The 57,671-nt window shown below is 35.9% G+C and carries 45 protein-coding genes and 2 tRNA genes (1 of these 47 running past the window's edge); 35 read left to right on the top strand and 12 right to left on the bottom strand.

Translation table 11 applies throughout. The features are described 5' to 3' along the window. A protein-coding gene (locus DRF60_RS11070) for an ATP-binding protein (RefSeq protein WP_116012126.1) crosses the window boundary here: on the top strand, nucleotides 1-928 show its 3' portion. 794 nt of this gene lie to the left of the window's left edge; only the last 928 of its 1,722 coding nucleotides appear in the window; the start codon falls outside the window, past its left edge; it ends in the stop codon at nucleotides 926-928. Between the two features lie 250 nt (nucleotides 929-1,178). On the opposite strand, the gene ligA is transcribed toward DRF60_RS11070, so the two are convergent. Then, complete coding sequence (gene ligA / locus DRF60_RS11065; protein ID WP_116012125.1) at nucleotides 1,179-3,185, bottom strand: NAD-dependent DNA ligase LigA; 2,007 nt, start codon at nucleotides 3,183-3,185, stop codon at nucleotides 1,179-1,181. A 238-nt stretch (nucleotides 3,186-3,423) separates the two neighbouring features. Here ligA and DRF60_RS11060 point away from each other — a divergent pair, with 238 nt between their 5' ends. From DRF60_RS11060 to DRF60_RS11010, 10 genes are all read left to right on the top strand, one after another. Then, nucleotides 3,424-6,510: a TonB-dependent receptor gene (locus DRF60_RS11060; protein ID WP_116012124.1), complete on the top strand. Its 3,087-nt coding sequence runs from the start codon at nucleotides 3,424-3,426 to the stop codon at nucleotides 6,508-6,510. Nucleotides 6,511-6,570: 60 nt separating this feature from the next. Then, nucleotides 6,571-7,317, top strand: a complete 747-nt coding sequence (locus DRF60_RS11055; RefSeq protein WP_116012123.1) for a glycerophosphodiester phosphodiesterase family protein — start codon at nucleotides 6,571-6,573, stop codon at nucleotides 7,315-7,317. 329 nt (nucleotides 7,318-7,646) lie between these two features. Next, nucleotides 7,647-10,619, top strand: coding sequence for a SusC/RagA family TonB-linked outer membrane protein (locus DRF60_RS11050; RefSeq protein WP_116012122.1), 2,973 nt, complete (start codon nucleotides 7,647-7,649; stop codon nucleotides 10,617-10,619). Between the two features lie 12 nt (nucleotides 10,620-10,631). Further along, complete coding sequence (locus DRF60_RS11045) at nucleotides 10,632-12,077, top strand: SusD/RagB family nutrient-binding outer membrane lipoprotein (protein WP_116012121.1); 1,446 nt, start codon at nucleotides 10,632-10,634, stop codon at nucleotides 12,075-12,077. 61 nt (nucleotides 12,078-12,138) lie between these two features. Continuing rightward, nucleotides 12,139-13,728 (top strand): calcineurin-like phosphoesterase C-terminal domain-containing protein, encoded by a 1,590-nt coding sequence (locus DRF60_RS11040; protein ID WP_394337454.1) that lies wholly within the window; start codon nucleotides 12,139-12,141, stop codon nucleotides 13,726-13,728. 369 nt (nucleotides 13,729-14,097) lie between these two features. Then, a complete protein-coding gene (locus DRF60_RS11035; RefSeq protein ID WP_116012119.1) occupies nucleotides 14,098-14,811 on the top strand; it encodes a 3-ketoacyl-ACP reductase in 714 nt (237 codons plus the stop codon). A 256-nt stretch (nucleotides 14,812-15,067) separates the two neighbouring features. After that, nucleotides 15,068-15,895, top strand: coding sequence for a 50S ribosomal protein L11 methyltransferase (prmA, locus tag DRF60_RS11025; RefSeq protein WP_116012117.1), 828 nt, complete (start codon nucleotides 15,068-15,070; stop codon nucleotides 15,893-15,895). Further along, nucleotides 15,895-16,755, top strand: a complete 861-nt coding sequence (locus DRF60_RS11020) for an SH3 domain-containing protein (RefSeq protein ID WP_238640189.1) — start codon at nucleotides 15,895-15,897, stop codon at nucleotides 16,753-16,755. The genes prmA and DRF60_RS11020 overlap by 1 nt, the downstream gene beginning before the upstream one ends. 380 nt (nucleotides 16,756-17,135) lie before the next feature. Further along, the gene (locus DRF60_RS11015; protein ID WP_116012115.1) at nucleotides 17,136-18,224 is read left to right on the top strand and encodes a fatty acid desaturase family protein; all 1,089 of its coding nucleotides are present in this window, start codon (nucleotides 17,136-17,138) and stop codon (nucleotides 18,222-18,224) included. Between the two features lie 592 nt (nucleotides 18,225-18,816). Continuing rightward, nucleotides 18,817-19,884 (top strand): hypothetical protein, encoded by a 1,068-nt coding sequence (locus tag DRF60_RS11010; protein WP_116012114.1) that lies wholly within the window; start codon nucleotides 18,817-18,819, stop codon nucleotides 19,882-19,884. A gap of 111 nt (nucleotides 19,885-19,995) precedes the next feature. On the opposite strand, the gene DRF60_RS11005 is transcribed toward DRF60_RS11010, so the two are convergent. Next, nucleotides 19,996-20,310 (bottom strand): helix-turn-helix domain-containing protein, encoded by a 315-nt coding sequence (locus tag DRF60_RS11005; RefSeq protein WP_116012113.1) that lies wholly within the window; start codon nucleotides 20,308-20,310, stop codon nucleotides 19,996-19,998. A gap of 5 nt (nucleotides 20,311-20,315) precedes the next feature. Further along, a complete protein-coding gene (locus DRF60_RS11000; protein ID WP_116012112.1) occupies nucleotides 20,316-20,753 on the bottom strand; it encodes a transposase in 438 nt (145 codons plus the stop codon). 266 nt (nucleotides 20,754-21,019) lie between these two features. Here DRF60_RS11000 and DRF60_RS10995 point away from each other — a divergent pair, with 266 nt between their 5' ends. The 6 genes from DRF60_RS10995 (at nucleotide 21,020) to DRF60_RS10970 (ending at nucleotide 29,604) form a co-directional block, all read left to right on the top strand. Further along, nucleotides 21,020-24,037: a sensor histidine kinase gene (locus DRF60_RS10995; RefSeq protein ID WP_116012111.1), complete on the top strand. Its 3,018-nt coding sequence runs from the start codon at nucleotides 21,020-21,022 to the stop codon at nucleotides 24,035-24,037. Continuing rightward, nucleotides 24,012-24,626: a response regulator transcription factor gene (locus DRF60_RS10990; protein ID WP_116012110.1), complete on the top strand. Its 615-nt coding sequence runs from the start codon at nucleotides 24,012-24,014 to the stop codon at nucleotides 24,624-24,626. Before DRF60_RS10995 ends, DRF60_RS10990 begins: the two co-directional genes overlap by 26 nt. Nucleotides 24,627-25,042: 416 nt before the next feature. Continuing rightward, nucleotides 25,043-25,798: a hypothetical protein gene (locus DRF60_RS10985; protein ID WP_116012109.1), complete on the top strand. Its 756-nt coding sequence runs from the start codon at nucleotides 25,043-25,045 to the stop codon at nucleotides 25,796-25,798. 150 nt (nucleotides 25,799-25,948) lie between these two features. Continuing rightward, nucleotides 25,949-26,548, top strand: a complete 600-nt coding sequence (locus tag DRF60_RS10980; protein WP_157967952.1) for a hypothetical protein — start codon at nucleotides 25,949-25,951, stop codon at nucleotides 26,546-26,548. Nucleotides 26,549-26,564: 16 nt separating this feature from the next. Further along, nucleotides 26,565-27,293: a hypothetical protein gene (locus DRF60_RS10975; protein WP_116012107.1), complete on the top strand. Its 729-nt coding sequence runs from the start codon at nucleotides 26,565-26,567 to the stop codon at nucleotides 27,291-27,293. A gap of 1,138 nt (nucleotides 27,294-28,431) precedes the next feature. Next, complete coding sequence (locus DRF60_RS10970; protein WP_123902673.1) at nucleotides 28,432-29,604, top strand: hypothetical protein; 1,173 nt, start codon at nucleotides 28,432-28,434, stop codon at nucleotides 29,602-29,604. Nucleotides 29,605-30,038: 434 nt separating this feature from the next. Here DRF60_RS10970 and DRF60_RS10965 read toward each other — a convergent pair. From DRF60_RS10965 to DRF60_RS21130, 3 genes are all read right to left on the bottom strand, one after another. Then, nucleotides 30,039-30,112, bottom strand: a tRNA-Arg gene (locus tag DRF60_RS10965). Nucleotides 30,113-30,144: 32 nt separating this feature from the next. Then, nucleotides 30,145-30,219 (bottom strand) — tRNA-Pro (locus DRF60_RS10960). 312 nt (nucleotides 30,220-30,531) lie between these two features. Beyond that, complete coding sequence (locus DRF60_RS21130) at nucleotides 30,532-32,544, bottom strand: M43 family zinc metalloprotease (protein WP_157967951.1); 2,013 nt, start codon at nucleotides 32,542-32,544, stop codon at nucleotides 30,532-30,534. Between the two features lie 78 nt (nucleotides 32,545-32,622). On the opposite strand from DRF60_RS21130, the gene DRF60_RS10950 reads away from it, so the two are divergent. After that, entirely contained in the window at nucleotides 32,623-33,114 is a 492-nt protein-coding gene (locus DRF60_RS10950; protein ID WP_116012105.1) for a hypothetical protein, read from the top strand. Between the two features lie 46 nt (nucleotides 33,115-33,160). On the opposite strand, the gene DRF60_RS10945 is transcribed toward DRF60_RS10950, so the two are convergent. Then, entirely contained in the window at nucleotides 33,161-33,535 is a 375-nt protein-coding gene (locus DRF60_RS10945) for an ABC-2 family transporter permease (protein ID WP_116012104.1), read from the bottom strand. A 422-nt stretch (nucleotides 33,536-33,957) separates the two neighbouring features. Here DRF60_RS10945 and DRF60_RS10940 point away from each other — a divergent pair, with 422 nt between their 5' ends. From DRF60_RS10940 to DRF60_RS10885, 11 genes are all read left to right on the top strand, one after another. Continuing rightward, nucleotides 33,958-34,545, top strand: a complete 588-nt coding sequence (locus DRF60_RS10940) for a Crp/Fnr family transcriptional regulator (protein ID WP_116012103.1) — start codon at nucleotides 33,958-33,960, stop codon at nucleotides 34,543-34,545. Nucleotides 34,546-34,600: 55 nt separating this feature from the next. Then, nucleotides 34,601-35,284, top strand: a complete 684-nt coding sequence (locus DRF60_RS10935) for an MBL fold metallo-hydrolase (RefSeq protein WP_116012102.1) — start codon at nucleotides 34,601-34,603, stop codon at nucleotides 35,282-35,284. A gap of 2,284 nt (nucleotides 35,285-37,568) precedes the next feature. Further along, on the top strand, nucleotides 37,569-38,942 hold the full coding sequence (locus tag DRF60_RS10925) for an aldehyde dehydrogenase family protein (protein WP_116012100.1): 1,374 nt from the start codon (nucleotides 37,569-37,571) through the stop codon (nucleotides 38,940-38,942). 2 nt (nucleotides 38,943-38,944) lie between these two features. Beyond that, entirely contained in the window at nucleotides 38,945-39,472 is a 528-nt protein-coding gene (locus DRF60_RS10920) for a class I SAM-dependent methyltransferase (protein WP_238640188.1), read from the top strand. An 11-nt stretch (nucleotides 39,473-39,483) separates the two neighbouring features. Further along, nucleotides 39,484-39,840: a DoxX family protein gene (locus tag DRF60_RS10915; RefSeq protein ID WP_116012099.1), complete on the top strand. Its 357-nt coding sequence runs from the start codon at nucleotides 39,484-39,486 to the stop codon at nucleotides 39,838-39,840. 125 nt (nucleotides 39,841-39,965) lie between these two features. Beyond that, a complete protein-coding gene (locus tag DRF60_RS10910) occupies nucleotides 39,966-40,286 on the top strand; it encodes a nuclear transport factor 2-like protein (RefSeq protein ID WP_238640186.1) in 321 nt (106 codons plus the stop codon). Nucleotides 40,287-40,366: 80 nt separating this feature from the next. Then, nucleotides 40,367-41,032, top strand: coding sequence for a potassium channel family protein (locus DRF60_RS10905; protein ID WP_116012097.1), 666 nt, complete (start codon nucleotides 40,367-40,369; stop codon nucleotides 41,030-41,032). Nucleotides 41,033-41,105: 73 nt separating this feature from the next. Continuing rightward, entirely contained in the window at nucleotides 41,106-42,056 is a 951-nt protein-coding gene (locus DRF60_RS10900) for a bestrophin family protein (RefSeq protein ID WP_238640184.1), read from the top strand. A 20-nt stretch (nucleotides 42,057-42,076) separates the two neighbouring features. Further along, entirely contained in the window at nucleotides 42,077-42,814 is a 738-nt protein-coding gene (locus tag DRF60_RS10895) for a hypothetical protein (RefSeq protein ID WP_116012095.1), read from the top strand. A gap of 921 nt (nucleotides 42,815-43,735) precedes the next feature. Further along, nucleotides 43,736-47,560, top strand: coding sequence for a hypothetical protein (locus DRF60_RS10890; protein ID WP_123902672.1), 3,825 nt, complete (start codon nucleotides 43,736-43,738; stop codon nucleotides 47,558-47,560). A 109-nt stretch (nucleotides 47,561-47,669) separates the two neighbouring features. Next, complete coding sequence (locus DRF60_RS10885; protein WP_238640182.1) at nucleotides 47,670-48,161, top strand: hypothetical protein; 492 nt, start codon at nucleotides 47,670-47,672, stop codon at nucleotides 48,159-48,161. Nucleotides 48,162-48,310: 149 nt separating this feature from the next. Here DRF60_RS10885 and DRF60_RS10880 read toward each other — a convergent pair whose 3' ends face one another. The 3 genes from DRF60_RS10880 to DRF60_RS21125 form a co-directional block, all read right to left on the bottom strand. Beyond that, complete coding sequence (locus DRF60_RS10880) at nucleotides 48,311-49,609, bottom strand: T9SS type A sorting domain-containing protein (RefSeq protein ID WP_116012092.1); 1,299 nt, start codon at nucleotides 49,607-49,609, stop codon at nucleotides 48,311-48,313. 308 nt (nucleotides 49,610-49,917) lie between these two features. Further along, nucleotides 49,918-50,424, bottom strand: a complete 507-nt coding sequence (locus tag DRF60_RS21625) for a hypothetical protein (protein WP_238640180.1) — start codon at nucleotides 50,422-50,424, stop codon at nucleotides 49,918-49,920. Between the two features lie 25 nt (nucleotides 50,425-50,449). Further along, nucleotides 50,450-50,593 carry a hypothetical protein gene (locus DRF60_RS21125; RefSeq protein ID WP_157967950.1) on the bottom strand — a complete coding sequence of 48 codons (144 nt, stop codon included), beginning with the start codon at nucleotides 50,591-50,593 and terminating at the stop codon, nucleotides 50,450-50,452. Between the two features lie 1,383 nt (nucleotides 50,594-51,976). Between DRF60_RS21125 and DRF60_RS21005 the strand changes: the two genes are divergently transcribed. From DRF60_RS21005 to DRF60_RS21890, 3 genes are all read left to right on the top strand, one after another. Beyond that, nucleotides 51,977-52,321 carry a hypothetical protein gene (locus DRF60_RS21005; RefSeq protein WP_123902671.1) on the top strand — a complete coding sequence of 115 codons (345 nt, stop codon included), beginning with the start codon at nucleotides 51,977-51,979 and terminating at the stop codon, nucleotides 52,319-52,321. Between the two features lie 244 nt (nucleotides 52,322-52,565). Beyond that, a complete protein-coding gene (locus tag DRF60_RS10870) occupies nucleotides 52,566-53,438 on the top strand; it encodes a helix-turn-helix domain-containing protein (protein WP_116012091.1) in 873 nt (290 codons plus the stop codon). Between the two features lie 315 nt (nucleotides 53,439-53,753). Beyond that, a complete protein-coding gene (locus DRF60_RS21890; protein ID WP_116012090.1) occupies nucleotides 53,754-53,993 on the top strand; it encodes a recombinase family protein in 240 nt (79 codons plus the stop codon). A gap of 227 nt (nucleotides 53,994-54,220) precedes the next feature. Here DRF60_RS21890 and DRF60_RS10860 read toward each other — a convergent pair whose 3' ends face one another. Together DRF60_RS10860 and DRF60_RS10855 are read right to left on the bottom strand one after the other, a co-directional pair. Then, the gene (locus DRF60_RS10860) at nucleotides 54,221-54,526 is read right to left on the bottom strand and encodes a hypothetical protein (RefSeq protein ID WP_116012089.1); all 306 of its coding nucleotides are present in this window, start codon (nucleotides 54,524-54,526) and stop codon (nucleotides 54,221-54,223) included. After that, nucleotides 54,513-54,800, bottom strand: a complete 288-nt coding sequence (locus DRF60_RS10855; RefSeq protein ID WP_116012088.1) for a MerR family transcriptional regulator — start codon at nucleotides 54,798-54,800, stop codon at nucleotides 54,513-54,515. The genes DRF60_RS10860 and DRF60_RS10855 overlap by 14 nt, the downstream gene beginning before the upstream one ends. Before the next feature lie 339 nt (nucleotides 54,801-55,139). Here DRF60_RS10855 and DRF60_RS10850 point away from each other — a divergent pair, with 339 nt between their 5' ends. From DRF60_RS10850 to DRF60_RS21615, 3 genes are all read left to right on the top strand, one after another. Next, a complete protein-coding gene (locus DRF60_RS10850; protein WP_123902670.1) occupies nucleotides 55,140-55,955 on the top strand; it encodes a hypothetical protein in 816 nt (271 codons plus the stop codon). A 306-nt stretch (nucleotides 55,956-56,261) separates the two neighbouring features. Further along, the gene (locus DRF60_RS21620; protein WP_238640178.1) at nucleotides 56,262-56,696 is read left to right on the top strand and encodes a DUF1016 N-terminal domain-containing protein; all 435 of its coding nucleotides are present in this window, start codon (nucleotides 56,262-56,264) and stop codon (nucleotides 56,694-56,696) included. Between the two features lie 34 nt (nucleotides 56,697-56,730). Beyond that, nucleotides 56,731-57,231: a PDDEXK nuclease domain-containing protein gene (locus DRF60_RS21615; protein WP_238640196.1), complete on the top strand. Its 501-nt coding sequence runs from the start codon at nucleotides 56,731-56,733 to the stop codon at nucleotides 57,229-57,231. Nucleotides 57,232-57,671 lie beyond the last annotated feature (440 nt).

Below are 57,671 nucleotides of genomic sequence, written 5' to 3'. Positions count from 1 at the left end.
TAAAGAAGAAATCATCGGCAAAACAGTTCATGAAGTAGCGGTTAATAACGACCTGATGCGTGAACTGCTTAAAAATATTGATCATCCGGTAAAAGAACCAATCAAGATCGTCCGTGATCATAAAGAAAATTATTTCGAACAGGATATTGTTCCTATTAATATTGTAAAAACTGGTGAGAAGGAAACAAAATATATAGGTAAGGTGATTCTTTTAAGGAATATTACGCCTTTCAAAGAACTTGATTTTGCTAAAACCAATTTCATTGCTACTATTTCCCATGAACTTAAAACGCCCATATCCGCTATAAAAATGGGTGTGCACCTGCTCGGAAACCAAAAATTCGGAGAATTGAATGACCAGCAGAAAGAGTTGCTTAAAAGCATCAATGATGATGGCCAGAGATTATTAAATATCATTGGAGAACTGCTGAATCTTTCGCAGGTAGAAACGGGAAATATTCGACTGACCATTGAAAAATGTTCCCCGAAAGAAATGGTACAGGCTGCCACTAAAAATGTTGAAAAGCTTGCCGAACAGAAGAATATTCTGATCAATACCGAATATCTTATAGACGATAATGATTGTGTTAGTGCTGATTTTGATAAAACGGTCTGGGTGATCAATAACTTCCTGACCAATGCAGTGAAGCATTCTTTCCAGGATGAAAGTATCAGCATTAAGATAGAAAGAGAAGATTCAATGATCCGGTTCAGTATTACCGATACAGGAAGCGGGATCGATGAAAAGTACCATCGTCAGATTTTCGACCGCTATTTCCAGGTTCCGGGAGAACAGCAGAACGGAACAGGGCTGGGGCTGGCGATTTCTAAAAATTTTATAGAAAAACAAAACGGCGAAATAGGAGTGAAGAGTGCTCCAAATCAGGGAAGTACTTTTTATTTCAGACTGCAGGTTCATAATGTTTGAAACTGAGTTCGGGATAAGTCATTTCTGTTTCTAATAAAATAAGGAAGCCTGAAATTGGAAGAGGGAAGTTATTGGGACGCTAAAAAGAACAACCCCTGTATTTATTAATTTTTTAAGACCATTAATTAATTTTATAATAAGTGTCTAAAATATTAATCTAATAGTTACTTTTACCATCCCTCTTCCAGCTTCTAAACTCCTTAATCTTAATTTTCTTTAAACTCGGGTTCAGATTAATTTATTAAAGAAACTACTGTTTCTCTATGAGGTCCAGAAATTCCTGCTCATCCAGAATCGTAATGGTACCAATATCCTGAGCTTTTTTCAGTTTGCTTCCTGCTTTTTCACCTACTACAAGGAAGTTCAGGTTTTTAGAAACCGCAGAAATATTTTTTCCGCCATGTTTTTCCACCATTTCCTCTGCCTGCTCTCTTGTGAATAAAGATAATTTTCCGGTAAAAAGGAAAGCTTTTCCATCCAGAACATTAGACAGGACTTCATTTGTGCTTTCTCCCTTTTCAAGCTGTACACCATATGATTTCAGACGCTCAATCATCAGGGTATTCTCCGGGTTGTTGAAGAATTCTACAATACTTACGGCGATCTTCACACCAATATCCTCTACCTGACAAAGCTCTTCTAGGGTAGCATTCTTAAGCTCATCAATGGTAGTGAAATTTTTCACCAGTTTCTTGGCAACGGTTTCCCCTACATGCTTGATCCCGATTCCGTAAAGAACCTTTTCAAACGGAATTTCTTTTGACTTCTCAATCCCTGAAATAATATTTTGTGCTGATTTTTCAGCCATTCTTTCCAGCGGAAGAAGCTGTTCCTTCGTCAAAGCATAAAAGTCTGCAGGATTTTCAATTAATTTTTCTCGGTAAAGCTGTTCTATCGTTTCACTTCCGAGATTATCTATATTTAAAGCCTTTCTTGAAACATAATGGATCATTCTTCCCACAACCTGAGGAGGACAGTGAAGTTCATTCGGACAGAAATGAATCGCCTGGTCTACAATCTTCACAAGTTCTGTTCCACATTCAGGGCAGTTTTTAATGTATTCGACTTCTTTACTTTCCGAAGTCCTTTTTTCGGTATGTACACCAACAATTTTTGGAATAATCTCACCACCTTTTTCCACGTAAACAAAATCATGTTCATGCAGATCCAGTTTTTTAATGATATCCTCGTTATGAAGCGAGGCTCTTTTAACTATGGTTCCTGCCAGTAAAACAGGCTTTAAATTAGCCACCGGCGTAATTGCTCCTGTTCTTCCCACCTGATAAGATACACTCTGAAGTTCAGTTTCTACCTTTTCAGCTTTAAATTTATAAGCCATAGCCCATCGCGGTGACTTTGCTGTGTAACCAAGCTGTCTCTGCTGTTGCAAAGAATTGACTTTTAAAACAATTCCGTCAATCTCAAAAGGAAGATTATGCCTTTCCGTATCCCAGAAATTGATGAATTCCTTCACCTCATCCATTGTTTTGCAGAGTTTCGCCTGCTGTGAGGTCTTAAATCCCCAGCTTTGTGCTTTCTGAAGTAATTCCCAATGGCTCTGTGCAGGAATATCTTCCGAAATAAACTGATAGAGTACAGAAGACAACCCACGCTTTCTCACCTCTCCGCTGTCCTGCATCTTTAAGCTTCCGCTGGCTGTATTCCTTGGATTCATAAAAGGATCTAAACCTTCCTCTTCACGCAGTTTATTAATCTTGTCAAAGTTTTTACGGGTCAGGTAAATCTCACCTCTCATAAAAAAATGGGCAGGAAAATCTCCTTTTAAAGTAAGAGGAATATCTGAAATAGTTCGGACGTTTGCAGTAATTTCATCTCCCTGGAAACCGTCACCACGCGTTACGGCCTGTACCAGTTTTCCGTTTTCATACAATATGGAAATAGAAGCACCGTCATATTTCAGCTCTGCAACAAATTCCACCGGATCATTGATGGTTTTGATAATTCTTTTCTCCCAGTCTTCAAGATCATCAAAATCATAGGAATTATCCAGAGAATACATTCTGAATTTATGCTGAATTGTCGGGAAAACTTTGGTAATACCACCACCTACCCGTACCGTAGGAGAATTTTCGTCAAAAAATTCAGGGTGTTTTGCTTCCAGATCCCGAAGCTCTTCCAGAAGCATATCAAACTCAAAATCAGAGATGGTAGCGGCATCCAGAAGGTAGTAATTTTCATTATGTTGGTGAAGCTCCTTGCGGAGCTGTTCTATTTTTTGCTCTATGTTTTCAGACATTGCTTTCTATCTTTTGAGCAAAAATAGCTAAACTAATTCCATTAAAAAATACCATAATTAAATATTCTGGAAATATTAAACATTTGTAATACTATTTAAAATGCTAATAATCATTATTTTAAAACGTTTGTTTAAATTAATTTAACATAATGTTGTGATTTAGTTGAAAATTTGTTAAAACTCCCTTAAACAGATGGTTCAGAAAGTCAAAATACCTTTGCACATCTAATTTGAAAAGATGAGAAAAGTAAAGATTGTACTAGGATTATTGTTTTTGGGATTTGGAACACTGGCTTATGCGCAGACTACGCAGGCTTCTATTGTGGGAAAAGTAACAGGACTGGGCAGCATCGCTCAGGAAAAAGTGAAAGTAACGATTGTGAACGAGTCAACAGGGTTCAGGACGGAAACAGAGACCAACTCTAAAGGAGAATATATCTTCAAAGAAATCCCTTTGGGCGGACCATATACGGTGATCGTGAACGAGGAAAAAAAAGAAGGTTACAACGTTAACTTTGGGGATCAGGTTACAGTAAATATGAGCTTAGACGATGGGGAAAAGCAGATTGAAGAAGTAGTAGTTACCGGAAATCTGAAAAATAAAATAGGAAACCTTGGAGCGGCTACCGCAATTTCAGCGAAAAATATCAGTATGCTTCCGGTAAACGGAAGAAATTTCACCAATCTTATAGACTTATCCCCACTAAGCGGAAAAGGGGGGAGTCTTTCCGGGCAGCTGGGTTCTTCAACCAATTTTACGATTGATGGGATGACGGCTAAAAATCCTACCTCTGCGGGATCTACAACCAGCCGAAGCGGTGCACCCTTCTCTATTTCTATAGAAGCTGTTCGTGAATTTAAAATCACCACCAACCAGTATGATGTGACATTGGGAAGAAGCGGCGGTGGAACGGTAAGTGCCGTTACGAAATCCGGTACAAATAAATTTTCAGGAAGCGCTTGGGAATATCTGAGAACCAACTGGCTTTCCAGTCCGTATGACATCAGGGGAAACAAAAGGGAAAATGATTTCTCTACTTCCCAGTTTGGGTTCTCATTAGGCGGGCCGATCATTAAAAATAAACTACACTTCTTTGTGGCATGGGATCATCAGCTGGATTCAAGACCGTTGATTATTGCGGATATAAAATCTAAAGATGACGAGAAGAGATTTAATACAACAACCGAGACGCTGAACCAGTTCCTTGATATTGCAAGGAAAAAATACGGAGTTGGAAATTCACCTCAGTTTGGTTCGTTCGACAAAGTAAGAAATTCCGATGCAGGTTTTTTACGTTTAGATTGGCAGATCAATGAAAAAAACTTATTGACGTTAAGGAATAATTTCACCTACGACCTTAATAAGAATGGATTGGGAGACAATACCGCGATCAATTTCTTCGAATCGTACGGAAATGATAAGAATATTGACAATAGCTTACTCTTAACTTTAAGATCAAACTTAAAGCCAAATCTTACAAATGAGCTTAAGGCACAGTATCTATACACATTTCAGGACAGTTATCAGAACAACGAATTAGGAAAAACAGTTCCGAGAGCTGTAGTTGAAGGAGTAGTATCCAGTGTTGGGGCAACCAATATTCAGATTGGAGGACACCGTTTTGCTCAGGAAGGTTTCCGGAATAATGTATTCCAGATTGTGGATAACCTATACTACAATACGGATAAAATTAAATATACTTTTGGGGCAGATTTGATGTATACGAGATCAAAATCTATCTACGGAAGTGAAGTGAACGGAAGGTTCCAGTTTCAGGGAATGACGAATTTCGACAATCTCACTCCTTACAGATTCTACAGGGAAGTACCGTTGATGGACGATCCGTCTGTAAAATCCAGTATCTGGAATGCAGGAGTATATGGACAGATCCAGACCAAAATAGCAACAGGCCTTGACTTTATGACAGGATTAAGATTCGATTATGGAGGATACCCTAAAGCTGAATTCAATCAAAAGCTTTTTGACGAAATGGGAATCAGAACCGATAATCAGATCAAATCTTTTGTTATTCAGCCAAGATTTCAATTTGATTGGAATATCAATGAAAAGAATAAAGATTTCTTAAAATTTGGTGCGGGAATCTTCTCTTCCGACATCAACAACTATATGGTAATCAATAATCTTGTTTTTGACGGAAAACATTTGGCAACAGTAGATGTGAATCCCGGCGCTGTTGGTCTGACTCCCGATTTTCCAGGATATAGAAATGACTATGGAACGGTTCCTTCACTTTCACAGTATCAGATTCCGACTATCAATTATACAGGAAAAGACGCAAAAATTCCAATTGTTTATAAAGCGAATATCTCCTATACTCACTTCTTTAATGAAAGATTCAGAGCGGGAATTGCCGGATATATGGCACTGGGAAGAAACAACTACTTCTATTATGACAGGAACATGAAGGCTAATCCATTTTTCACTCTAGCCAATGAAGGCGGAAGAGGGGTGTATGTACCTGCATCTACTATCATCAATAATGATAATAAAAGTGTGAGTATCGACTGGAAAGAAGGAAGAATCAATAAAAACTTTGGAAGGGTACTTGAGCTTGTAAGCGATGGAAAAGTAAATCAATTCTCATTCGTGGTGGATACCAGTTACCGGTACTGGAAAGATGGGGAGGTTACTGCAAGTTACACATGGTCTGATATCAAGGATAATACCTCATATAACGGGAATGTGGCGAATTCTGCAACACTGTCTACTCCGGTCCAGGGTGATCCGAGAGATTTAAGAATGGGCTATTCTGATAACCAGTTCAGAAATAAGATTGTAGTTTACGGTAATTCGCCCACCATTGCAGGGTTTACATTAGGTGTAAGATATTCAGGAATCGGAGGAACACGTTTCTCGGTGACTGCAGGAGGAAACATTAACGGTGATTTCGTAGATTCTAATGATCTTGCTTACATTTTCCCGGAAATTATTACCCAGCCGCTTCTTAACGATCCGGAAGTAGGGCAGGCACTGAAAGATTATGTTGAAAAATATAACAATGCCATTGCAGAACGTAACGGAGGTAAAAATGGTTTTTACGGAGTGTGGGATGTTCGTGTTGCGAAGAAATTTAAATTTGAAAAGATCGGTGCATTTGAGCTTTCTGTAGATATTTTCAACCTGGCAAACCTTCTTAATAAAGAATGGGGGGTGAATAAGTCTTATGGAAATATGGCTCTGTACAGGGTTACCCAATTCAACCATGCTACCCAACAGTTTGAATATGTTAAAAATACCAGCGGCCTGGCACCCCTTTCTGGAAACCCTTACCAGATCCAGATCGGAGCCAAATACAGCTTTTAACATTTAAACATTACCTTTATCAAATGTTTTAAGTTTTTTATTTAATTATCTAATTGTATTATGAAAAAATTTATCTTAGGGTTAGCAGTTTTAAGCACAGTCGTAATGAAGGCACAAACCCAGATTATCGCGCACAGAGGCTATTTCCAGGCTCAGCCGCCTACTACGGAAAATTCTATTAAATCTTTGGAAAATGCCCAAAAATTAAAGATATACGGATCGGAATTCGATGTAAGAATGACCAAAGACGGCGTTCTTGTGATTAATCATGACGAACATCATGGCAAAATGGAAGTCTCTGAAACGAATTTCAAAGAGCTGGAAACATTGAAGCTATCGAATGGTGAAAAGTTTCCCACGTTAAAAGAGTATCTGAAGCAGGGCAAAAAAGATCCTTCTTTAAAACTTATTGTTGAGATCAAACCTGCCAAAACTCCGGAAATAGAAAATGAGATCACTCAGAAAACCCTTACAATGATTAAAGACATGAAACTGGAAGGGCAGAGTGAATATATTTCTTTCAGCCTGAACATCTGCAAACAGATCAAAAAGCTGGAGCCGAAGTTCAAGGTACAATACCTGAACGGAGAGCTTTCTCCGGAACAGATCAAAAAAGAAGGTCTTGATGGTATGGACTACCATTACAGCGTTTTCCAGAAAAACCCAACATGGATTTCTGAGGCAAAAGCACTGGGATTGATCACAAATTCCTGGACGGTAAATGATCCGGCAGTTTATCAGGAATTAAAAAATCAGGGAATAGGTTTTATTACCACCAATATTCCTGATCAGCTGAAGAATAAATAACAGATTTTGGCTTAAAAATAAAGCCGTATTGAAATTTTACAGCCTGTTTCATTTTAGAAACAGGCTTTTTTATGTCTGTGTTTGAATGATTTATTGATTGAAAGCCAGTACGCTATATTTATTTTTCAGAGAAAGACAATAAAGGTATACTAATGAAGATATAAAACAGTGTTAAAAATTATTAATTATTTAAATGGTTGAATATCATGTATATATGTAATGTGTTAAACTTAGGTTCATAATTTGTTTAACAATATTTTAATAAATGTTAAAATGGTATTAAAACCATAGCCATATTGTCGTTTTAATTTTGCGCAAACAAAAAGGATATGCGTAAAGAGACACAAAAACTACTGGTTTTGTCGTTGCTTGGATTGATCAGCGTCAATCTGGCAGCTCAGCAGAAAACGAAAAAAGATACTGTTAAAGGCATTGATGAGGTGGTGGTAACCGCTTTGGGAATCAAAAGACAGGATAAGTCTTTAGGGTACTCTACTCAAACCGTAAAATCAGAAGAAATCCTCAAAACCCAGAATAACAACTGGGCGCAGGCATTGGAAGGAAAAGTGGCCGGACTGAAAGTTCAGACAGCAGGGGCGGGGCCACTGGGAACCAGCCGTATCACACTCCGCGGAGATGTTTCCATGAATATGGGAAATAACGGGGCACTAATCGTTGTAGATGGTGTTCCTTTAAGTGACAAAAGGAATGGAACCGGAACTTCAGCTTACGGCGCAGGTTCAGGAGGCGATCTTCCGATTGATTATGGAGACAGCTACAACAGCATTAATCCGGATGATATAGAATCTGTTACTGTTCTGAAAGGACCTAGTGCATCTGCACTGTACGGTTCCAGAGGATCCAGGGGAGCTATTATGATCACCACCAAATCCGGAAAAACAAAAAAAGGAAAAATTCAGGTTACACTGAACTCCTATACCAGCTTTGACAGCGTTCTTAAATGGCCGGATTACCAGTATGAATACGGGCAGGGAACCATGCAGAAAGATAAGAACGGAAATTATTACTACTCTTACGGAGCTTCGGCAGACGGAGTGAATACCGGTTCTACCAGCAGCGCCTTCGGGCCGAAATTTGACGGGCAGTATTATTTTCAGTATGATCCTTCAGTAGAGGGACAGAGTAAAGAAAGACAGCTCTGGAGACCCTACAAAAATAACATCAAAGATTTCTGGCAGACAGGAACCACCTATTCAAACAGTTTATCATTAGAGCATTCTAATGAAACAACTGCTTTCAGATCATCTCTTTCTTACCTTAAAAATGAATGGATGATGCCGAATACAGGCTTTGACAGGCTGAACGCAGCAGTATCTGTTGATCATAAGATGAGCCGTAAATTAAGGGTTGGGACCAAACTGAATTTCAGCCAGACCAAAAGTGATAACCTTCCGGCTACAGGGTACAACAACCAGTCGATCTCCTATTTCATGATCTTCCAGAATCCAAATGTAGATCTGGCGTGGTACAGACCTATCTGGAAGAATGGACAGGAGCAGGTAGACCAGATTCATCCTTTCAGTTCATATATCGATAACCCCTATGTTATTGCTTATGAAAATCTGAATTCTAAAGATAAAAAGATCATTACCGGAAATATTAACGTAAACTATCAGTTTGCGAAAAACTTTGATGTGGCTTTCAAATCCGGCCTGGAATGGAGCAATGAGTTCCGTACACAGAGAAGACCTTGGAGCTCTGCTAACTACCTGAAAGGTTATTATAGAGAGCAGTATATCAAATATTTAGATTTGAATAATGATATTTTATTTACCTATAAGAATAAATTCGGAGACTTTGGCGTAACAGCATCAGCCGGAGGAAATATCAGATATTATGAGCAGAGCATGAATGATTACAGGGCGATAGGTCTCAATAAAGCCGGCGTATATCAGCTAACCAATGCAATAGCATTAGATAATAAGCTTCCGAAACCTAATGACAATCAGGTAAACAGTACCTATGCACTGGCGAACTTCAGTTATAAAGACCTTGTTTTTGTAGATGTGACGGCCAGAAATGACTGGAGCAGTACACTGCCAAAACACAACAGGTCTTATTTCTACCCGTCAGTGTCTTCATCATTTGTCCTGTCTGATATATTCAAAATGAAGTCGGATCAGTTCAATTTCTGGAAACTGAGGCTTTCATGGTCGAAAGTAGGGAACGATACCTACAATTACATGCTTGATAAATATTATGAAAACAGCTCTTTTGCCGGTTCCGTGGAATCTCCGTTGTTGTATCCCAATCCGGATCTAAGACCTGAGATGATAACAAATATCGAAGGAGGAATGGATTTTACGATTCTTAAAAACAGGTTGAGCTACAATATCACAGCGTATCAGAACAATTCCAAAGACCAAACTATTGTGATCCCGGTATTGTATGAAGTAGGCTATAACAAAAGGATCATTAATGCCGGTGAGATCAGAAACAGAGGAATTGAAATGACCTTGAATGCTTACCCGGTAAAAAATAAAAACTTCTCATGGAATGTCAGTGCCAACTGGTCCATGAACAGAAATAAAATTCTTTCCCTTCCTGAAGAATTCCATGGTGAACCTTATACCATTGGAAGTGTAGGCGGGGTGGTGTATTACAATGCTGTGGTGGGTGGTTCGCTGGGAGATATGTACGGTTACGGCCTGATGTATTCTCCGGATGGACAGGTGATTTACGGGAGTGACGGACTGACCGCAAAGCCTACAGAAATGAAAAAGATAGGAAATGCCTATCCAAAATGGAGAGCTGGTCTTCAGAATGAATTTAAATACAAGAATATCGCTTTAAGTTTCTCATTTGATGGACAGTATAAAGGAATTGCCTATTCCCAGTCTCATCACAAAATGTCTGAGCAGGGAAAACTTGGACATACGCTTTGGGGAAGGGATAATCCGAACGGACTGATCGTGGGTCAGGGTGTGGTTAAAAACCCGGATGGCAGCTTCTCGCCGAATACCAAAGGAATTCCCGTTTCTACGTATTACTCAGATTATTACAGGAGAGCCAATGTAGAAACGAACTCATTCGACACCTCATTCATCAAACTCAGAGACGCCAGGATTTCTTATTCTTTCCCAAAATCGATTATTGACCCTTTGAAAGTTACCGATATAACCCTTGCTTTATTTGGAAGAAATCTTTGGATGTGGACAAAATTCCCATTGTTTGATCCGGAGGCCGCAACACTGGATGATTCTACGATTACGCCGGGAATAGAAATGGGGCAGCTGCCTGCTTCAAGAACAGTCGGGATACAGTTAAATGTTAAATTTTAAAAAATCAGAACAATGAAAAAACTTATCTATATATCGTCATTTTTCGTGCTTTTGGGAACTGTCGTGTCATGTGACAGGAACCTTGATGAGATTAATAAAGACCAGAGCCGGATCAATAAACCTGTGGCAAGTTCCCTGCTGGTTCCTATCCAGTATAATATGGCTGCAGTAGGCTATAACAGGGCTAATGATTTTACTTTCGACCTTATGCAGGTGTCTCTGGATTTCCCGAATGAAGGAAACTCGCTGAGCCGTTACTACATCACTGAAAATACAGGCGCTGGATTCTGGAATAATTCCTACCGATGGCTGAAGCAGGTGGACGACCTGAAAAGGGCAGCCGTTGAAGAAGGAGATAAAAACTATGAAGCCATTGCATTGGTACTGAATGCATGGATCTATTCCAATCTGACCGATACTTATGGAGATATTCCTTTTTCTGAAGCTTCAAAACTTGATGAAGGAATTTTACAGCCCAAATTCGACAGGCAGAAAGATATCTATGTAAAACTGCTGGATGATCTGAAAACTGCCAATTCTCTTTTTATCACCAATAAAGTGCTTACAGGGAATGACCTGTTTTATAAAGCTGAATCCGATGCAAACGGAATCACCAACTGGAAAAAGTTCTGCAATTCTCTTTCCTTGAGATTGCTGACAAGAATTTTAAGTAAGAATGGCGAGGTGAATGTTCATGAAAGAATTCAGGAGATCATCAGTAATCCTACCGTATACCCAATTTTTCAAAGCAATGCCGATGGAGCTAAGCTGGATATCACGGGAGTTTCTCCTCTCATGCCGCCTATTGCCAGACCTCAGGACTTTACTACGGGAAGGGCTGCTTCCGAATTTTTTGTTACAACACTGAAAGCAAACAATGATCCGCGGTTAGCCATGTTTTTCTCCCAGGCAAAAGATCTGAACAATGTTAATATAGGATACAAAGGAGCACCTTCCGGGTATGCCTTTGGAACCACATTCGATTATCAGCCTTCAAATCTCAATCAGAATCTGGCCAAAGCCCCTCTGAAAATCCTTATGTATCCTTATGCTGAGCTGCAGTTCATATTGTCCGAGCTTGCCTTTAAAGGAGTCATTCAGGGAAATGCACAGACTTATTATGAAAATGGGGTGAAAGCAACGATAGAACAATGGGGAGCAGTAATGCCTGCCAACTATTTCAGCAATCCTAATGTTGCATATAAACCTGAAATGGAAAGAATTATGCTTCAGAAATATGTAGCGCTTTTCTTTGTAGATCAGCAGCAATGGTTTGAAAAAAGAAGAACCGGATTTCCTGTACTTCCGAACAATGGCGGTCTTCTAAATGGCGGGGTCATGCCGCTTAGATTAATGTATCCGCCTAATCCTAAAGTTCTGAATACAGCTAATTATCAGGCTGCAGTTCAGCAGATGGGTGGAGATGATGTGAATGTGAAAATGTGGTGGAACAAGTAAAGTTAATAAGAATAAAGAATAAAGAATAAAGAATAAAGAATAAAGAATAAAGAATAAAGAAATGAGTATTAATATAAAATTTTTAATGCCATGTGTGCTGATTTCAGTAATGGTGTTCTCCCAGGATTCTGTTTCAGGATACGTGTTTGAAGATAGCAGCAGAAATCAAAAGAAAGAAAACCGTGAAAAAGGGATTGAAGGCGTTGCTGTTTCTAATGGAGTTCAGGTTGTGCTCACTGATAAAAACGGTAGGTACAGCTTACCTGTTCAGGAAAATCAAACCATCTTTGTGATCAAGCCTTCAGGATATCAAACGGCTCTGAACAGCAATAATCTGCCGCAGTTTTATTACCATCACAAGCCAAAAGGCTCACCGGCTGATTTTAAATACAAAGGAACAGCACCAACAGGAGATCTTCCGAAAGAGCTGAATTTCCCTCTTTATAAAAAAGAGGAAAGCAAAAACTTTGATATTCTTGTTTTCGGAGATCCACAGCCTTATACAGAAAAAGAGCTGGATTACTTTAAAAGAGGAATTGTAAATGAAGTGAAAAATACCAAAAAAAATGCAGTATTGGGAATCAGTCTTGGAGATCTTGTGGGCGACAATTTAAGCCTTCAGAAACCTTACGCGGATGTGATGAAGGAGATTGGTCTTCCATGGTACAATGTAATGGGAAATCATGATATGAATTACGATGCCAAAGAAGACCAGTTTTCAGATGAAACTTTTGAAAATAATTTTGGCCCGGCTAATTATTCTTTCAATTACGGAAACGTACACTTTATCATTTTAGATGATATTCTGTATCCCGATCCGAGAGACGGAAAAGGCTATTGGGGCGGATTCCGTGAGGACCAGCTGAAATTTATTGAAAACGATCTTAAACTGGTTGATAAAAACAAGTTAATTGTGATCTCTTTCCATATTCCATTGGAGCATAACAACGAAGATAATTTCAGAAACGCAGACCGCCAGAAATTATTTGATTTTCTGTACCCTTTTGAAAACGTCCTCCTTTTATCAGCTCATACCCATATTCAGCAACAGATCTTCTATACCAAGGAAGCAGGCTGGAACGGGACAAAAGATCTTCATGAATACAATGTGGGTACTACCTGCGGGGACTGGTATTCCGGAACACCGGATGATGCGGGACTTCCTACTTCCACGATGAGGGACGGAACGGCGAAAGGATATTCTTTCATCAGCTTTAATGATAACCAATATAAAGTCAAATATAAAACAGCAGGGAAGCCAGAAGACTATCAGATCAAACTCTATGTTCCGAAAGTGATTCCTTATCCGTCAAAAACCTCTGCAAAGATCCTTGCCAACTTCTTTATGGGAAGCAAAAAGGACAAAGTAGAATACAGGATAGACAACGGAGCCTGGGAAGAGATGATCTACGATGAAGCAGTAGATCCTAATTTTGCCCTTTCCGTATTCAAGTGGGATTCTACGCAGAATTTATTCCCGGGAAGAAGACCTTCCAACCCCGAAATGTCAAAACATATCTGGACTGCGGGTTTTCCTAAGAAGCTTGGGCTAGGAAAACACAAACTTGAAGTGAGAGCTGCAGATATGTACGGAAATCAATTTACCGCTTCTGAAGAATTCGAGGTACAAAACCCGGTTCTTATCCCATAGTTTTCATTTTTTACTATACTTTCAACAGAAACCGGTTTATGATTAAGCCGGTTTTGTTTATTTGGAGGTAATTTGTAATGATTATGGCGTGAACCACCCCGTCAAAAATTCTTTGAATTTTCGCCACCCCTCCATGGGAGGGGAATTTTGATCCGATGAATTTTTTGTTGATAAAGATCTCTGGTTTCTTAGAACTTAAGTGAGCTTTTATTCTTAAAGCATTGAACTTTAAAATAACTTAAGTGTTAAAAACCTTCTGTCCTTTTATGGTAAAAACTACAGGTTACTATTAAAATTCGATTAAATCCAGATTCTATCGGCCTTTTAAAAATGTTCTTTCGTAAATTTGTCTGACGAAACAATAATATTATGAATATAAGCGGAAAAAATGCCATCGTAACAGGTGGTGGAAGAGGATTGGGAAGAGCGGTTGCCTTAGCTTTGGCCAGTGAAGGAGTAAATGTTGCTGTTACCGGTAGAAATGCAGAAAATCTTAAAAGTACAGCTGAAGAGATTAAAGCGCTTGGTGTAAACTCGGCCTATGCTGTTTTCAGTATTGATAATGAATCCGAAGTGAAAACAGGTATTGAGTCTCTTGCAAAACAATTGGGAAGCGTAGATATTCTGATTAATAATGCCGGAGTCGGAGATTTTGGAAGCATTGAAGATATGCCTTCCGAAACCTGGGAACAGGTAATCCGGACCAACCTATTCGGAGTATATTATGCGGCTAAAGCGGTTTATCCTTTCTTAAAGGCTAACGGTGAAGGAGATATCGTCAACGTTGCTTCTACGGCAGGTTTAAAAGGCGGTCCGAATATGTCAGCGTATGCAGCTTCCAAAGCGGCGGTAGTATCTCTGTCGCAGTCGATGATGGCAGAATGGAGAAAACAAAACATCCGTGTGATCACCTTGACGCCCAGCACTATTGCTTCCGATATGAGTATTCAAGGGGGACTAACAGACGGAAATCCTGATAAAGTACTTCAGCCGGAAGACTTTGCAGAATGGGTAAGAGATATTCTAAAGATGAACAGAAGAGCATTGATTGCTAACGGTTCTATTTTTTCTACAAATCCATAGATTGGCTATGAGTTTCGGAATTTGGGTTTGTGTGATGTCCCAGGAACTAACTTATGTATAAAATATTCAATAGAGCGGGCTTTAGCCCGCTTTCTCTTTTTACACAATCTTATCCGGCTTTAGCCAAAATAAAAAAACTCTCACTAGCCTTTACCATAAAACAAAGACATTATTCTCAAAATATACAAGACTCATGGCACTTCAATTTTTTTAACAATAATAACATCCTTATTTTTGCACTAAATTATTCACTCACATGCAAAATTATTTAGAATTCAATTTCAGGATTTCTCCATTGCAGCCATGGAACGAGATATTAATGGCGGAGCTTATCGAAATAGGTTTTGACAGCTTTACGGAAGAAATCGACGGAATTTTAGGATATATCCAGAAAGAACAGTTTAAAGAAGAAGATCTTAAAGCACTTCCGCTTTTTGAAAATGAAAATGTACAGATCGCTTATTCTTTCGAAGAAATGCCTAATATCAATTGGAATGAAGAATGGGAAAAGAATTTTTCGCCGATCAATATTGATGATAAAGTGCTGATCAGGGCAGAATTCCACGAATCTGTCCCGGGAATGCATGAAATCATCATTCAGCCAAAAATGTCTTTCGGAACAGGGCATCATCCTACAACGCACCTGATGATTCAGCAGATGATGGATATTGATTTCAATGGCAAAAAAGTGCTTGATATGGGATGTGGAACCTCGGTTTTGGCAATTTATGCAAAGCAGATAGGTGCAGGGGATACAAAAGCGATTGATATAGACGAATGGTCTGTAGAGAATTCAAAAGAAAATGCTGCCAGAAACGGGGTTGAACTTGATATTGAACTGGGAACCGCAGACAATTTAGGAAAGGAAAATTTTGATATCATTCTGGCCAATATCAACAGGAATATCCTGATCTCCGATATTCCTACCTATGTTTCTGTCATGAATGAAGGTGGAAAACTGCTGCTTTCCGGATTGTGCTTCTTTGACGTGGATGATATCCTGGAAGTATGCAAAGAAAGCGGACTGGAACTTAAAAAGAAATTTCAGCGTGAAGAATGGGTAAGCCTTTTGCTGGAAAAATAATGAAACACAATAGTCATATGAAATCTTTATTGACGGTTTTATGCCTGCTGTTCCTGCAGTTTTTTTCTGCACAGGAAGAAAATGGCGTTTATCCTGACGGAGTTTTCAGCTTTGAAGAAAACAAACCCCAGAAAATTTTTACAGACTGGACCCGAGTAAGAAAAGAACCGGATGTAAAAGCTGAAGTAACAGATTCTCTGCAAACCAACCAGCAGGTGCTGATCCTTAAAAAGGAAGAAGCAATACTTAAATTAGGCGAAAGGGGAGCCAATTGGTATAAAGTTTCTTATCAGAAAGGAGATTTGGTTTCAGAAGGATATGTCTGGGGAGGTAATCTTTCCGTTGGTTACCGCAATAAGAACGGCTATGATTTTCTTTTTGGACTTTCAAAAACGATAGACCGGAAAAATAAAGGATATAATCAAATTGTAAAACAGAATATTGCCGGAATAAAAGTGATGGAAGGAAATACTTTGATTGATGAAGTATATTTTGACACCGGAAGAGGAGAGGAGCTAAGCTATGCTACATTTACCATTGAAAGCGGACATAAGCTGCAGAATGTGGAACTCACCCTTAAAGCTATGGTTTCCGGGGAAGCCTGCGGAATTGCAAGCTATACCCAGTATGTTCTTTTTAAAGACAAAAAGCTGGTTACACTGCCACAACTGATGAATGTAGGGGATGCCGATGTATACTACCATTCCGAAGAATTTGTATTTCCCAATGATAAAGGCGGAATTCCCAATGCATTTATCTTTAAAACAGAGGAAATGGAAAGAGATGATAAAGACAGAGAAAAGAAAAAACATTCTTCCAAAACGTATCTCTGGAATGGAAATTCTTATAAGCTTAAATAAAGTTTAAAACTAAAAATACATCAGCTGCCGTATAAATTACGGTGGCTTTTGTATATCCTTTAGCGAATAATAGAATCTGTTTTATTAAAACACAAAAGACTCAACATTTCTGCAGAGTCTTTCTCAGTAAGCCTGAATCATTTTAAATTGTTATTGTGTTGGCTTTAATGATTTAAGTTAGAAATCTTTCTAAATCATTCAGATGGATGAGGCATGGACAAATAAATGTACCTTTAATTAAAATATAATAAATTAACAATTAATACGTTATATATGTAAATAATCCGGTAATGTGCCGGAAAGCTTAATACGCTCCTCATTCCAACACCCGATTTAGCACATCTGTTTGTTCGCGTTAGGTAGATCAAACAAGATATCTTATGTCACAAAAAGTAAAATTCTCATCAGTTTCTGGTTCTCATTTTTATGCAACTCTTAGGAGCAGAGTAGATCAATTTTTCAGTCAGCATCAATTAAGTCAACATGCCAATGGCCATATGTGGGGCAAGACTGTATTTTTCCTTACAGGGTTCATTGGAATTTACCTTGTAATTATTTCAGGTCTGCTTCCGACCTGGATGCTCTTGCCACTTGCAGTGGTTCTGGGTATGTTTAGTGCCTTTGTAGGCTTCAATGTATGCCACGATGCTATACATGGTGCACTTTCCGGTAATAAAAAAGTGAATAAACTGTTCGGGTTTATTTTTAATCTGATCGGCGCCAATCCATACGTTTGGAGTATCACCCACAATGTGGTTCACCACACCTATACCAATATCCCCGGACACGATGAGGACATTGAAGTCGCGCCGGGATTGATCCGGATTGCTGAGGAAGACGAAGTGAATCGCATTCAACGGTACCAGCATTGGTATGCCTTTCCGCTTTACAGCTTAGCTTCCCTGTCATGGGTGTTCCGTAAGGATTTTGTAAAGTTTTTTCAGAAAAAAATTGGGGCACATCAGAATAAGCACCCTAAGCTGGAATATTTCAATTTGTTTTTCTATAAAGCGCTTTATTACTTCCTTTTTATCATATTGCCACTATTGGTACTGGATGTGAGCTGGTGGCAGTTTCTGATCGGTTTTCTGTTCTTACATATTGCCGAAGGCTTGACGATGGGACTGGTATTTCAGCTGGCCCATGTTGTTGAGGGTACCAATTTCCCTGTGCCTAACGAAACCGGGCAGATAGAAGAAGCCTGGGCGGAGCACCAGATGCGTACAACAGCGAATTTTGCAACGCACAATAAGCTCGCGGCATTTTTCCTTGGCGGACTGAACAGGCAGATAGAGCACCATCTGTTTCCTAAAGTCTGCCACATACATTATGGGAAGATCTCTGTTATTGTGAAGAAGACAGCGATGGAGTTCAACTTGCCTTACATTGAAAATAAGAGCTTTTTATCGGCACTGTACTCGCATTTTCTAACACTGAAAAAATTTGGCAAAGAGGCGGCCGTTAATTAACCAGGTATGGTGGCTAGCCTTTTGTATCCCCGAATTCTTTGGCTGCTGATCTTAATCGGATTTTACGGGTATTTTATTGATTTATAATGTTTTATTTTTTTTGGAATATTCAAGCATTAAGTATAGAGTTGGTTTTAAACTAGCTCTATATTTAATATTTACAAGAGTAATGGAAAACAGATAAGATAGATAATTAGAATATTTATAATGAGGCAATCTTAGCAAAAAGCTATGCCTTAAGGTGGTCAATGACTTTTTAAAGTAGAATATTATAGCAGCAGAAGTATAGAATTACTTCTACAACGGGTAAGAGTAAATCGTACGCGTTATCTATCAGCTAGTTACATAAATAAAATATCTTTGTCTTAGAGTTTTATTCTCGGATTCCCTACGATAATAGAATTTTTAGATCGCTTCTAAAAGCACAAAATTTTGATTAGTTTCCTTGACTTTGGGCTCTTCTTCTCAACAGAAGAAGAGAACTGGTCACAGAGTAAGCAACCATTTGAAGGGTAAAATCAAAAGATAGTTTTAAATGTATAGGCGATGATAATGATTAAACACAATAAAATAATAAAAAAAGCAAAAAATTATGAAAAAAAATGTTTCATTACTGGTACTTATATTATCAGGTTTCTTATCATTTGGCAATGCTCAGGTTGGCGTAAGTACTGCAAACCCTCAGGGTACATTCCATATTGATGGAGCTAAGGATAACCCTGCTGTGGGAGCCCCTTCAGTTACCCAACAGGCTAATGATATGGTTGTAACCAATACCGGATCCTTAGGTGTAGGTATTACCGTTCCTACCACTAAGATGCATATAGTTACCACCGCAGCTGATTTAAACAGGTATACTTTAATTGATGCTCCAGCTGGTGGTAATAATCTGTCTATTTTAGCATTGAGAAATACGTCTCCATTGGCTGCCGGAAATTTTTCACTTCTAGGTTTCACCAATAGTGGACCCACATCGGGAGGAGCCAATTGGGGAATTGGAAGTATGCGTACCAGTACCGCTGAAGACTTTTTTATGGGAAATTCTCTTGGTGGGGGATACTTGGAGCGACTTAGAATTACTTCTTCGGGAAACGTGGGAATTGGTACCTCTTCACCTACAGAATTATTGGATGTAGCTGGTCATACGAGAGTTAGAACAATGGATATTGTAGCAGGAACTAATGCTGTAACTCCTGTTTACACGGATTCTAATGGAGTGTTGGTTAAAGCTTCCCCTTCGGAAACTTTCGGAGCTGTACTCTCATCTCCTCTTAATAATCTTGCAAGCGGAGCTACCGGACAATTGATTACGGGTTTATCTGATGGTGGTTTTTATAAAGCTGTGGTCATAGTTGGAGATGGCTGTGGTAATGTAGCAATTGCAGAATATTACGTAATAAATAGCACTGCAAGCAGCTTATATTCGATCAATGGATTAGGGGGAAATCAAGGGAGTGGAAATACGGCAAAATCACCTATCTTTAATGAGATCAGCAGATACAGCATTTCAACTGCCTGGACAGATGTGGTTGGCTGTGCGGATGGTGGAAATCCGAGTGCTTTAAACTATACCCTAACCATGCCATCGGCAGGAACAATAAATATTACCAATAATGGAAATGTAACGAGAGGTTATAAGATAATTCTTACGAGGTATTAATTTAACCATAATCATAATTAGAATTTAAAACTAAAATAAGTCTGCTACATATGGCAGACTTATTTTTGATTTTTCATTGTTGGTCAATTTAGTATGCGTTTTTTGTACAGCTTAAAGTGTATATTTTTTTTTCCATTTAGCAACGGAATTTCTACTTAATTTAAAGCGAATTGCCAACTGAGTATTATTCAATTTATTAACTTGTTGATGGGTCAGCATATTGATGATAGCATTTTTATCGTATGATTTATGTTGTTGATTAAATCTCGTGATCTCTTTATCTGTATTATTGAAAATGATCTCATTAAGATTAATAATATCCAGAGTTGTAAGCTCTTCCTTAGCTAAAATAAATGAGCACTCTTCCCATTTTTTAGGGTTTTTATGGCTAATAATATCCGTATATAGTTTCTTATAGTTAGGCATAAGGTTTATCTTTTATATTTTTTGATCCAGGTATAGAAGGTGGCTTTCGGGATGTCATAATCATCCATTATCTGCTGTTTTGTTTTCTCTCCCTTTTCAGCCATTTCTATAATGAAGTCAATTATTTCTTTTGTGTAAATATTTTTTCTGAACTGAGGCATTGCTGTTTTTTTATTTTCTGTTACTTTATGTAAAGCTTTGGAAGGAGAATATAAAATTAAATGTTGAGAGTAAACTCTAAAGAAATCATATTTTAAGAGCTTTGACCACCTCAGAAGGATTTCTGAATCTAAGGACCTGCTGAGGTACATATTTTCTACCTCTTCCTGTGTGCATTTTAGAAAATTGCATATTCGAGAGATTTCTATGTTTGTTTCTCTTACTTTTTGTTGGACTAATACCCCGATGTTAAGTTGCTTGAAGTTATTTGTTATTGTCTCCATAAATTTCTGGTATTTAAGAACTGGTATTTTAGATACGCTAAACAGACGGAGGTTTTTGTAAAAGAATAAGTTAATTATTATTTATATCACCACCCAAATGTCTATGAATTTGTCATGAACCAGCATTTTTGTCTTTAACAAAGATATTTGTTGTACAGTACTTTCTTAAAAATTTATCTTGCGAATTTGTCTTGTTGTTTGTAGAATTTATTCTACAAAGTTGTACTATGATAATACATTAATTTTGCAGAATTACTAATTGTACTATGAGGATATCTATATTGATTATTTTTTTGCTTTATTTTCAGAAATTATATGGTCAAAATGTTTCTTCATGGTATAATACAGAAAATGGTCTTCCACAGAATAGTGTTAAAGCTATTGTTAAGGATAAATATGGTTTTATATGGCTATCCACAGACAATGGAATAGTACAATATGATGGCTCGGTATTTACAATACATAATAAATTGGCAGTTACCAATTTACATTTTGAAAATTTCTATGGAAATGTATCGAATGACAGTATTATAGTTTATAACAATAATGACGAGAATAAAATTCTTATAAGAAAAAGAAAAGTCCAGCCTATTACAAAAAGAACTTCAACAAAAACATTTACAAAAGAGAAGTTTAATTTTTTAAAAAGGATATCGAAAAATTCTCCGGAATCCAAATACGGTTCTAATACCAAATACTATATAAAGACCAGCTCCGGAAGATATAGTTTTTATAACAACAGGATAATATATACCGATGAAAAAAATAGGCAGACCAAAGTTCCGGTCGTCACCACCAATTTATCCAATATATTTCTTAATGAAGAAGACACTCTTTTTCTCACCGATTCGAAAAAAAGAAAAACTTACCAAATTTATAAGGGAAAGTTAACAACTCTTACAAGGGCAACTCTTTTTAATGATCCTGAAACGAAAATATACTGGCAGCAGATTACCGGTCAGACTTTCATCATCAATAATAATAACATCTATCTGCTGCAGGGCAATAAGAATGATGATTTACAATTAAAATTTTTGATAACCTATAAGAATTTTGGAAATCAATTCTTTAATTCTATGTTTTATGATAAAGATTTTGAAAGATTATATCTGGGAAGCGTAACCAAAGGATTAAACATTGTACAGCTAAACCAATTTTTCACAGCTCAGAAAAAAATTCATTTTGTGGATGAAGTAAGCGGTTCTTCCATACCATTTAATAAAAATACAATTATAGACCCCTATGGATACGAAGTTAATAAACATGGACTCGTAAAGAATCATCATTTCGGTATTAATGACAAGCATTTTATGTTTTACGATGATTCAGGGAATATTTTGTACAAGAATGACGATTATGTGGTTAGAAGATATAAATCCACCCAATATACTACCACTCATAGCATTCATTTTCCGGGCTTAATAGGTTTTTTTAAAAGTGCAGACCAGTTTGCTGTTTCTGCAACAGACCTTACCCATTCCTACTTACATTTGTTTGAAAACGAAGAGTTAAAAACTATAAATACCACGTTGGAGTTTACTGGATTTGTGAATTCATTTCTACAATATAGCAACGACGAATTTTTGATTGGATGTAGCGACGGTTTGTACTCAGGACGGCTAAAACAGAAAATTGCTGCCCAAGTAGCTAAAGAGATAAATGTAAAAAATATTATCAGAACCTCGGACGGACAGATATGGATAACCACCAACAAAGATGGTTTCTTTTTGTTTAGAGATAAGAAGCTTTTCAAAATGCCTTTAGACCAGAATTCATATTTAAATTCCGCACACTATATTTTGGGAGATACACAGGGATATTACTGGATATCTTCCAATAACGGGTTGTTCAGGGTTGCTAAAAAACAGCTTTTAAAATATTCTGAAAACAATAAGACCCCTGTATTCTATTACCGTTTTACGAAAAATGATGGCTTATTAACCGCTGAATTTAACGGTGGCTCTATGCCTGATGCCTATTCCTTGGAAAATGGTGAATTTGTATTTCCCTCAATGGAAGGATTTGTATTTTTTGATCCGAAAAATATCAAAGCGTATTATCCGGATAAGAAAAGTATATATGTTGAAAGGGTGAGAATTAATGATTCAGATATTGCTTATTTTTCAAAGGATCTTATTTTAGAGAATAATTATAAGCATGCAGATATTTTTATTGATATTCCTTACTATTCAAATTCCTATAACTTAAGAGTTGAGGCAAAGATAGAAGGGCAGGATGCTGACTGGCGGCAAATTGAAATTAAAAATGAAAGAAAATATACGATAAGCAATCTAAAGCCGGGTAATTATACTCTGCAATTAAGAGTTCAGGTTTCTCCGGAGGGCAGTTATGCATACAGAACCGTAAAAATTAAAATCAAACCGCTTTTTTACCAAACTACAGCTTTTAAATTAGCAGTTACTATTTTATTTTTATTCATATTTATAGCCATCATCTACACAAGAACTAAATTTTTACAAATAAGAAATCGATTGCTCAAAAAAAAGGTTTCTAATATTAAAATAGCGCTTAAAGAAAGTACGCAACATCTTGAAGCCGTAAAAAACGATATGCAGAAAGAATCGGAGTATCAGAAAAAGCTGATAGAAGCTATCAGCCATGACATTAGTACTCCTGTTAAATTTATTGCTATGATGTCACAAAAATTAACCGATGTCCGTGAAGCTGATCTTCAGAAAGAATATTTCGACAGCATTCATCAATCTTCGGAAGAGCTCTATAACTTTACGATGCATCTTAAAGAATACAGTGATTTATTCGGAACTTACGATGTATACGAAAAGGATGAATATCCTATTAGCGAGATATTGATGGCCAAACAAAAACTATTTAATGAAGTTAGTAAATCACAAAATAGCAGAATTGAAGTTATTGAAAAGAGCGACATTTATTGTCGGTTTAATAAAAGTATCCTGTCGTGTATTGTCCATAATCTGGTTGATAATGCTGTAAAAAATACATCTGAGGGCATCATTTATATTATTGTTGAAGATAATCAGGAGAAAATCACTCTGAAAATAGCGGATACTGGCAAAGGGATGTCGCAGGAGCAATTGACTTATTACAATGGATTGTATCAAATGTCAATGAATGATGATATTATAAAATTTAGAAATTACGGACTTGGTCTGCATATGGTTATTTACCTTGTGAAAAAAATGTATGCGGATATATTATTTTCCGAAAATTATCCTGGTGGAACTGCTGTTGAAGTAAATATTTACAAAAATAAAATGAATGGAAAAACGAATTTTAATAGCTGATGACCATTTTGTAGTAAGAGCCGGAACAACACTAATTTTAAGATCGGCATATCCAAAACTTACAATAGATTCAGCAGAAAATTATGGACGTGTGAAAGAATTTCTCAAAACGAACCATTATGATCTTCTCCTTTTAGATATAGATATGCCGGGAACAAAATATACCGAAATGATTTCTGAGCTAAAAAATATTCAGAACGATCTTAAGATTTTAATATTTTCCGCTTATGATCAGAAAATTGCCATACAGTATATTCGCAAAGGAGCGGAGGGCTATTTGAATAAGTTGGGAACAGAAGAGGATATAAAAAATTCTATAAAAATCATTTTAGAAACCGGATATTTCTACCCGCCTGAGCTGATTCCTTTCATAGTAAAGAATTTTGATGAGGGGATTAGTATAAAAGAACTTTCTTTGCGCGAACTTCAGGTATTTGAACTGTTAGCTAAGGGAAATGGAAATTTAGAAATTTCGAACCATTTGAATTTAAGAATAAATACAATAAGCACCTTTAAAAAGAGAATTTTTCAAAAATTAAAAATTAACAATATAGCAGAACTAATAGAGTTATATAAAAATTTACATTAGATGCAGCCTATTTGTTATTTCGCAACAATTTAAAAAACCATATTATCTGTCAAAATAAAATCTATAATTTATATTATAGATTTTTTGTTTTTCCGGCTTGCGCCCGGGTACATAAAGTTCTGCCTGTTTGTAGATTTAGTTCTATAAATAAGCAGAACAAGCTGTATGTGTTATATTTCAACACACCGTATAAATCAAATACCTTTACGATATAAAAATTGCAATCGGAATCTTTACAGTACGAAGCCTCTTAAAAAAAAACAAATCTTTACAGCTTTAAAATGAAGTACTTTCTACTGATGGAGAGTGGATTCAACATGATGATTCCTATGATGTAAGAGCAAAAATAATTAAGAAAATAAATACTAGACACTAAAACGAAGTAATGATAAAAGTATTAACTAATCCCATGAAAGATGAAAAAAATTAAGCACTATTGTTATGTTTTTGCTCTCATAACAGGAATTGCCGCGCAGGGTCAGGTAGGAGTTGGCACAGCTACTCCCTATCCTTCTTCCTTGCTGGATTTAAATGCTTCCAACAAAGGATTGCTGTTGCCGAGAGTGGCACTAACCTCTACATCAGATATTATAACGGTTCCCAATCCTGCAAAAGGACTGCTTGTGTATGCCACTCAAAATTCTGGAACAGGCAGTACGGCAATACAGAGAGATACATTGTACAAATTTGATGGAGCAACCTGGAAAGCACTTACTACCAGAGAAAAATTTATCTCCAATGAATTACCTAAGATCGTTGCTGTAGGAAGAAAAACAACAGTAGAGGGATGTATTGGTATTACTAACGGATTATTTAACCTAAATCAAAGAAGTAGTACTTTAATAACGGCAACAGGAGCTTTTACAGCTCCACAGACTGGATATTATATGTTTTCGGTAAGGCTGGTTCAATTAATGAATTCTAATCCCAGTCAGAGTTTCAATGTAAGCCCATACATTCAAGCTCCAAATTTAGCTACTTATTCTTATACGTATAGGGGGGTGTCAGGTACGGCTCAGAGTCAGCGTGCGTCTGTATTAGGAGTTGTTTATTTAACACAAGGAGAACTGACCCAAGGTTTCAAATGGTTTTTCGGAACTAATACTTGTCCTGCTGATGGTAGAATTCAGGGACAGGAAGTGATTTGGGAATATCTGGGTAATCCTTTATAACTATGATTTAATTAAAACATGAGAAAAGTATATTTTTTAATACCGTGTCTTTTTCTTTTTACAGAACAGTTAATAGGTCAAATTGGTATAGGTACTGTCGTTCCCGCACAATCATCAATTCTAGAGATGTCTTCTGCAAATAAAGGGTTTTTGATTACCAGAGTCCCCTTGGCTTCGAAGACTGATATAACAACGATTGCCAATCCGTCTCTAGGTATGCTGACATTGGCATTACAAAACTCCGGAACTGGCGAAGATGCAGTGTATGAAGGAAGGTTATATAAGTTTAACGGAACTAGCTGGGATGAAATGGTAGAAGATGGAGAAATAGCATCTGGAAGCCTATTTCCTGAACTGGTAGCTGTAGGAAGGAAAACTACTAATACGGCTTGTACGGGTGCTGTTATGGGAAATTTTCAATTGACAGATCTTAAGAATATTAAAACTACGATCAATGCCAATGGTTCAATACAGGCTTATAAGACAGGATATTACATCTGGAGTGTAAGCCTTAGACAGTTTATGCTACAATCGGCCTACAGCCCTTTTCTGCTTCCGGGAATGCTTAATTATTCATTTAAGGATGGTAACACAACAACAAGGGCGTGGCAAACAACGGTATTTACAGGATCTGTTTACCTACAGCAGGGAGACATTTCAGAACCATTCCAATGGCATTTAGGAGGAACCTGCGTGGCTCAAGATCTTATAGGATCACAATTAGTTACCTGGCAATATATAGGACAATAGATAATATAGTATTACAATGAAAAAAAAGATATTTTGTTTACTAATAGGTTTGGTAACAATTACCATTAAAAGTCAAGTAGGAATAGGAACAGCCACTCCAGATCCATCTTCGATATTGGAATTATCCTCATCAGATAAGGCATTGATGCTCCCAAAGGTTTCTTTGACCTCTACGACAGATATTACCACAGTAACCAATCCGGTCAAAGGGTTGTTGGTATACAATCTTTCAGATTCAGGTACCGGAACAGGTAGGGTATATAAGGATTTAATTTATTTATATGATGGGGTTGTATGGCAAGCATTAATGGATTATAAACTAGCAACTAATACGATCAATATGCCTGTCTTATATGCGAAAGGTAGAAAGACAACCACGAATACAGTTTGTACAGGAGTATCATCGGGGCTTTTCGATCTTAATCAAAGATATGGTAGCTTAAATGCAAACGGAAGTATCGTAGCAAACAAGAATGGATTTTATAAGTTTACAGCACGTATCGTTCAATATTTCCAATTGGAATTTCTACCCTTGCTGATTACCCCTTCTAACTTATTCAGTTATGCTTTTCGGGGAGCTGCAGGATATCAGGATAGGAATATAACTACCTCTGGAGTGATATATATGCAACAGGGAGATACAAGTGCTGGTTTTACCTGGGTATTGGGTGGAAGTTATGTATGCAATGCTACCCACAGAATTAGAGAACAGGAAGTGATCTGGACCTATCTGGGAGATTTATAATGTATATAGAAAAACAGGTACTTCTGTAAAAGGCCATATAACGCCTACAAAAACCTGTGGAGTTAATATTGAATAAGGTTATTGCGATTGCTACTTTAAAATTATTGTTAGTGGAAGTAAATGTAATAATAGTAATGTTGAAAGGGCATCGAGGTTCGCTGTGACTCTTTCCAAATAGTTTAAGGAGACATTTATTTATCAATGTCTCCATTTTTTTGTATTCTGTGCCTTGATTTTTTGATCAGTTATGAACTTAAATAGTATCTCCTGTATCCATAGGAAAAAGATATTTTAAATCAAAAGCTCCTGTTTATAAAGTCGTTAGATGTATTTCATATAAGCTGAAAACAGGAATTCAATGGCATCTTTTTTCGGTGCTTCAATTATTCAGCAGAGAGGTTTTTTCTGAAGCTATCTATGATAAGCATTTAAAAAATAATTTCAACACACAAAATATATATTTGTAGGATTTCAATTATCGGAATGTTCATATCTCTACAATTGAACAAGCAATTGCTATATTGGTAAAAATGATATTAAAGCAAATGATGAAGAAATAACCGTTATATTGGACTTCCTTTATCTCTAAGCATTAGCTTCTGAATTACTTCATAAAAAATACACTCTTTAAATAATAGAAAATGTATCATAACTAAATGATGTGGGTTGAGAATCGTCTAAACAGGAGTACAGAAAATTTTATAAAAAGGCCGTTTTCACTAGTTGTGAGATGGCCTGTATCTGCAGTACTAGCAGCTTTGAAATCCCCGAGATTTAATAAATAAGATGAATTTTGAAAAAGAAACGAGTTTTATATTTTTAATCATGATGTTCATGTTGATCATAATTTTTATAATTTCATTTTTTCTACATGAAAGGTTGGGTTAAATGCACAGACTATCTGAAATATTCCATTCCGTATGCTGTAACAGCGCCTTTGCTTTGTAATTCCTCAAAATAATTTCATCATGCATATAGTATATCACATTACTACATTCAAAGCTTAGCCTATAAGAAATGATCTATGCATTTTGATAAGTAAAAGTGGTTTTTCCGAGCACATTTGTGTCTCATGGCTTGCGGATTTTGGTACTACTGCGTATTTTAGCTAAATTAAAGATTAATAAAAATGGATGTGATGCCAAAGTTTCTCTTGACCGTTTTTTCTTTTATTATACTCTGTTCAGCACATGCCCAAAAACCAAAAGTTGTGGTTCTGGGCGTCGGACACTCTACGCAGTTAATTAACTTTAATCAACAACCTGCCGCAATACGTGCGTTTATCAATAAGGTTGATCCCGCTGCAATTTGTATTGAACGGTCTCCTGAAGAATTTACAAGAAATGATTTTTATGAATTTACATACGAACAGCAATATGTGGTCGTACCTTATGCGAAAGCTGTAATGAAGACATTGCATCCCATAGACTGGTTGCCGGCAGACATGGATTCCGATCTGGCCTTTGGTATAAGGAATCTTGAGGTTCCTCGATTTATCAGAGGTAAAAGTGGATTTTTAGGCTTTACAGTTTTTAGCGACGAAAGCGACTTTGAAGACGGGCTTTATTTTGCAGATTCCCCAGAGTATGGTAAGCGAATCGAGAAATGGTATGCCCAACATCCAGAAAAAATGAGCTTAGATTTTCCACGGAGGCTGTTTTTATACCGTACTTTTCTACAGGCCAAGCGGATTGAAAAAGTATTAGAAAATTATTCAGAGAAAGATACCATTTTGGTAGTCATCGGCTCATTTCATAAAAATGATATTGAGAAAAATTTAGCGGAAAATGGATATGCCATTATACAGCCTTCTTCATTCGGTGAAATAAGTATGCAAGATATCAATAGAAATTTCAAATCGGAAGATGCTTATGCTATATTGTCTTTTAACTTACTTGGCATGCAGTCCAACATTAATAAACTGAATCCTAAAATTATTAATCACGCATTCGACTATTTAGAGAAGACCACTTCAGCAGAGAAGGAGTTTTTTAGGATAAAATATGATCTGTATCTGAGTAAAATGTCATCGAAACAGGCTATAGGTCATTATCAAAAACTACTCTCAATTACAGATGATACTACAGTATTTACCTGGAATGGTGTTAAGGATAAGATGCGTATAGATTCTTATTTTGATCCTTTTGGTAATCTCTCCTTAAAGAAAAGAATTAGGTTAGAGATCGCCAGAGAATTTCACAAAATGGGAAATGAAAAAATGTACAAGAAGGAAATAGACAATATATCCGAAGGAATGAATGACTACAAAAAACAGATGCTGATGGTATATGTACAAAAATATTTGATGTAGGTTATAAATCAAACTTTTTGCTATAGTTAATGTATGCCAGGAAGGCCCTGATATGCCCCATGCTACTGAAATGAGTAACGTGTTTATATCCAATTAGATGAACCATCCTTTTTGAAATTGTATAAAACGTCTGTTTTAATCATTTACAATTTACTGCCATGATTCTGGCTAATGAATATAAATTATATTTCAATTGCTATTACCAAAAAATAAAATAGTTGACTAAAATAAAATCCTGTTTGGATCATTGTATTTTCAAAGAGTTTTAGCTTCAAAACAAACTGAAAAAGATAAAATATTTGTTTTTATAAGAAGAAATTTTGTTTTAGAAAACAAAGAAAAGGGGGTAAAATACATTAAATAGACTGATTGGTAGGGTATCTATAAATAAAATGACACCATTTGGCCTAGATTGTCCTAATGGTGTCATTAAGTGAGCGCGAAAGGATTCGAACCTTTGACCGTCTGCTTAGAAGGCAGATGCTCTATCCAGCTGAGCTACGCACCCATTAAGTAATTTTGAGAAAATTACTAAAACAGTCGGGGCGGCAGGATTCGAACCTGCGACCTCCTGGTCCCAAACCAGGCGCGATGACCGGACTACGCTACGCCCCGATTGATGGTCATTTAAGCGAATGTTACTTCGTTTTAGCGAGTGCAAAGATAATAACTTTTTTTAAATAAAAAAGAGAAATTTGAAAAAATATTGAATAATAATTAATGTTATTAAAATATTTATAAGTCAAGAAAACACAATTTCCTTATGTAATAAAATATTGAAGATTATATATCAATACTTTAGATGTAATTTTTTGAAATTTAGCTTTCATAGCAGATTTTTATAAAATTTTAAAGTGAATAAAAAAAACCTTCGGAATTTTTCCGAAGGTTTATTACAATTAAGAAAACTGCAGTTTAAGATTTAATTTATTTTTTTATAAATTTTACACTTTCTGCTTTCTTGTCATTTTTAAATGTGATGAAATAGGTTCCTTTTGTCAATTCTGCCACTCGTATTTTCTGATCTTCAAGAGCACCGGATTTTACGATCTGTCCAACAGCATTGTAAATTTCATATTTAGTAGTATTAGCTATGTTCGTAACGTTAAGAATATCATTTACAGGATTCGGGTAAATTCCGGCTGTATTTTTGTCTTTTGTTACTTCGCTTGTAGCTAATGCTCCTACTACTTTGAATTGTTTTTGTTGTATGTCTGTAAACTCTTGTCCTGCGACTATGATAGCTCCGGCTGAGTTTTTAATTCTATAGAAGCCTTCATCTATATAGATACCGTCACCATAGCTATCATTGATAGTGAAAGTATAACAATCATTAAGAGGCAGGGTCCAGTTTTCAGTAAGAAGGGCAGGGAAGTTAGGATCAGTGTCAGGATAATTCCCTCCACTATATAATATACTTCCTGCACTGTTTTTTAGATCCCATGTTGTTTCTGAACCATAATAATCAAGCTGTAATTCGAACGTGAAATTTGTACTTGATACCGGTACTGTATTTCCAAGAACTACAGAAGCTGAGTTATTAGTTGCTCTTTGGTCAGTAGTTCCGTTTACTGATGTAATATTAGCTGAAATACTACCAGCTCCTGCACCTGAAGGAATGCTGATTATGGCATACTGGTCTGGGGCTAAGTTTCCATTCCAGTTTGTTGTCTGCTGAGGTCCACCATTCACAGAGTAAGTGATAACAGCAGACGTAAGTGGACTGGTTCCTCTGTTGTATAGTGAGAATTGGGCAGTGACAGCAGACGGAGCATCAGCACATGAAGTTTCATTGCAGTTTCTTTCTCCTTTCAGTTCACCATCATTAGCAAATAAAGGAATAGCAATATCTGCGGTTGAAGTTTTCAGTTCCATTCTTCTTGGAGAATTGTTCATTACTGCAACCATTCTGTCCTTTTGATTGATTGTGAAAATATTCATGCAGGTATCAAAGGTGTAATCCATGTAGTTTTCGAACATTTCATCAGTAGTCCCACAGGTATTTGCTTTAGGATGCGTAGGGCATCCTCCATTGGATGTTCTATGTACTGGAGTGTCCGCAACATAATCGGTTCCACAGTTTGAGTCTCCCCAGATATGTCTCAATCCTAAGAAATGTCCTACTTCATGAGTCATTGTTCTTCCACGGTCATACGGAGCGCTTAATAAAAATGTTCCATCGTTATAAGTACTGCTTCCAAAAGTGGCATAATTTGCTACTACTCCGTCAGTATCTGCATAACCTCCATTGGTATTCAATCCCGGTAAAGTAGAATTAGAAGGGAATTGTGCGTAGCCAAGTAGATCTGGATCAGAGAAGTTTACACTCCACATATTCATGTATTTTGTAGGGTCCCAGATGGTAACTGGTTTTACATAACTGTCAATAACAGAAGTAGACCAGGAAGGCTGACATAGGTTTACACGGTCTATGCCATTCGTAGGATTTCCTTTAGGATCCACTTTTGCCAGTGCAAATTGTATCATCGTGTCTGCTCCTACAGGGCTGCTGTTTGCTCCCGGGGTTCCTGCCAGTTTTCTGAAGTCATTGTTCATTACAGTAATCTGAGACTGAACCTGTTTGTCGGTGATATTAGGTGCAGTACCTAAAGGTTCTCCATTGTGGATAACATGTACTACCACAGGAATTGTAATGATTCCTCCATTTTGAGATTTGTTAGCTTGTGCATTAGCAATCAATGGACCGATCCAGTCTTCAAACTCTTGCTCAGTCATCCTCTTTGGATCCTTTTGCTGCAGCATGGCTTCATATTCCGTAGAAGCGCATCTCACAAACCCATTTGTTTTTCTAAGCTCTTCAAGTGTATAAGTTTTTCCAAAAACAATCTTATCTGTAGAATCACTTTTCTGTCCGAAAACTAAACAGAAGAGTGTTAAAAAAAATAAAAACGGTAATTTAAAAGTAGTTTTACCTTTCATGTGTATATAATTTAATTAATTTTACAAATGTATTTATTTTTATTAATAATTTGGTTTGAAAATTTTAAAACACATAAAATGAATTCTAAACTTATAATTACGTTAACTTCCCTTATTTTATGTAATGCAAACTGTACTTCCCAACAAAAGGGCAATCCGGATGCATTTACATCAAATGCCGTACAAAAAAAATCCAAGATTGAAAAAATAGAAATCAAAGAACAGACAAGAGGTACAGACAGACTGATAACATTTATCCCAAATTCTAGAACGACGTCTCTAAACGGAAATGTTTCAGTTTCTGCTTTATCACCTCTAGATTGGACAAACATTATAAAACAGATTGAAGTAATAGATCTTGAAAAAATTGCATCACTAAAATCTCCTTCTGAAGGAAGGTTTACAGATAGAGCCTTAATTTCCAGTATATCAATTACTGTTGATGGCAAGACCTACGAATCGTCAAGTTTTGATGCAGGAATACCCCCGAAAGAATTAGAAAATCTTTACAAAGAGCTTTTTAAGAATATAAAAGCTAAGCAAAAGCTTCCTAAAAGAAATTTGCATTAATAAGACTTTCTGAAAATTTTTAAGCTTTAAGTTTTATAAACTTATCTTAACTCATTTCATAAAATATAACCTCCCTGTAATCATAATTCTGATAGCCCAAGTCAGGAAAAATGCCTGCTAGGAGATAACCGCTTCCTAAAAATAGAATGTACGATAGTAATGTGGAGAACAAAACCGTGATCCGGATAAACAAAGCTTTAGAAAAAAAGATTTTCGACTTCGAAACGGGAATGGTAAACAGAATCTTATAATTTATTATTCCGGGATCCAACATCACAGCAGGCATGAACAAAAAGACAAACCAGAACAGGACACAGCAAATAGAAAAACATAAAACATACCTTCCCAGTGCATATTTCCACGGATTGGCAGTGCTTTCTGCTATTCCTGGGCTGATAGCATATACAATATAAAAGGTCATGGCTAAAATAATAAAAGCAGGAACCAGAAGTACTCAAAGATCTCTTTATTTTTAGATAGTTTATACTGTTCGGATGAAAAAGGAATTCATTTTTTTCACTTCCTTTAAACATCTTATTGGCATAATAGTCAAAGGCGAGATTGTCTAGATCGTTAGCATTCTTATTGAAAACAGGAAAAGCACTTGATATTGATCTTGTTCTTGCTGAGAAAGGGGTGTTGTTTGCGAAAAGATAAACGAAGAATTAAGGGGAAAACGTCCCATCAATTAAGGAGCATGTCATCATTTATTTGATGCAAAAAAAGGCCTAACAGAGAAATAATTGTTAGTTTTGAATATATAATAATTGTTAGATTTGGATGTTGGATTTGGTATATATCCATACACAGTTGAAAAAATAAAAAGGACGAAAAGACGGCGAAATGACTGACGTATTTGAAAATTATCTATCCTCAATAGGAGGACTATCGGCTGAGGAAATCAACTTTTCTGCGCAGTTCTTCAAACCGGTCTCCTTAAGAAAAGGTGATTTTTTTATTCGTGAGGATGAATCCTGCCGTCATATTGGATTTATTTCCAGTGGCGCTGTAAAAGCATACGCTATTGACAAAGAGGGAAATGAAAATATAACATGCTTCAAGTTTGAGAATGAATTCGTCACCTCGTTTTCAGAGTTTGTGAGGCAGGAAAAATCCAGAAGAAGCATCAGGGCTATAGAAGATAGCGTGATCTATCGGATAACCTACCCCGATTATCGGCATCTGCTTGATCAGGTAACCGCTTGGAACGGAGTTATAAAATCGGTGATGGAGAAGGAGTATAATCAAAAGGAACGTTATCTGCTGAATTACAATAATAAGTCGGCTGTGGATAAATACCGTCATGTCCTCTCTAGCGAACCGATACTCATTCAGCGCATAGCGACGCAGGACCTGGCGTCATACCTAGGCATCACGCCGCGATCGCTTACACGGGCCAAAGGACAAATACATAGACCCAATGTATTATAGGACAAATGTCCTTATGTAGCCCTAATCAGCGATGTAGATTTGCATAAAAAAAACTATGTTATGTCAAATTGCTCCCGAAGTGTTCCAGATTCCACTGATGCCACGAAACAGTATCAACGGCTATATTATTGAAGGTGTATTGGTAGACTCCGGAATACGGAGTTCGTATACCACTGTAAAGAAAGCTCTCCAGAAAATTCCCGTTTATCAACATATACTGACGCACGCGCATGCAGACCACCAGGGCTGTAGCGATCAGATATGCGCTGAGTTCGCGATACCCTTGCTCTGTCATCCCGACGAAGTTTTTAGGACTGAAACGGGTATGGTAACCAGCGACTATCCAACTCCGCAACATTGGGTAGCAAAGCTTCAACAAAAGTACTGGGCAGGTCAGGGTCATAAGGTCGAAAGGACAATTGTTGAAAACGATATGATCGGAAATTTTCGGGTAATAGAGACACCCGGACATTCGGCAGGCCATATTTCTTTATTCCGTGAGCAGGATGGTGTACTGATAATTGGAGATGTAGCGACAAATATGAATCTGCTCACGACAGCGACCGGTCTGCGGCTTCCGCCGAACATATTCACTTCCGATCAACAGCTCAACATCAAATCGCTCCAGAAGTTAGCAAAACTGAACCCTGCCATTATCTGCTTCGGTCACGGACCGGTTATGCGAAATACAGATCGTAAGTTTGAGCAATTTGTGGCTAAATACAGTGCGGCTATTTAAAGATAGATCGTGCTGTAGTTACGGTTTAAAAGAAGAAATATTTTAGATATCCTCTTCTTGTATTACATATTAGGCAACTGAGTTAATTAATAGGATGTCGGTTTTATAACAAGAGATTAAGACCCGGTAAAGCCATGTGTTTCTTCTTGCTTTTAAATACCATTTATCTGTCTTCAACTATATCAGTAATATAAATGTTCCGATAGTAAAAGTTTGGGGCACAGATTTTCATGGGTATAAAAAAGGAGACAACTATCAAATAATGTCTCCTTAAGTGAGCTTGGCAGGACTATCATCGAACCGGTTGTTAGTTGATTTAAACTGGATTTTATGTATATGTACCTGAAACAATGTTTTTAAAAATTTGAAAAACAGTTCGAATCCTATTAAGATAAGGTGAAAGGTATGCGTTTTCGAACCTTTCATTTTAATATTATTTTTATTAAAAGATATCTCATTGCTAATTAGTTATTTAGGTGATAGGTGATTCGGTTCGGATCCTGTGACTATAAGCATTAGCTTCTTAATCTCTTTATAAAAGTTACAATTTTTGAATAAAATAGAGTTGGCAATTAACCAACTCTATTTTGCTTTATTGTGTGGTATGATATGCGATTTTATTGTTGAGACCCCCAAAAGGGTGCATAAAATTTAGAACTATCACAGTACTTTTATATGCGGGATTACAGGAAGAAGTATATTTTATATAACCATAAATTTGAAGTTGCTTGAAATATTTTGTGATAGTGAGGGATTCGAACCATCTCCTTGCAAACCCTTAAAAACTTATTTTTATGTATATTTTTATTATGCCTTGTATGTATTAGTTCCGGTGTTGCGAGCTTCATTGATATACATTTTATCAAAAGATGAAGAAAATTAACACCAGATAAGTTAAAGAAGAATATACAAAAGAAATTCCGAATAGCTAACATATTCCGTAAAGTTCACCATGCTTTGAAATTGTTTTTTTTGCAGTTTTGTGTTACTAATCTTTACTTAGAAAAATATAATTATGTCAAAAAATGATTTAAAAGACAAGGTTGTTTTAATTGCTGGTGGCTGTATAAACCTCGGTGGTTTTCTTAGCAGAGACTTCGCAGCAAAGGAGTGAAATTAGCAATACACTGTAACTACGAAAGCTCAAATGCGGGAAGTGAAAAATTTTGGCAGAAGTTCGAGTCTCTGGAGCATAAGCACTTTTGTTCCAGGGTGATCTAACAAAAGTTGAAGATGCTAGTAGATTCTTTGATGAAACAATTGCTCAATTCGGAGGTGTTAACAGTTGGTTTTCACGTCTTCCACAGAAAATTTAACTTAAAATAATGAACGGGCAAAACAATATAATCGGAGAACCTAAATCATACCTTTCCTACCAAAAAGCTCATCATTTGGTTTCCAATGAGGCAAAACTTCATAGAATGGAAGTTAGATTTTCTGTGGAAGACGTGAAAATACAGTACTGTTAGAAAAGCTTGGACTCTATAAATCAGATTATCCATTTTATTTCAAATTCTAAAAAAATTATACTATGGATTCATTTTCCCATATAAGAGTTATAATAAGTATGATTTTGGGTTTTGGAGTAGCTCAATTACTGAAAAATGTAGTAAAATTGATAGATCATCCCAGGAAAAGCAAATCTATTTACTGGTTACATTTATGTTGGGTATTTTATATTTTTATTTTAATTGTTCTTTTTTGGTGGTGGGAATACCGGCTTGAAACTGTTCAACATTGGAATTTTTTCAGCTATTTATTCTTAATTATCTATACCACATTGTACTATGTATTATGTGTACTGATTTTTCCGGATAATATAGATGAATATAAAGACTATAAGGACTACTTTTTTTCCAGGAAAAATTGGTTTTTCTTATTTCAGATACTTCTTTTTGTAATAGATTTCGGGGATTCTCTTTTGAAAGGTAAGGCTTATTTTCAGTCACTTCACTGGACATATCCCGTAAGAAATATACTGCATATTGCTCTTTGCTTTCTCGGAATCAAGTCATCAAATAAAAAAGTACAAACCTGTCTTTTCTTTATTTTATTTGCTTTTGATATTTTATTCATAGCACAAAATTATTTATACTGAATTCTGAATTTTATGAGAGAGACTTATAGTAAATACAGACTTTTCAGATACATATTTAAGCAGTATTTATCTTGTCTGACTAAATTTTTACAACATGAAATAACATGACGATTCTTCATATAAAATAAGAATGTAACTTAATGTGTTACATAACAATTTTTATTAAAAATGCAAAACAACACACTTATGAACAAATATCAATCACTTTTCGACACACAAAAAGAATTCTTTTATACCGATGTTTCCAAAACCTACGAATGGCGGATGGATCAGCTCAACAGATTGGAGAAAATGCTTATCGAAAATCAGGAGACATTTTGTCAGGCACTAAAAACCGATTTCAACAAACCGCCTTTCGAGCAGTTGTTTGAAATTACAGTTCCATTGGGAAATATAAAATATTATAAAGAAAATCTTAAACAACTAATGACCCCGGAACCAGTTGCCATACCAAAAGGATTGGAAGAAACTGGCAACAGGGGTGTTATTTACAAGGAACCTTTTGGGGTAACTTTGGTTATTGGCCCGTTCAATGCGCCTATTTTATTGCTGCTTGATCCGGCAATAGCAGCATTGGCGGCGGGAAATCCAGTTATTCTTAAACCTGCAAATACAACCCCTACAGTTGCTGCGCTTTTTCAAAACCTTATTCCAAAATATTTTGAGCCTGAAGCTGTAAATATTGTTACTGGGGGACGAGAAGAAATCACGGCCTTATTAGAACTGCCTTTCGATTTTATTTTCTTTACGGGAAGTTCTGCGGTAGGAAAAGTAGTCATGAGAGCTGCGGCTGAAAACCTTACACCTGTTGTTTTGGAATTGGGAGGGCAAAATCCTGCCGTGGTTGATGAGACTGCCAATCTCGATATTGCGGTTGACCGTATAGTTTGGGGACATATGGCAATTTCCGGACAATGGTGCATCGCTCCAGGTTATGTATATATTCATGAAAATATAGCTGATGAATTTCTGGATAAGCTGAAGGCCTCTGTTGTAAAAATGTATGGAGAAGACCCAAGTCAAAGCCCTGATTTTGCAAGGATGATAAGTGAGCACGATACCGAAAGGGTAGCCTCTTATATCATCCCCGAAAAAGTAATTTTAGGGGGGAGATTTGATGTAAAAGCAAGATATGTAGAACCTACCATTTTGTACCCGAGTACCTGGGAAGACCCTGCAATGCAGCAGGAGATTTTTGGACCAGTATTCCCTATTTTAGTATATAAAGATTTAAAGGAAATTATAGAGATCATCAAGCGTAAACCAAAATCTCTGGCAGCTTATTTCTTTAGTAAAAATCAGCAGAATATAGATTATTTCCTAAATGCAGTTTCTTTTGGTGGCGGCTGTGTAAACCAGACCAACCTGCACTGCTGGATAGACAGTTTACCTTTTGGAGGGGTTGGATATGCCGGGATGGGTAAGTATTATGGTAAAGCAGGTTTCGATGCATTGAGCAATACAAAAGCGATGCTAATAGGAAACCCGGATTTAGAACTGGATGTTTTCCCACCGTATGCAGGTAAAGATATTGCAAAAAATTTAAGTGTATTTGGGTAAAGGTGAGACAAAAGGAAGCCATTAATTTGATTGGAAAAGCAGTCCGACAATCTGATAAACCCCAAACTTGGGCAGATTTAGGCTGTGGTGACGGTACATTTACCAATGCTTTAGCTCATTTGTTACCGGATGGAAGCCACATTTATGCTGTGGATAGCCAATCGCAGAACTTCTCAAAATCATTAGGCAATAATGTTTCCGTTAATTTTATAAAAGCTGATTTTGAAAAATTTGATTTTGACTTTTCAAATCTGGACGGGATTTTAATGGCAAACTCACTGCATTATATAAAAGATAAAGGCCCGCTGATTAATAGGTTAGAGAAATATCTGTCAGCAGACAAAAAATTTGTGATAATAGAGTATGATACTGACATTGCCAATCAATGGGTTCCTTATCCAATTCTTTTTTTTAAGCTGAAAGAACTGTTTACTAACTTGGGCTATTCAAAAATTATTAAAGTAAATGAACAGCAATCAATATTCGGACAAGGCAGCATATATTCTGCAACTATCGGAGTGAACCATTAAAAAAATAAAATATGATACTAAAAATTATTAATTCCGCACTAATGCTTGTCGCCATATTTATGGGCTTGAAACAAGGATGGGCAATGCTTTCGTGTAAGCCGGAGATGATAGCAATGTTTAGCAAATGGAACATCAGTAAAATAGGTTTAATGATCATTGGAGCGGTAACAATGCTAAGTGCAATGCTCATTATTTTCCCGAAAACCTTTGTTTGGGGAAATTTCTTAATGGCAGCCGGTATTTTGCTGATCATCAGCTTTCATTTGCTTGATAGAGATCTGAAAGGTGTGGCAATAGAATTACCTTTTCTACTCTTGAACCTGGCCATTATCTATTTGCAGCATCCGTTGAAAGACGGGTTATTATAAACAGTAAATTTTCAATAATGAAAGTATTAGTTATTACAACCTTTGCAGTTTGCTTTTCACTCACAGCGTGTGGACAGTCAAAAACTCAGAAGATAGAAACAACAACAATTAAAAAAGCACAAAAAATGGACACAAACAAACTTACAAATGAAACTGTAAGAACAGCTTTTGATGCCTGGCAAACCGGCGACACCAAAACCTTTCTTTCTTTTTTTACTCCCGATGCCACGATGACCGATGATGGAAATCCTCGGAATTTTCAAAACTTTGTAAAAGAGGCCTGTGGAAAAGAAGTTTTTCTGACAATTGATACCGTAGAAAATGAGGGAAAAGAGATAAAAGGAAACTTCAAAGCAGGGAATTGGGGCACTTTTCCTGTGTTTTTCAAATTCCACCAGAATATCAATGGAAAGTTTGACAGGCTGGACATTGGACAGGCAAAGTAAAACCTCATTGCCAAGATTCACGGATAAAGACTTCTAAAAAAGAATACCTGTGCATATTGGTGCAAAAACTTAAAAACCAAATGAATAAAACCATTTTTGTTTTACAAAAATACAAGTACGAGTTTTTACTCTTTGCACTTGCACAGCACTTGTTTATAGGGATTTTTTTAACCGACTTTGATTTTTATACACGGGTTGTTTGGCCAATCAATATGTTGATATTAGGATTGGGTAGTATTTTTATGTTTACAGGCAAGCACCGTTGGAGGCATTGGTTTAGAAATATCCATTTCATTGTCATTTTACTGTTGCCCATCGGGATTCCGTTTTTTAAAGATATACCTTGGTATTTCATTTTTCTCAATATCAATTACGCAATATTCTTTACGTTTCTGTTTTCGGAATTGCTAAAGTTTTTAATAAAACCGGGGTATATCAACAGTGATATTATTTCAGCGTCGGTGTGTGGTTATTTTTTATTGATAGAGATTTCGGTTTTCTTGTTACAATCATTTGAATATTATAATCCGTTGTCTTTTAAAGGAATAGATACTTCATCACCTGCAAGCATTTTTATTGATTTGGTGTATTTTTGCTCTATAACCTTTACCAGCATTGGCTTTGGAGATATTACACCAGGTACACATACTACCAAATTAATAGCCTCTTTTATTGGCATTGCCGGACAGTTTTATACGGTAGTTTTGGTTGGCATTCTGATAAGTAAATTCTCCTCAAAAAATTAAATCTAATATGAATACAGGCTCTCACTACAAGCTCAGGCATTTTATTCCCTGGACAAGGGTTAAAATTTATAAAATGTTAATATTAAGTATAATTCCTACATTGCTGTTTTACTTTCTGGATTGGCAATGGCTGGCTATTCCGTGGGTTCCGGTGGCTTTGTTGGGAACAGCAACAGCATTCATTTCAGGCTTCAAAAATACCCAGACCTATAACCGTACCTGGGAAGCGCGACAGGTTTATGGTGCTATTATCAATAATAGCAGAGCCTTTGGGATTATGATAAAAGATTTTATCCGTTCAGAGGACAAAATTCTTGAAAAGCAACTGCATCATGAATTTATATACCGTCATTTTGCGTGGCTTACAGCATTACGTTTTCAGCTTAGAGAAATTAAAAGCTGGGAAAACATAAAAATAAAAAGCTACAACCGCGAATATCTTCAATATTACAAAGTCCCGGAGTGGGAAAGTAGCCTGGATGAAGAACTGAGGGGACTTCTCAGTGAAGAAGAACGTCAATACATTTTATCAACAAAGAACCGTGCAACGCAAATTGTAGCCTTACAATCTTCTCGTTTAAAAAAACTGAATGAGGAAGATAAGATATCAGCCTACAATTATGTTGCTCTTGAAAATCAGCTAAAAGAACTATATGACCAACAGGGGAAATGTGAGCGTATTAAAAACTTTCCCTATCCGAGGCAGTTTTCGAGCATCAATTTGTATTTTACCAATGCCTTATGCCTTTTAATGCCTTTAGGTTTCATAGGCGAATTCTCCAAGATGACAGAAAAATTCGGAGAAAACATTATTTGGCTTGCTATTCCCTTTAGTATATTGCTGGGATGGGTGTTTTTGGTTCTGGAGCAGATCGGAGAAAGTACGGAAAACCCATTTGAGGGAAATGCTAATGATATTCCTATAACACAGATAAGCAGGAATATAGAAATTGACCTTCGTGAAATGTTGGGCGAAAAAGATTTGCCGCCAGCAATCGCCGCACAGAATAATATTTTAATGTAAATAAAAAAGACAAGCAAGTTATGGAACATTTAGAATCCGTTAGAAAATGGTATCCCAAAGCGTTAACTTCTATTGATACTGTTAACCGGCTATTAGACACAATTGAGAAGTATATCGGCTTAAAACCAAACCAATTGATGCACGCAGACAGTATGTGCTGTGACGATGTAAACGCTATACAATATCCGCCAAGGGCTTATGAAATGTTGGGACCGTTCCATTTAGGAGGGCTTGACGGTTTTCCTTTTGCAGGGATTACCGGGATGAATGCTTTTGCACATCATGTTCCGGAAGATGGTGCAGTAATCATATTTTATGCACCACATATCGGCGTTACAAAAGATGGTGCTATCGGGGAAATAGGCAGGATAGGGCAGAGTGGTAACTCGGCGTGTTGTGGTGCTGCTAAAGGAGCGTTGGGAAAACTCTCTGCGGGGCAGATCATTGAAGGAAATATCACTTCACTGGACTTTCAGATGAATACCATTGAGCAGATTTTCCTTTATCAGAAAGACCGAATCCTGAATGCAGAAAATCAAATATTTGAGGCTACGGAGGTTATGTACGAAGCTATTGATGAAAGAATAGAGGTGTTGGTAAAAGAAACCAATTATCCTTGTAAATATGTGATTTTGGTAGGTGCAGTTTTTATCAATGGAGATAAGGATATGGGATCGTTCTGCCAGTATAAGAAATTCGATTATATAGATCTGGAAACGAAGGAACGGAAAAGTCTTATGGAAGAATACTATCAATAAAAAAAGGGTGATTTTAATTTAAAATCACCCTTTTTTTTGATATTGGATTTATTCAACAATAGGTTATGCGTTCTTCATGATTATATACTTTTTGGGGTTTATTAAATACGATTTCAATCAGTTCAGGGAATAGTATCACTGCCGCAACCCAAATAACAGCTTCTATTGCTGCAGGGATTAAAATTAAGAGCGGGATGAATCTCCTGTAATAAACTGCAATACAAAACCCTGTGTATTTTCATCTCACAGCTGTAAATTAAAATTTTTCCTGAATATTGCTTCTATTTGGAATGCCATCACATATACTACGATAGGTTATTTGTTTTCGGTTATTGCTTATGATATTTTTCGGTACCTGATTCCGAAATCTAAATATAAAAACTTATGAATGTATGAGCATAGCTGCAAAATAATCAGTGTATTGGGTGACTTATTGTCTGTATTTGTCGGAACTGTGCTGCCGGATTACAAGCCTTACAGTCAATTTTTGCCATCGTTGCTGATAACAGTTGTTTATGTGTGTCACAGGATCGGATAGTATATTTGCTCATCCTAGCTTTTTTATAAAATATTCTTTAAGTTACTTTTCTTATCAATTGATATTCAGTGTTTTTTGAAAATGTATCCATTTTGTTTTTTAGATGATGTTATTGTGATTTTTTCCGTAATTCTCACTTACCCTTTTTTCTTTTCCAAAATTTAAGCTATAAATTCTACAATATTTTGTGGATTACAATGTATTCCCTCCAAAAGAAGAAGATTATTTTATTGAACAAATAATGATTTGTTTAAAGAACAGAAACTTCATTATCCTGAACGAAAGAAAAAACTTTCATAGTGTTTCAGCGTAGCTGATCTCCTAATCATAAATAATGATCCATTAAAAATGTTAGAAAGGATAAAAACTAAAAACTAAAAAATATGCTGAATTTTAATCAATTAAAGCAAAAAGGAAATACCTTTTGCAGACATCTTATGATGCTGATAGCTTTAGCAGGAAGTGTAACCGTATTTTCTCAGGATGCTGCGGTAACTCCTACTAATGATAACACCAAAGTTGCCTGGCGTACAGGTGGTGGAGGTGGAACCACTATTTTTGGGACAGTGACTGCGGCGGCAGTTGTTGGTAATTGGGGGGCTACGCTTCCTCAAATTACTGATTCAAACACCAGCAATTCCGGCTTTTCATCACATCCTGTTGCTTCGACTTTGGGCACAGACATAACATCAACCGTAAAACTAAGCGATGGTAAAACTTATGGAACAAGTCCATTTACAGGGTATAGAATTGGTGTAGTGGCAAACAGAGCTATTACAGGAGGCTTTACCCCGACAATTGGTCTTACCGGTATCAACAATGTACTTATTACAACATACCTTGGAGGTGTTGTGCAAGAAACTTCTCCTGCTCAGAATTGGACACTGGGGGCCTCTTCTATAGATGCTGGTTTTTATGTGCATAAACCTTTTGATGAAGTGCGTATAACACAAAACGGAAGGGTGACCAATGTAGGTGGTACTGCCACTGCAACGCTTGGTGTTAATTATGTGTATTTGCAGCGTTACACCCGTACCGGTGGTGGTTTTGATACGACAGGAGAGAAGGTTGTCACTTGTAATGCCCAGATACCGCTTACAGGTAAAGGGGTAACAGGTTCTGGGGCGGCTGTTGTATTTGTACCGCCTTCTCCTGTTCCTATTGTTGTTCCGGCAGCTCTCTGGCCGGGGTTAGCCCCTGCCCTGGAAGATGAGAAACCCAATACACATGGTACAATTCCTTTTATTAGTGCGGGTCTGGCTGTGTATTCCGGTAGATTAAAAGATGAGGGTGTGGTATATCCTGCAGGTACTTTTGGCGGTGGTGTTTACCAGTTGAATGCCATATCCGGAGGGTTGAATGTAACAAAAACACTCAGGTTTTATTTAAATGGTTCCCAACAAGGGCCAGATGTGGTGAGTCAAGAGTTTCTAAGTGCCTCGGCCAGCGGAAGTCTCTTGACTGTTGGTGCTGTATCTTCGCTTCCTTTCGATTCCATTGAATTTGAAATCTCTTTGAACTTATCTGCAGCTTTAGGCCTGCTCGAAATCTATTATCCTATTGTGCAGCGTTTTTGTGATGCAAACATTACCTGCGGTGCGCCGGTAAGCCTTATTTCAGGAGAACTTACCCCGGGGGGGGCACAAAACCACCCTGTCTATGCAAAAGCTATTGGTACCAGTGTACTTACAGCTTCTCTCGGAAATCCAGGCATCAATAACGTACAAAATGTGATAGATACTGATTTGAACAATTATGCAGAAATAGGTGCTGCCACAGGTGCATCGCTGTATTCCAACTATGGTATTTCGGTTATTTCGCGGCAGGTGTTGGATGCCAGTGACCTAGGTCATATTAAATATGGTTATCCTAAAGGTACTTTTGCCGGTTTTGAAATTCAGGACGATAGCTTTGCAACAGCAAGCGCAGCTAAAAATTTTATTATCAGTACTTATAAAGAAGGAGTCATTCAGGATACTTACAATACCCTTAATGTAGCATCGGGAAGTCTATTCACTCCCAATAACGGGAAGTACATTATAGGGGTGAGGACCACTAAAGATTTTGATGAGATAAGAATTACGGTAGAATTATTGGCAGGTGCATCAGCAGGCTCCAGTACAAAAGTTTACCGAGCGGTGATAGAAAAATTTTGCCCTTCAGCAGCCCAAGCGTGTAATACATCTACAGATCTCAAAAGACCAGCTTATCCTGTATTCATAGATGCTGCCAACACTGGTGTAGCAGGTCTTGGGACTGGAAATACCTATTTTGAAGATTTGAACAATATTGTGGCCAACACTGGCCAGCCAGCTAAATTATATACTGCGGCAGGAGCTGTAACCAACGCTTCTGTAGCTGTACAAGACGGTAGTAAAGGTATTGGCGTTCCAGGAGATGCCACTTATGAACTGTATCCTGCCGGCACTTTTGCTGGTTTTGATGTAGCATTTCCTACACTTGCAGCAGCAGAATTGGCGGGAAGCACGATTACGATTATGACATTAAAAGCAGATGGAAGTGTTGCGGACTCTGCGGTAATGAATTCCAGTTTCTTCGGTTTGCATACCTCTATTCTTAATGGGACCAGTAATCGTCAGATATTGGGTTTTGCTTCCGGCCAACCATTCACCGGGGTTAAACTTACCATAAACAAAGCTTTAAGTGCTAATGCAGGTGTTTTAGAAATTTACTCGGCGGTAATTCAGAGATTCTGTACTACACCTGTCATCAAATGTGATGAAATTGAAAACATAAGCGTTCCTAAGTATCCTTTGTATGTGAACGGGGCAAGAACAGGAGTAACTGCTTTTGTGGATGGCAATAGTTCTATCAGTCTTTCTCAGAATGCCATAGATGCGGATCCAAACAGTTATGCAACGATGCAACTTGGTGCGAGTGCAGGCTCAGGATTAGGTTTCAGTGTAGCTAATGGCTTTGGTGATTTCCCTAAAGATACATATATTGGATTTGACATTGCAACATTAGATATAGCGCAGGCTAGCGCTTTTGAAACAAATAATATAGAATTATACAAAGACGGTATTCTGGTACAGACCAGCACAGGTACTCAGCTTGCCGGCGGATTAAGTACCGCCGCGGTTTCAGGGGGTTTTCAACGTTTGATAATAGGTACAGTAGCTCATGTTCCATTTGATGAAGTACGTTATGTGATAACCCGTTTCGCGGGTGCTTCTGCTGGTGAAATCAGAATCTTCAATGTAGTAGCAAGAGACTTCAGTCCAACTTCTAGCACAACGTGTCCGTTGGTTTTACAATGTGATGGTACGTATGTGCTTACAAATGGACCTACGACTATTACTTCTCCAACAATTCCTGCGGTAATAGAATATGCTAACACAGGATATGAAGGTTTAGCAACAGCAGGATATGGTATTGATAATGTTTGGAATGCGGTAAGCCCGGATCCGTTGGATTATGCAACTATACATTTACCCGCATCCGCTGGTGTTACAGGTTCTATCTCTGTAGCTATACCAAAAGTAACTTTGCCGCCGGGCACATTTGCTGGGTTTACGGTAGACAAACAGAACTTTCCTTTTTCCGGTGGTTTTTTACCCAATGTTATGGTAAGTACATATTTAAATGGTGTACTCAGAGAGCAGAGGAGTGGTGGGGCCTTGATAGATTTTTCTTTCTTTACACAATGGTTTGGTACCAATCCAAACATATATACACCTGGCTTCCAAACAACATTATCGTTTGATGAAGTGAAGATTTCTATTGGAAGTGTCGCTTCATTAGGAGATCAGACATTGAGGGTTTATTCTGCCTATATTGATACAAGAACATCAGTAGTAACAATACCTGGTGACGGTTACACTCCTATTGATTGTACCAATGGTGCCTGTTATAAACCCGGAGCTATTGCTACAGCTGGTAATCCTGCTCTGATAAGTAAGGTAGGAATCACTTCATTACTAAGAGCCGGAACACAGAATTCTGATAATTGGCCGGCAGTTCGTACTGGCGCCTGGTTAGCTTTAGAGGCAAGAACGAAAGGTTTTGTTGTTAATAGAATGGAGTTCAACTCCTCTGGAAACCCGGTTGGAATTCCGGTTGCAGATTTTGTTGAAGGAATGCTTGTTTATGATACGACTAATAAATGTTTAAAAATGTATACTACTCAAAATGGGGGAAGTACATTTGCATGGTTCTGTATAAGCACACAAACCTGTCCTGATTAATAATACTTTTTAAGAGCCTGAATAGTAATGTTTATTTTTCAGGTTCTCAGTTCTCACTAAAATTAAGATTAATATGTTTAAAAATACAATAGTAATAACCGGGTTTCTAATGGGTGCATTTTTACACGCACAAATAGGAATAAGTAGAGAAAACGTAACCAATGGCTCTGTTTCATTACAGTTCGGAGATAACGAAAATAAAGGACTTCTTCTACCTTATGTCACAGATAAAACAGGGATAACTGAAAATGGGACTCTTCTTTTTGACACATCAGACAATAAAGTAAAATATTTAAAAGATGTAAATACATGGTTTGATCTGAGTGTTGACACAACAGGGACTGCAGATTTGAATATTCAAGCAACTGATAGAGTAGAGCATCCGGGAGCAAGGGTTTGTATCAGTCCGACTTTGGGAGGGACAGATACCACACAAGGAATATTGGTTCTCGCTGATGATGATAAAGCCATGATTTTGCCTAAAGTTGCCAATCCGCATTTGAATATCATCAGTCCTTCTGCAGGAATGATAGTATATGATACCATAAAAAAACAATTGGCTGTTTACAATGGTACTGTCTGGAGTTTTTGGAAACCTTAGATTGACAAAATTACTTTTAACAAATTAAGTGTTAAAAAATAAAACAGCTTATCTTAAAAGAGTTAAGCTGTTTTTTTGTAAAATGAAGAAAATAAATTACTAATGTTAAACTAAAAGACCACTTGCTTTCCGTTTCCGAAGCAATATGTTTATTTTTTTATGATCTTAAATGTTTTAATAGTTCCGTCACCCAAGGTTGCACTGCCAAGATAGACACCCGTATTCAGTACAGACACATCAATTTTAGCATTTATTTTATTAATTGCCTGGTCTCTTATCAGCATTTTGCCATTTATATCATATATAGATACTGTTTTTATTATTTTTTCGCTTGAAATATTGAGAATATCCTGTACGGGATTTGGATAAATATTAAATTTGAGACTATTATTCTTTATATCACTTGCAGAAAGTATCAGATTGTCTAATTTGACGATCCATCCTGCAGCAAATATAGGAGGGATAGTATTATCAAACCCGCAAATGTACTTACCATCCGGCGATATTCCCATTCCGGTGCCAAGTTTTGCATCGAATGTAGTAATCGGGACACTTTGAGACGTCAAAAGATCAGTAAGTAATATGGGACTGGCTCCTAAAGAAGGGTGATAAATAATCACTTCTCTGTCTCCGATCATTCCGCAATATCCTACAGCGGTACCATTTTCGGATACTGATACAAACACAGCGTCAGTATATCCTGCCGGAGCATCAAAGGCTTGATACACATTGGTGTTAATATTATAAATAAAAGCTTTACTCCCTTTGTAGCCAACTACCTGTCCGGCATTATTCACATCATTGGCTTCTCCATATTCCAGATTGCTAAAATCAATGTAATGCGAATCTCCATTCTGATCAAAATAAGCAGGCACCCGAAAAGTTCCGGCGCCGAAAAGATCTTCCCGATCTATCCAGCCGGCTACGGCTCCGTTATCATTTACATCAGCCCCGCGGCCGTTAGTGTACAGTAGGTCACCCGTAAGTTTGGTAAGTATATTAGTTTCGGTATTATAAATAAATGGATAACTGCTCCCCGCATTACCTGAAGTCATTTGCCCGGTTACATACACGCTGTTTGCTGAAATCCCTTTTGCATCTCCAAACCAACTGTTTCCCGGTACATCTCCGGGGAAATAGCCAATAGGTGTCCAGATTCCGTTTTTGCGGTAAGCAGCCTGACTCAAATCAGAGCCATCTGCAGCAGTAAAAGGCATACTCCCAGCTATATTTTCCGTATTATTCAATCGGTTTGTTGCATTGGCAATAGTTTCTATAGGTGTGCTTGTATCCGTAGCGTAACTATAATAGCCTCCGGAATGTACAGCATTTCCTTTATTGTTGATATCATAAAGTCTTGTTCCCCAGCCGTTGAGAACTCTTAGATTGGTTTGGGCATTCAGACTGCTTAAAAACAAACAGGCTGAAAGCAGGTAAATTTTTTTCATAGTTAGGAAATTTTAGTAAATCAAAATTGCTAAGATTATATCGTTTTATGGCACTTGCAATGTGAGAAATTCAGAATTTCTTTTTCAAAATCAATTAAATTTATAAGCCTGTTTCATCATTATCGGTTCTTAAGTAGGACTGGCTAACAACAAATTTAAAAGGAACTTTCTTTTTAGTAAATCAATAATGATTTCATATTTTTTTATATGGTGGGTTTTGATTTTTTTTTTCGGAATAACTATCCGCTAGAAAAAAAGTTAAGGAGATTGAATAGCTATTACTTGATCCGATAGTTTGGATGCATTTACTAAAATTGCTTATAAATAAGAAGGTGACACTCCTGTTTCTTTTTTGAAGACTCCTGCAAAAACCTCTCTGGAAGAGAATCCGCGGCTTTCACCAGATAATTGATCTTATACTTTCTGTAAATAGTTGATTGATAGGGCTTATTGATAATATAGTTAATTCTTACCCCATTAATATTATAATTTTTCCCCTTATGTTGTTTTAGAATCTGAGAAAGATAACGGGTATTGGTATTCAGTTCCAAGGCCAGGGAACCCACAGTAAGGTCCTTTTTGATGTATTTATGAGATTTTTCAAACTTCTCAGAATTGATTGTATCACCTGTTATATTGATACCAATATTACTTTTAACACCAGAAATATTGAATGCGGGAGTAAGATTTCTGAAGTTTTTGTTTGTTTTATATTTTTTATGATATTTAAATATTTTGCGTTGTGGTTTTTTATTTCTTTTCCTCCAGTAGATATATCCCGCAATTACTATGCTTCCTATTCCAGCCCCGGTCAAAACAAGTAATCTTTCAATTCTTCAGCTATTTTTCTGCTTCAACACTTAAATCAATAACATTTTTGTAATCTCCCTTCCAGTAAGACAAAATCATAATGGCATTATCGCTATCTAATATTCCGTCGCTGTATCCTAACTTTTTAGATCTTTCATTATACTCTTTCAGCATTTTTAGACTTTTTGCAGGCTCTGTTACAGCGATTACCCTTGCCTCTTTTATTTACTTTAGAAGATATGTCTGGGACGACGCCTGTTGCTGAGAACAAAAAATAATGTAAAGTGGAAAGCAAAGAATAGTGTGTTTTCATCCGTGTTATCAGTGCTGCGCAAATCAAAGTAAAAAAAAATAATTTGAACTTTAAATTTAGCGAGTTTATTTCTGAAATTATAACAATGTAATTGCATTTATATTCCTTTAAAAATAAATGTTTTATCGAGCTAATTTTTTGTTTTTTTTGTCATTAGAGTTGGTAACCTTTTGTGATAAGAATTCAGAAATATTCCTATCTATTCTTTTTCAACCTTAATCCAAGATTGTATTTTTGCACAGCTATTATTTAGATAAAGACTACAAAAAACTACATAAAGAGTTTTTGCGTGTGAATCTTGTTTATTAAGAAAAGCTGACCATACAGCACAATTAAATTTAATTCTAAGTAATTGATGATGCAAATAATTTCTATTTATCTCTTGAGATATCTGAATTAAAAGTTGTTTAAAACTTAATCAGGCCCATTTATTCTAAAAACACAAGTAAATTGAAAAGTAACCAGCAGCCTGGATCTTTAATGCCCTCATTGGAGGTTTAGGCTTTTGCTTTTCAGATTAGCGATGATATTTAAAAACGTTTTTTATCCAAATTGAAAAAAAGAGAAACCCGTTTTACTGTAGTTCCATAGCAGTCTATAAACAGACACAAATAAACTAGCCCGATTATAAGAAAATATACAAGGAAATGATTTCCAGAAAATTTCAGGATAAGATTGTACAATGTTTTCCGATACTGGATAAGGAAGATTTTCTTTTTTGGATGTAATTAATATACACAAGATTATCTTTGGAATTCACAATGCTTTATTCAACGATCCTGATCAGAAATACAGAGCTTACGATAAATATACAATTTAAAAAATACTGGAGTATCAAAAACAAAAGGCAATCAATAATTCCCACTCTCGTTGTTTAAGCGGTATCTCTTAATGTAACTTATGTTGGAAGATAGTTTGTTGTTAGTATTGCCTGTTTTCCACTCATATATTTTACCCATATATAATTTATATTAAATTTGAAATATCTAATAACCACAAATGATTTCAATAAAAAAGATACTGATTATAATTGTTTTTGTATCCATAAATATCCCACAAAACTCGTTTAGTCAAAATGAATCACTAAAAATAGATAGCCTTATAAAAAAGATCAGTGGGATTTAGTGCATCTAAAGTTAGTAAATGAGAATTTGAAGTTTAAACGAATTTCTAACTATACACTACCGTACCACCTGTTAATTAAAATAGATTCAGGTACGGTACTGTACAAACAGGGTAAATATTTGGAAGCAAAAAAAGCTGTATTATCCTCAATAAATCAAGTAGAGACTAGCAAAACTAATTTGAGTTTATCCCATTATAATGGCCTAAAACACATTGCTGTAACAAGATTATTTTACATCGAAAAAAGACTGGGTAATATTTCACAGGGTTTAAAATACATGAATTTGTTTTCGCGAGATATGAACCCAATTTACAAGAAAAAGCAGCTCATTTTTTATGCTGTTGCTTATGGTGAATTGGGGAATTACAATAAAAGCATTGCACTTTTGAATACTCATTTAAAAGATATTCAATCTGATGAAAAAAACTTCTGTACAGCGGTATTCCCAGAATTGAAGAAATAGGGGCAACCTATAATACAATGGGGATACATTTGTTAAGTGGTATAAAGATTCCGGCAATAAGGAGAATTTAGATTCAGCTCAATCTAATTACGAGAAAGCAGGTAAATTACTGAAAACTAAATCTTATTTAGCCCCATATTCAAGATCTTTATTAGTCAGCAGACTTGCTAATATAAGGTTACTAAAAAAGCAATATAAGAATTCACTATCTCTTTATAATACATGTGAACGGGATTCGGTTTTAATGGGCAAGAATTTCTCACGTGAAATGGTTTGGCTAGGAAAAGCTGAAATATATACATTTCTTAAAAAGCCAGATTCGGCTTTCTACTATCTTCATAAACTTTATCGTGAAAAACAACCTATTAAGTGTACCTATGAAAATGAATTGAAAATTTATTATTTATTGAGTTTAAATTATGAGAACAGCGGTGATAATGCAAACGCTTATAAATTTGCCAAATTAAATCTCTCCGAAATAAGTAAAAAAAAGATCCAGGATATTTCAGGAAACAGCTTTCTTGGTAAGCATGAGGAGATAGAAATAAAATCAATTTCTGATGAGATAATAAGAAAGAATAAAAAAAATACTTTTCTATTCACAGCTTTTATCATACTCATATCTGTTGTTGTCATCTTTTACAATTATAATAAAATAAAAAAAAGATTTTTTACAGAATTTCAGAGAGAGGTTAAAGAAAGGAAGCTGTTTCCAATGGAGACTTTCACAATCGAAAAAAACAAAAAATCAATAATTGTCGAAGATAAAGTTGTTAACCGGATATTAAATAATTTAGATTTACTGGAATCGAAGAAAATGTTTTTATCCAAAAATTTTAAATTAACGAGTATGGCTAAACAGCTTAATACCAATACTGCTTATTTATCCAAAATACTAAATGAGCATAAAGGAATATCTTTTTCTGAATATATAAATGATCTTCGAATAAATTATGTATTAAAGGAACTTGAACAAAACACAATATTTCGGAAATATACTATTCAAACAATATCTGAAGAAATTGGTTATAAAAGCCCAACAACTTTTATTAAGGCATTTAAAGAAAGAACAGAAATGACACCATCACAGTATATTAAAAAATTAAACAATCTGTGATTTTTGTAACAAACGTTGTCTTACTAAGCTAATCAAGTTTTTGGTATTTTAATTATCAAAATCTTAGAAAAATTCTAACCATCCTTTCAAAATAGTACAAGATCATTATTTTAATCATTTTCAAATTACTGCCATGATTCTGCAATAAATATAAATTATACTATTACCATCCAGTAAAACAAAATCTGAGTGAAACTTAAAAGCTATCTTGTTAAATCATGTATATAAACTCGTCAAATAAACTGTTCTGTTTTTCGTTAAAATATATAAGAGTTTTTTAAATACAATAAAAGATTTTATAATAACACCCACGCCATGCAAGCCGTTTATTTGTACATACGAGTCAGTACCGATGAACAGGTTGTAAAAGTATATTCCCAATGCAGCCAATTGGACCGACTTGTCATTATTGTAAAGATCACAATCTCATTGTTAGCTATTTTCGAAGACTATTCGGCAAAAACATTTAGTAGGCCAGAGTGGAACAAACTGTTCGCTGATGTTTTGAAAAGATCCGAATCCTGTCAGGTTCGTATCGATAGTAAAGAGCTTTAGCCTAAAAATCGTCTAAAAAAGATAAAATATTTGTTTTTTTAAGAAAGAGATTATGTTTAAAGAACAAAGAAAAAGAGCGGAAGGTACTGTAAATATGCTGATTGAGAGGAGTTTATAAATAAAATGACACCATTTGGCCTAAATTGTCCTAATGGTGTCATTAAGTGAACTTGGCAGGATTATCTTCGAACCAATTTCTTGCTGATATTGATCGAATTTTAAATGTATTAATAGATAATTTTGAAATTTAAAAAAGCAATAGTGCTTTTGTAAGCTGGATGATAGGATGGAGTATATTTAATATAACCAAAATCTTGAAGTTCCTTAAAATACTTGTGATAGGTAGGGGTTGTTTTGATATGTGATTGAAACATCAGTTTGCTTCTGCTAACGAATATAATTTCTTTATCATTTTGAATATAAGCAATTTTGATGATTGCAAGCAATAATGCAATATGCCATACAGTGAGTCTTTCGTCTGCTGTAATTTGAATTAAATAATTGATCCAATTGATTGTATTATCTTTTTTCATTTTCAAATAATTTCTTTAAATCACTTAGATTGTAATAATATGATCCTAAAACCTTTTTAAATTTGACCTTTCCTGTTACCCTAAGATTTTGGAGGGTAGCTGGAGAAATATTCATAAAAGCTCTTACAGACTTACTTCTTATCCATTCTGGATCTATATCCTTAGGTGTAGATCCAGAATGTTGTATTTTTTCATCTAATATTCTTTCTATATCAAGCAATAGTTCGATTTTAAATTCTTGTAAGTCTTCTTTTGTTAATAATGATATTTCCATTTTTAATATTTGTGTCAAATATATGACGATGTTTTTATTTAATTGATTAATAGTTGTTTATGTAGGTTATTAATGTTAATGAAGTTTATTATACAATGAATTTGAAATATAATATTTACGGATCCAAATGCTTTAAAGATAATTAAGCTTCAGTAATTAGGAAACCAAAGGAAAAAGAAGGATATATGCTACTTTCGATAAAGAACTGAAAGTCAAACAGAATAAATTCACTAAAAATTAAAGAAAATATGAGTTTTCGTGCATATCTTCTTTAACACGATGTAATTATTTGTTTAACATTATTGAATTTCGACTATGATTATTAAGTATTATTTAAATTTGGAAAATAATGAAAATCTATATTGCCAGCTTATTGATGAAGATATTAAAGTAAGCTTTAACATGAAATATAGTATTGATCCTCAAATTTGGGATTATAGTAGCGATAAATTATGTAATTCGGATCCTCATTTTTTTACCTTAAAAAATTTTAAAATACATCTCTTCAGTAGGTCTGTTGAGTTACAAAAATCCAGAAAAAATTCGGTTTTAAAAGTCTTAAAAGAAGAAGCTTTGCATTTATTGCATGATTCTGGGATTGATGGAATTTCCAGGAATGTCTTTAATTTTTATGCAGATAAATTTGGATTGGATAGATATGATAAGTATATCCAGGCATTTGAAAAGTATACAGGGTTGCAACAGAAAGATTATAAAGTTGAAATTATAGGTTACATGCTACATTTTCATACTGAAAATTTAATCTATGAAATGGATACTTATACTGGAAGATCTTTGTTGCTTGAGGAAATTATTAAAAACAAAAGATATTTAGACATAATGGAGTTGACTGAGGTAGCTATGTGGAGTGAAATATATGATGAAAATATTGGTAAGCATAACTTTCTTTCTAAGATGTCTGACGAATTTGAGATTTGTCTTAATGATAATTTTAAAAGGGCAGGAGTGTTGATAAAACCAAATGAGAGTATTGAAAAAAGAAAAACTGAGATACGAAAAATGTTCCAAAAGTTTATTGATCAATCCAATAAAAATATTAATTGGATTGATTTAGCTTGGGAAATAAGTGAAGAAATTCTATTTCCTTTAGCGGTTATTACGATGACAAGTATATTTGATTTAACCATTTGTTGACAAGAATATTGTGAACTGAATTTCTATGATGAGAATGAAGAATGGGAGACTATTTTTCTGGATTGTGGACTTGAAGATGATAATAACATTCAAGGATTTCATATTAGACCTCTTAGGTAAAGTGCATTCAATAACTTATTCATTGAAATACCTTTAGACAAGTGATTTAGCAGATCTGTTCTATTTCATTATCAAATGATTATGTAATGAAAATATTGAACATTGTAGGTGTTAGAGAGCGAGGGATTCGAACTAACCTTTTCTAAACACTTTAAAACCTTATTTTTGCACGTATATTCAAATACAATGGAACAACGTCTTACAGATATACTTTATTTAATTAAAAGATCTCGCAACAATGCAATAAAAGCAGTTAATACTGAATTAATTAACCTCTATTGGAATATTGGTGAGTATATTAGTAAGCAGGTAGAGAGTACTGAATGGGGACAATCTGTTGTAAAAGAATTGGTGGAATACATCAAGCATAATGAGCCTGAAATAAAAGGATTTTTAGTTAAAAATCTTTGGAGAATGAAGCAGTTCTATGAAACTTACAAAAATTTTCCAAAACTCTCAACCTTGGTGAGAGAATTAAGCTGGTCACATAATTTGGCTATTTTTGCACGATGCAAATATAATGAAGAACGTGAATTTTATTTAAAAATTTCAAATCAAGAAAATTATAGTTTTCGAGAATTAGATCGACAAATATCTTCCGGTTATTTGAACGTACTATGATTGGAAATACAAAACTCTCAACAGCGTTGAGAGAATTAAATTCAGATATAAAGACAGCTATGTATTTGATTTTCTACATCTACCGGAATCGCATAATGAAAGGAATTTACAAAGAGGATTAATCAATCAAATGAAAAATTTTATTCTTGAACTCGGAAAGGATTTTTTGTTTATCGGAGAAGAATATAAAATTCAGGTTGGAAACAGTGATTTTTATCTCGATTTGTTATTTTATCATCGTGGTTTACAATGTTTGGTCGCTTTTGAACTGAAAGCTGATAAGTTTAAACCTGAGCATTTAGAACAGCTAAATTTCTATCTCGAAGCCTTAGACCGTGATGTCAAAAAAACGAATGAAAACCCAAGTATTGGTATTCTATTATGTAAAGACAAAGACAGCGAAGTCGTAGAATATGCTTTAAGCCGTAATCTTTCTCCTACGCTGGTTGCTGAATATAAATTGCAATTACCTGATAAAAAATTACTACAACGTAAACTACACGAATTATTTGAAAACAGCCGAATAACTGAATAAAGAGTTTCGAATAAAAGACACAATCCTATTTTAGCCAGACATTATCCATTTTTTGTTAATTCTTTAAGAGATATACTATACAAATTTCAACACCGCATCATTGGAGTTGTATTTGTAAGTTAATCCTCAAAATTGGCTTAATTTTGTTTTTTTCGTAAAACCATTATTCAAGCAAATCAGAATCAATAATTTTGCTATTTATTTGAATATTGTGAAAATTAAGATTTATATGATTTTGTTGAGATCTATAATCAAAAATATTACCAATGATAATTCTATACACATTTCTTAATGAAGAAAAACATCAGTATTTCCTTTCTAAGTTTTTAAATTATTTTCCTGAAGAATTTAGGCATAAAGTCTTAGGATTCAGAAAATGGGAGGATACTCAGTTGTCATTACTTGGAAGAGTACTTTTGTGCCATGGCCTGGATAAATAT

The sequence above is a fragment of the Chryseobacterium elymi genome, assembly GCF_003385495.1.
GTDB lineage: Bacteria > Bacteroidota > Bacteroidia > Flavobacteriales > Weeksellaceae > Chryseobacterium > Chryseobacterium elymi.
This window is presented reverse-complemented; position numbering and strand designations above follow the sequence as displayed.

Excerpts from the sequence above, each read along its gene's own strand:
- ligA (WP_116012125.1), bottom strand. The coding sequence starts at position 3,185 with ATGTCTGAAAACATAGAGCAAAAAATAGAACAGCTCCGCAAGGAGCTT.
- DRF60_RS11060 (WP_116012124.1), top strand. The coding sequence starts at position 3,424 with ATGAGAAAAGTAAAGATTGTACTAGGATTATTGTTTTTGGGATTTGGA.
- DRF60_RS11055 (WP_116012123.1), top strand. The coding sequence starts at position 6,571 with ATGAAAAAATTTATCTTAGGGTTAGCAGTTTTAAGCACAGTCGTAATG.
- DRF60_RS11050 (WP_116012122.1), top strand. The coding sequence starts at position 7,647 with ATGCGTAAAGAGACACAAAAACTACTGGTTTTGTCGTTGCTTGGATTG.
- DRF60_RS11045 (WP_116012121.1), top strand. The coding sequence starts at position 10,632 with ATGAAAAAACTTATCTATATATCGTCATTTTTCGTGCTTTTGGGAACT.
- DRF60_RS11040 (WP_394337454.1), top strand. The coding sequence starts at position 12,139 with ATGAGTATTAATATAAAATTTTTAATGCCATGTGTGCTGATTTCAGTA.
- DRF60_RS11035 (WP_116012119.1), top strand. The coding sequence starts at position 14,098 with ATGAATATAAGCGGAAAAAATGCCATCGTAACAGGTGGTGGAAGAGGA.
- prmA (WP_116012117.1), top strand. The coding sequence starts at position 15,068 with ATGCAAAATTATTTAGAATTCAATTTCAGGATTTCTCCATTGCAGCCA.
- DRF60_RS11020 (WP_238640189.1), top strand. The coding sequence starts at position 15,895 with ATGAAACACAATAGTCATATGAAATCTTTATTGACGGTTTTATGCCTG.
- DRF60_RS11015 (WP_116012115.1), top strand. The coding sequence starts at position 17,136 with ATGTCACAAAAAGTAAAATTCTCATCAGTTTCTGGTTCTCATTTTTAT.
- DRF60_RS11010 (WP_116012114.1), top strand. The coding sequence starts at position 18,817 with ATGAAAAAAAATGTTTCATTACTGGTACTTATATTATCAGGTTTCTTA.
- DRF60_RS11005 (WP_116012113.1), bottom strand. The coding sequence starts at position 20,310 with ATGCCTAACTATAAGAAACTATATACGGATATTATTAGCCATAAAAAC.
- DRF60_RS11000 (WP_116012112.1), bottom strand. The coding sequence starts at position 20,753 with ATGGAGACAATAACAAATAACTTCAAGCAACTTAACATCGGGGTATTA.
- DRF60_RS10995 (WP_116012111.1), top strand. The coding sequence starts at position 21,020 with ATGAGGATATCTATATTGATTATTTTTTTGCTTTATTTTCAGAAATTA.
- DRF60_RS10990 (WP_116012110.1), top strand. The coding sequence starts at position 24,012 with ATGGAAAAACGAATTTTAATAGCTGATGACCATTTTGTAGTAAGAGCC.
- DRF60_RS10985 (WP_116012109.1), top strand. The coding sequence starts at position 25,043 with ATGAAAAAAATTAAGCACTATTGTTATGTTTTTGCTCTCATAACAGGA.
- DRF60_RS10975 (WP_116012107.1), top strand. The coding sequence starts at position 26,565 with ATGAAAAAAAAGATATTTTGTTTACTAATAGGTTTGGTAACAATTACC.
- DRF60_RS10970 (WP_123902673.1), top strand. The coding sequence starts at position 28,432 with ATGCCAAAGTTTCTCTTGACCGTTTTTTCTTTTATTATACTCTGTTCA.
- DRF60_RS21130 (WP_157967951.1), bottom strand. The coding sequence starts at position 32,544 with ATGAAAGGTAAAACTACTTTTAAATTACCGTTTTTATTTTTTTTAACA.
- DRF60_RS10950 (WP_116012105.1), top strand. The coding sequence starts at position 32,623 with ATGAATTCTAAACTTATAATTACGTTAACTTCCCTTATTTTATGTAAT.
- DRF60_RS10945 (WP_116012104.1), bottom strand. The coding sequence starts at position 33,535 with ATGACCTTTTATATTGTATATGCTATCAGCCCAGGAATAGCAGAAAGC.
- DRF60_RS10940 (WP_116012103.1), top strand. The coding sequence starts at position 33,958 with ATGACTGACGTATTTGAAAATTATCTATCCTCAATAGGAGGACTATCG.
- DRF60_RS10935 (WP_116012102.1), top strand. The coding sequence starts at position 34,601 with ATGTTATGTCAAATTGCTCCCGAAGTGTTCCAGATTCCACTGATGCCA.
- DRF60_RS10925 (WP_116012100.1), top strand. The coding sequence starts at position 37,569 with ATGAACAAATATCAATCACTTTTCGACACACAAAAAGAATTCTTTTAT.
- DRF60_RS10915 (WP_116012099.1), top strand. The coding sequence starts at position 39,484 with ATGATACTAAAAATTATTAATTCCGCACTAATGCTTGTCGCCATATTT.
- DRF60_RS10910 (WP_238640186.1), top strand. The coding sequence starts at position 39,966 with ATGGACACAAACAAACTTACAAATGAAACTGTAAGAACAGCTTTTGAT.
- DRF60_RS10905 (WP_116012097.1), top strand. The coding sequence starts at position 40,367 with ATGAATAAAACCATTTTTGTTTTACAAAAATACAAGTACGAGTTTTTA.
- DRF60_RS10900 (WP_238640184.1), top strand. The coding sequence starts at position 41,106 with ATGTTAATATTAAGTATAATTCCTACATTGCTGTTTTACTTTCTGGAT.
- DRF60_RS10895 (WP_116012095.1), top strand. The coding sequence starts at position 42,077 with ATGGAACATTTAGAATCCGTTAGAAAATGGTATCCCAAAGCGTTAACT.
- DRF60_RS10890 (WP_123902672.1), top strand. The coding sequence starts at position 43,736 with ATGCTGAATTTTAATCAATTAAAGCAAAAAGGAAATACCTTTTGCAGA.
- DRF60_RS10885 (WP_238640182.1), top strand. The coding sequence starts at position 47,670 with ATGGGTGCATTTTTACACGCACAAATAGGAATAAGTAGAGAAAACGTA.
- DRF60_RS10880 (WP_116012092.1), bottom strand. The coding sequence starts at position 49,609 with ATGAAAAAAATTTACCTGCTTTCAGCCTGTTTGTTTTTAAGCAGTCTG.
- DRF60_RS21125 (WP_157967950.1), bottom strand. The coding sequence starts at position 50,593 with ATGCTGAAAGAGTATAATGAAAGATCTAAAAAGTTAGGATACAGCGAC.
- DRF60_RS10870 (WP_116012091.1), top strand. The coding sequence starts at position 52,566 with ATGGGCAAGAATTTCTCACGTGAAATGGTTTGGCTAGGAAAAGCTGAA.
- DRF60_RS21890 (WP_116012090.1), top strand. The coding sequence starts at position 53,754 with ATGCAAGCCGTTTATTTGTACATACGAGTCAGTACCGATGAACAGGTT.
- DRF60_RS10860 (WP_116012089.1), bottom strand. The coding sequence starts at position 54,526 with ATGAAAAAAGATAATACAATCAATTGGATCAATTATTTAATTCAAATT.
- DRF60_RS10855 (WP_116012088.1), bottom strand. The coding sequence starts at position 54,800 with ATGGAAATATCATTATTAACAAAAGAAGACTTACAAGAATTTAAAATC.
- DRF60_RS21620 (WP_238640178.1), top strand. The coding sequence starts at position 56,262 with ATGGAACAACGTCTTACAGATATACTTTATTTAATTAAAAGATCTCGC.